General features: G+C 35.1%; 43 protein-coding genes and 2 pseudogenes (1 of these 45 only partly in view). 25 read left to right on the forward strand and 20 right to left on the reverse strand.

Translation table 11 applies throughout. The features are described 5' to 3' along the window. A protein-coding gene (locus HCD_RS08405) for a di-trans,poly-cis-decaprenylcistransferase (protein WP_014660126.1) crosses the window boundary here: on the forward strand, window positions 1-53 show its end. The gene continues 688 nt to the left of window position 1, outside the view; the window shows 53 of its 741 coding nt (coding positions 689-741); its start codon lies beyond the left edge, outside the window; it ends in the stop codon at window positions 51-53. Further along, on the forward strand, window positions 47-733 hold the full coding sequence (locus HCD_RS08410) for an ABC transporter ATP-binding protein (RefSeq protein WP_014660127.1): 687 nt from the start codon (window positions 47-49) through the stop codon (window positions 731-733). Before HCD_RS08405 ends, HCD_RS08410 begins: the two co-directional genes overlap by 7 nt. A 547-nt stretch (window positions 734-1280) precedes the next feature. On the opposite strand, the gene HCD_RS09400 is transcribed toward HCD_RS08410, so the two are convergent. The 5 genes from HCD_RS09400 to edd form a co-directional block, all read right to left on the reverse strand. After that, entirely contained in the window at window positions 1281-1427 is a 147-nt protein-coding gene (locus HCD_RS09400; protein WP_158308542.1) for a hypothetical protein, read from the reverse strand. A gap of 76 nt (window positions 1428-1503) precedes the next feature. Beyond that, the gene (locus tag HCD_RS08415; RefSeq protein WP_014660128.1) at window positions 1504-3942 is read right to left on the reverse strand and encodes a porin family protein; all 2439 of its coding nucleotides are present in this window, start codon (window positions 3940-3942) and stop codon (window positions 1504-1506) included. 336 nt (window positions 3943-4278) lie between these two features. Next, window positions 4279-5151, reverse strand: coding sequence for an SEL1-like repeat protein (locus HCD_RS08420; RefSeq protein WP_014660129.1), 873 nt, complete (start codon window positions 5149-5151; stop codon window positions 4279-4281). 71 nt (window positions 5152-5222) lie between these two features. Next, complete coding sequence (locus HCD_RS08425; RefSeq protein WP_014660130.1) at window positions 5223-5849, reverse strand: bifunctional 4-hydroxy-2-oxoglutarate aldolase/2-dehydro-3-deoxy-phosphogluconate aldolase; 627 nt, start codon at window positions 5847-5849, stop codon at window positions 5223-5225. 15 nt (window positions 5850-5864) lie between these two features. Beyond that, window positions 5865-7691 (reverse strand): phosphogluconate dehydratase, encoded by a 1827-nt coding sequence (gene edd / locus HCD_RS08430; protein WP_014660131.1) that lies wholly within the window; start codon window positions 7689-7691, stop codon window positions 5865-5867. Window positions 7692-7755: 64 nt separating this feature from the next. Between edd and HCD_RS08435 the strand changes: the two genes are divergently transcribed. From HCD_RS08435 to HCD_RS08455, 5 genes are read left to right on the forward strand one after another with little or no spacing between them, the layout of a single operon-like run. Beyond that, on the forward strand, window positions 7756-9033 hold the full coding sequence (locus HCD_RS08435) for a glucose-6-phosphate dehydrogenase (RefSeq protein ID WP_014660132.1): 1278 nt from the start codon (window positions 7756-7758) through the stop codon (window positions 9031-9033). A 10-nt stretch (window positions 9034-9043) separates the two neighbouring features. Beyond that, on the forward strand, window positions 9044-9724 hold the full coding sequence (gene pgl / locus HCD_RS08440) for a 6-phosphogluconolactonase (protein ID WP_014660133.1): 681 nt from the start codon (window positions 9044-9046) through the stop codon (window positions 9722-9724). Then, window positions 9711-10709 (forward strand): glucokinase, encoded by a 999-nt coding sequence (locus HCD_RS08445; RefSeq protein ID WP_014660134.1) that lies wholly within the window; start codon window positions 9711-9713, stop codon window positions 10707-10709. The genes pgl and HCD_RS08445 overlap by 14 nt, the downstream gene beginning before the upstream one ends. A gap of 2 nt (window positions 10710-10711) precedes the next feature. Then, window positions 10712-11761 carry a DNA cytosine methyltransferase gene (locus tag HCD_RS08450; protein WP_014660135.1) on the forward strand — a complete coding sequence of 350 codons (1050 nt, stop codon included), beginning with the start codon at window positions 10712-10714 and terminating at the stop codon, window positions 11759-11761. Between the two features lies 1 nt (window position 11762). Further along, window positions 11763-12515 carry a hypothetical protein gene (locus HCD_RS08455; protein ID WP_014660136.1) on the forward strand — a complete coding sequence of 251 codons (753 nt, stop codon included), beginning with the start codon at window positions 11763-11765 and terminating at the stop codon, window positions 12513-12515. Here the strand turns inward: HCD_RS08455 and HCD_RS08460 are convergent. Next, entirely contained in the window at window positions 12512-13678 is a 1167-nt protein-coding gene (locus HCD_RS08460; protein WP_014660137.1) for an HP1165 family MFS efflux transporter, read from the reverse strand. The genes HCD_RS08455 and HCD_RS08460 overlap by 4 nt on opposite strands. Window positions 13679-13741: 63 nt before the next feature. Here HCD_RS08460 and pgi point away from each other — a divergent pair, with 63 nt between their 5' ends. Together pgi and HCD_RS08470 are read left to right on the forward strand one after the other, a co-directional pair. Beyond that, the gene (gene pgi / locus HCD_RS08465) at window positions 13742-15388 is read left to right on the forward strand and encodes a glucose-6-phosphate isomerase (protein ID WP_014660138.1); all 1647 of its coding nucleotides are present in this window, start codon (window positions 13742-13744) and stop codon (window positions 15386-15388) included. A gap of 298 nt (window positions 15389-15686) precedes the next feature. Further along, window positions 15687-17117 carry an outer membrane family protein gene (locus tag HCD_RS08470; RefSeq protein ID WP_014660139.1) on the forward strand — a complete coding sequence of 477 codons (1431 nt, stop codon included), beginning with the start codon at window positions 15687-15689 and terminating at the stop codon, window positions 17115-17117. A 69-nt stretch (window positions 17118-17186) separates the two neighbouring features. On the opposite strand, the gene HCD_RS08475 is transcribed toward HCD_RS08470, so the two are convergent. Beyond that, on the reverse strand, window positions 17187-19250 hold the full coding sequence (locus HCD_RS08475; protein WP_014660140.1) for a carbon starvation CstA family protein: 2064 nt from the start codon (window positions 19248-19250) through the stop codon (window positions 17187-17189). Between the two features lie 207 nt (window positions 19251-19457). Here HCD_RS08475 and HCD_RS08480 point away from each other — a divergent pair, with 207 nt between their 5' ends. The 6 genes and pseudogenes from HCD_RS08480 to HCD_RS08505 all read left to right on the forward strand — a co-directional run bounded on the left by HCD_RS08480 (window position 19458) and on the right by HCD_RS08505 (window position 23846). Beyond that, window positions 19458-20111 carry an amino acid ABC transporter permease gene (locus tag HCD_RS08480; RefSeq protein WP_014660141.1) on the forward strand — a complete coding sequence of 218 codons (654 nt, stop codon included), beginning with the start codon at window positions 19458-19460 and terminating at the stop codon, window positions 20109-20111. Between the two features lies 1 nt (window position 20112). After that, window positions 20113-20784 (forward strand): amino acid ABC transporter permease, encoded by a 672-nt coding sequence (locus HCD_RS08485; RefSeq protein ID WP_014660142.1) that lies wholly within the window; start codon window positions 20113-20115, stop codon window positions 20782-20784. 1 nt (window position 20785) lies between these two features. Continuing rightward, window positions 20786-21531, forward strand: a pseudogene (locus HCD_RS08490) (amino acid ABC transporter ATP-binding protein). A gap of 47 nt (window positions 21532-21578) precedes the next feature. Further along, window positions 21579-22412, forward strand: coding sequence for a cysteine ABC transporter substrate-binding protein (locus HCD_RS08495; RefSeq protein ID WP_014660144.1), 834 nt, complete (start codon window positions 21579-21581; stop codon window positions 22410-22412). A 267-nt stretch (window positions 22413-22679) separates the two neighbouring features. Next, on the forward strand, window positions 22680-23231 hold the full coding sequence (locus HCD_RS08500) for a hypothetical protein (protein WP_014660145.1): 552 nt from the start codon (window positions 22680-22682) through the stop codon (window positions 23229-23231). Between the two features lie 75 nt (window positions 23232-23306). Further along, complete coding sequence (locus tag HCD_RS08505; protein ID WP_014660146.1) at window positions 23307-23846, forward strand: hypothetical protein; 540 nt, start codon at window positions 23307-23309, stop codon at window positions 23844-23846. A 94-nt stretch (window positions 23847-23940) separates the two neighbouring features. Here the strand turns inward: HCD_RS08505 and HCD_RS09650 are convergent, their stop codons facing one another. The 3 genes from HCD_RS09650 to HCD_RS08515 all read right to left on the reverse strand — a co-directional run bounded on the left by HCD_RS09650 (window position 23941) and on the right by HCD_RS08515 (window position 26961). Beyond that, window positions 23941-24111, reverse strand: a complete 171-nt coding sequence (locus tag HCD_RS09650) for an SEL1-like repeat protein (protein WP_227624866.1) — start codon at window positions 24109-24111, stop codon at window positions 23941-23943. A 184-nt stretch (window positions 24112-24295) separates the two neighbouring features. Further along, window positions 24296-25519, reverse strand: a complete 1224-nt coding sequence (locus HCD_RS08510) for a sugar MFS transporter (RefSeq protein WP_014660148.1) — start codon at window positions 25517-25519, stop codon at window positions 24296-24298. A 134-nt stretch (window positions 25520-25653) separates the two neighbouring features. Next, window positions 25654-26961 carry an NCS2 family permease gene (locus HCD_RS08515; protein ID WP_014660149.1) on the reverse strand — a complete coding sequence of 436 codons (1308 nt, stop codon included), beginning with the start codon at window positions 26959-26961 and terminating at the stop codon, window positions 25654-25656. A 165-nt stretch (window positions 26962-27126) separates the two neighbouring features. Here HCD_RS08515 and HCD_RS08520 point away from each other — a divergent pair, with 165 nt between their 5' ends. Further along, window positions 27127-28122, forward strand: a complete 996-nt coding sequence (locus tag HCD_RS08520; RefSeq protein WP_014660150.1) for a hypothetical protein — start codon at window positions 27127-27129, stop codon at window positions 28120-28122. Window positions 28123-28174: 52 nt separating this feature from the next. On the opposite strand, the gene HCD_RS08525 is transcribed toward HCD_RS08520, so the two are convergent. The 8 genes and pseudogenes from HCD_RS08525 to HCD_RS08560 all read right to left on the reverse strand — a co-directional run bounded on the left by HCD_RS08525 (window position 28175) and on the right by HCD_RS08560 (window position 37304). After that, window positions 28175-28666, reverse strand: coding sequence for a GIY-YIG nuclease family protein (locus HCD_RS08525; protein ID WP_014660151.1), 492 nt, complete (start codon window positions 28664-28666; stop codon window positions 28175-28177). Next, the gene (locus tag HCD_RS08530) at window positions 28663-29946 is read right to left on the reverse strand and encodes an Eco57I restriction-modification methylase domain-containing protein (protein ID WP_041594849.1); all 1284 of its coding nucleotides are present in this window, start codon (window positions 29944-29946) and stop codon (window positions 28663-28665) included. The genes HCD_RS08525 and HCD_RS08530 overlap by 4 nt, the downstream gene beginning before the upstream one ends. Before the next feature lie 65 nt (window positions 29947-30011). Next, window positions 30012-31010, reverse strand: coding sequence for a hydrogenase expression/formation protein HypE (gene hypE, locus HCD_RS08535; RefSeq protein ID WP_014660153.1), 999 nt, complete (start codon window positions 31008-31010; stop codon window positions 30012-30014). A gap of 2 nt (window positions 31011-31012) precedes the next feature. Then, window positions 31013-33280, reverse strand: a complete 2268-nt coding sequence (gene hypF, locus HCD_RS08540; protein WP_014660154.1) for a carbamoyltransferase HypF — start codon at window positions 33278-33280, stop codon at window positions 31013-31015. Next, window positions 33256-34248: an agmatine deiminase family protein gene (locus HCD_RS08545; RefSeq protein ID WP_014660155.1), complete on the reverse strand. Its 993-nt coding sequence runs from the start codon at window positions 34246-34248 to the stop codon at window positions 33256-33258. The genes hypF and HCD_RS08545 overlap by 25 nt, the downstream gene beginning before the upstream one ends. A 69-nt stretch (window positions 34249-34317) precedes the next feature. Then, on the reverse strand, window positions 34318-35010 hold the full coding sequence (locus HCD_RS08550) for a DNA-methyltransferase (protein ID WP_014660156.1): 693 nt from the start codon (window positions 35008-35010) through the stop codon (window positions 34318-34320). Beyond that, window positions 35007-36074: a DNA cytosine methyltransferase gene (locus HCD_RS08555; protein WP_014660157.1), complete on the reverse strand. Its 1068-nt coding sequence runs from the start codon at window positions 36072-36074 to the stop codon at window positions 35007-35009. Before HCD_RS08555 ends, HCD_RS08550 begins: the two co-directional genes overlap by 4 nt. Beyond that, window positions 36071-37304 (reverse strand): annotated as a pseudogene (locus HCD_RS08560) (HNH endonuclease). The gene HCD_RS08555 and the pseudogene HCD_RS08560 overlap by 4 nt, the downstream one beginning before the upstream one ends. A gap of 126 nt (window positions 37305-37430) precedes the next feature. On the opposite strand from HCD_RS08560, the gene tsaD reads away from it, so the two are divergent. The 4 genes from tsaD to flgG all read left to right on the forward strand — a co-directional run bounded on the left by tsaD (window position 37431) and on the right by flgG (window position 40832). After that, a complete protein-coding gene (gene tsaD, locus HCD_RS08565) occupies window positions 37431-38462 on the forward strand; it encodes a tRNA (adenosine(37)-N6)-threonylcarbamoyltransferase complex transferase subunit TsaD (RefSeq protein ID WP_014660158.1) in 1032 nt (343 codons plus the stop codon). 24 nt (window positions 38463-38486) lie between these two features. Further along, entirely contained in the window at window positions 38487-39362 is an 876-nt protein-coding gene (locus tag HCD_RS08570; protein WP_014660159.1) for a DNA adenine methylase, read from the forward strand. Further along, complete coding sequence (locus HCD_RS08575) at window positions 39355-39906, forward strand: hypothetical protein (RefSeq protein ID WP_014660160.1); 552 nt, start codon at window positions 39355-39357, stop codon at window positions 39904-39906. The genes HCD_RS08570 and HCD_RS08575 overlap by 8 nt, the downstream gene beginning before the upstream one ends. A 137-nt stretch (window positions 39907-40043) precedes the next feature. Next, complete coding sequence (flgG, locus tag HCD_RS08580) at window positions 40044-40832, forward strand: flagellar basal-body rod protein FlgG (protein ID WP_014660161.1); 789 nt, start codon at window positions 40044-40046, stop codon at window positions 40830-40832. Between the two features lie 439 nt (window positions 40833-41271). Here flgG and HCD_RS09720 read toward each other — a convergent pair whose 3' ends face one another. Then, on the reverse strand, window positions 41272-41406 hold the full coding sequence (locus HCD_RS09720) for a hypothetical protein (protein WP_014660162.1): 135 nt from the start codon (window positions 41404-41406) through the stop codon (window positions 41272-41274). 162 nt (window positions 41407-41568) lie between these two features. On the opposite strand from HCD_RS09720, the gene HCD_RS08585 reads away from it, so the two are divergent. Genes HCD_RS08585 through HCD_RS08600 form a run of 5 tightly spaced genes read left to right on the forward strand, consistent with a single transcriptional unit; the run spans window position 41569 to window position 45932 of the window. Continuing rightward, the gene (locus HCD_RS08585; protein WP_014660163.1) at window positions 41569-42582 is read left to right on the forward strand and encodes an IS1595-like element ISHce1 family transposase; all 1014 of its coding nucleotides are present in this window, start codon (window positions 41569-41571) and stop codon (window positions 42580-42582) included. Window positions 42583-42597: 15 nt separating this feature from the next. After that, entirely contained in the window at window positions 42598-42900 is a 303-nt protein-coding gene (locus HCD_RS09655; protein WP_014660164.1) for a DNA cytosine methyltransferase, read from the forward strand. Between the two features lie 14 nt (window positions 42901-42914). Then, window positions 42915-43706 (forward strand): DNA cytosine methyltransferase, encoded by a 792-nt coding sequence (locus HCD_RS08590; protein ID WP_014660165.1) that lies wholly within the window; start codon window positions 42915-42917, stop codon window positions 43704-43706. After that, a complete protein-coding gene (locus HCD_RS08595; protein ID WP_014660166.1) occupies window positions 43703-44656 on the forward strand; it encodes a DNA cytosine methyltransferase in 954 nt (317 codons plus the stop codon). Before HCD_RS08590 ends, HCD_RS08595 begins: the two co-directional genes overlap by 4 nt. A 1-nt stretch (window position 44657) precedes the next feature. Beyond that, window positions 44658-45932 (forward strand): HNH endonuclease signature motif containing protein, encoded by a 1275-nt coding sequence (locus HCD_RS08600; RefSeq protein WP_014660167.1) that lies wholly within the window; start codon window positions 44658-44660, stop codon window positions 45930-45932. A gap of 80 nt (window positions 45933-46012) precedes the next feature. On the opposite strand, the gene HCD_RS08605 is transcribed toward HCD_RS08600, so the two are convergent. Continuing rightward, window positions 46013-46756 (reverse strand): YaaW family protein, encoded by a 744-nt coding sequence (locus tag HCD_RS08605; protein WP_014660168.1) that lies wholly within the window; start codon window positions 46754-46756, stop codon window positions 46013-46015. Window positions 46757-47031: the final 275 nt, after the last annotated feature.

Here is a 47031-nt window from a genome sequence, read left to right on the forward strand (position 1 = left end):
TTATCAGCGATTTTTATAAAAGAGTGCGTAAGTTTGGGGAACTGAAATGCTAGTAGAAATTGAGAATTTAAGCAAATCCTATGGGAGTTTAAAAGCCTTAGACAATATCAGTCTCAAACTTCCTAAAAAGCAATTTATAGGGCTTTTAGGTCCTAATGGGGCGGGTAAAACTACTTTGTTAAAAATTTTAGCTGGATTAAATTTGAATTATCAAGGAAAAGTGAAAATTTTAGGCAAAAGCATCGGCATAGAGACCAAAAAAAGCGTGGCGTTTTTAAGCGATGGCGATTTTTTAGACCCTGAAAGTTCGCCTTTAAAAGCCATCGCTTTTTATAAGGATTTTTTTAACGACTTTGATGAATCAAAAGCCCTAGATTTACTCAAATGTTTTCAAGTGCCATTAACAAGAAAATTTAAAGCCCTTTCAAAAGGCATGAGAGAAAAATTACAACTTATTTTAACTTTATCACGAGATTCTTCTTTATATCTTTTTGATGAACCAGTGGCTGGCATTGACCCCATTGCAAGAGAAGAGATTTTTGAATTAATCGCTAATGAATTTAGCAAAAATGCGAGCTTATTAGTCTCTACGCATTTAGTGGTTGATGTGGAAAAGTATTTGGATAGTGCGATTTTTTTAAAAGAAGGGAAAATGATGGCGTTTGGAAATATTGAAACATTAAAAGGCGATTGTCATAGCTTAGAAATGGCGTATAAAATGGCGTTGAGATAAGTGCTAGTCCCTATGTGAATAAAATTAATGGCTATGCTATTAGATGTTTTGGGTTTCAAAAAATGCGATATTTTTTCAAATAACCCCTATATACAAGGCTTTTAACCGCTTAAATAAAACTAATTTTAGGGGCTTGTTTTTGGGGTTTTGTAAAGTTTATCATATAAATTTACTCACCCATACAAACCCACAAAAGATGCCTAAATAAGGCGTTTTTAGTTTTGTTTGCTTGCTTTAAGAGTTAGTTTTAGCAAATTAGCTAAAGAATGACAAAAACATGGTTTTAAGAAAATGAGTTTTACAATAAAAATATAATATAAAACAAACTTTCTTAAAAAAATCAAAGAATGCTAGATAAGATTAAAGCAAAAACAACACTTTTATGAAAAACATTTTTTGAGCTGTCAATATTAGAATAAGGTCTTTATTTTTACATTCAAAGTCTGGTTTGAGAGTGTTGTTTAATTAGAGATTTCAAAAACAATGATTTTCTTTAATATTATTTGACTATTATAATTCACCCTATAAACCTTATGGTTAAGGCAATTTAGGTAAATTCTAGGTATCTTTGGGGTTTTCTATGCTTTGGCGTAGGGATTGCATGCCTTTGATTTTCTTTATTCTCTAGCATGCCTGTTACTAACCCCCATTCTATTAATGAGCGTTTAAAACCACTAAGATGCATAAAAGACAATCATTTTCAAGCATAGAGCATGCAAATCTCTCAAACCATTAATGAGATATTTTTCCATGCTATCCTAGTATATTCTTTAAAACACCCACCCATAATTCATAAACACATGCATGTTGTTAAAGTTTTCATTCAAAGCCACTTCGTTGATAGTTTCTTCTGTAAGTAGTTGGGCTTTAATGTTTTGTTTAATAAGTGGCATACTAATTCCTAGAGAGATTTTAGAATGCTTGTAGCGGTAGTTAAAGCCTGTAGTGAAATAGACATTGCCTTTATGCTTGCTAGCGTTAATCATACCATTGAATTGATAGCGGTTATACAAGGCTCTAGCTCCAGCAAAGACTCCAAAAGAAGATTTGAAGTTTTTATCTTTATAGACATTGATAAAGTCTATTAAGAGATTCACTCCACCCCCTACTCCATATTGTTGTGTTTTGTTTAATAAGCCTTGTCTTTTAGAATAGTTGTAATTAAACATAGCATAGTAAGAAAGACCGATAATGTTGTTGAAATAGTTTTGATAACCTATTTGGGTGTTGAAGCCTAGGGTGGGGTTTTTTAGGGCTTTATTTTGCAAGGCTTGAACACTTTCTAAAAGAGTAGCACTCATGGTGTTTAGGGCATTCTCAAACGCACCTTTAGGAACATCTTGCAATGCCATATCGGCACAATTATATAGATTAGGGTTACAATCATCATAGTAAGGGTCTCTAGTGGGACTATTATAACCCCAACCATAATAAGGGTATCCATATCCATAAGGATACAGCTTGCTAGGGTCATTACCGGCTATTTTTTGGTTCTCTAATTGATGAGCCACTGACACCTTTGCACTCACGGAACCCCATGGACCTCCACTTGATGAACCCCCACCATAATTCGCAGGCAAATCTTGATAATTAATAGGTAATTCATTTGAATTAGCTAATTTCAACCACGCATCAGTAGTAACGCTAGAAAATCCTCCACCTAAATGATAATACTCGCTATAAGTCAAATTGCTATCATGCCCCCAACCTTTGGTGTGTCCAAATTCATGGAAAAAAGTATGGAACATGTAGCGGTAAATGTCAGCATTAGTAATATTTTCATTATAAGTCCTAAGCAAGTCGTTATAATTAGGATTAACAAAGCTTGCATTCACGGCCATACTGCGACGATTAGCCCAACCAAATGCCCCACCATTCCTAACAACTCTCACAGCTAAATTATTACTATCTTGTCTAAACTGGTCTATTAAAGATTGTTTGTCAATATCATCAAACTGCACACTATCACTAGAACCATGAAATTTAAAATTGGCACCCAACATAGCATCTTTCCATACTTGAGAGTCTAAAGTGCCAGCTAAATTAAGATACATATTGACATAGTTTTGAGCTTGTTGGGCAGTTGGAGTATCAAGACAACCTGGATTACTATTGTAGCTAGGACAACCATTGCCACTTTGAAAAGTGCCATTTATATTAGTCGTAATTTTATCTATGGCTTCTAAAACCCTTTTTGTATGGTCGTTAGGGTCGCTTGAGTTTTGTGTGTCATCGTATCTAAACTCAAAATTTTGAGTATTTACGGCTTGTATGTCCGCACTACTAAACGCTGAAATTTTACTTTTATCCAGTGTGATATGTGAATTTTTAGGAATATTGTCAAAAGTTGCCAACGCTACATCTCTATAGCCTTTAGAGTTACCACTATCTGCTACCTTAACCACTAATTTTACATTTTTCAAATCATAGGGTAAGGAATTTTTAATATGAATGGTTGAATTGCTTGCATCAAAGGTAGTAGCTATGGGGTTAGTGGTAGAAAAGGTTTGCCCCACAACATTACTATCGGTAAAAAGGGTTGTAGTTTCACTAGAAACAACATTAACATGTGAAAGGGTTACGCCGTTGGCACTAATATTAGCATAAGAAGGCGTAGAGTGGTCCAACCCTGTATATAAAGGAGCGCATGTTTGACCTGTGCTTTTAACTCTCTCTTGGCACTCTTGATTTTTACGCTCAATTTCTTCTTGGTATTTTTGCTTTTGAGTAGTAGCTACAGGGTCAGGCTGTGCTGGGGCATCAGCTTGGGCTTGGTCTTTTTGTTCTGAGGTCTTATGTTGCCCCTCTTCAGAAACACCTTCTACAACCACTGCAGAGGAGGCTGTGGTGCTTTCTTGTTCTGTATTCTTAGCTTGTTGCGTGCTTTCTGTTTGACCAGAACTTACTTGAGAAGGGGTTTCGCTTTCTTCATGAGAATGGGCTTCGTGCGAGTGGTTTGAACGGCTAGTTGATTCTTCTTTAGTTGTCTTTCTAGGTTGATAACCCTGCTGATACAAGCCATTCCCTATGATTGATTGTGGGTTTGGGCGTTTTTTAACGCTCTCTGTGATACTAGACATACCTGTTTCAAACCCTGCTTGTATGAAAAATCCGCTTTTTGGATGGGCTTCTAAATTACTCCATAATCCTACAAGTGCTAAACACACACTTTTGCTTAAGTGTGTAAGATTATTCCTAAAATTTTGCATTTTACTCTCTCTCTCTCTCTCGTTTTAGTCATTGCTTATCCTTAATCTGCTTTTAATCTTACCTTAATTGTAGCTAAAAACTTGTGGTTAAGCTTCTTTTTGAAATAGTAATACTATACACGACACACTTTGTATTACTATTCTTTACCATAACATAGCAATATACGATGCTAAAATACATCACTACTAGTTAAAACCAAAAATTAGCATTGATTATCTTAATGGCATTTTGTAGCAATTTTTGCAACAAGTATCAAGTATCAAGTATTGAAAGTATTATCTAAAGATGAAAGTTAGACCAAACATCTCAAGTGTTTAGCTTAACTTTATTAAAGACTAGATTTTAATTTTTAGCTGTTTGAGCGCATCGCACGCTCCCTTAGCCCCCAATTTACAGCCCTTTTTGAAATTTTCTATCGCTTCTTTTTCCTTGCTAGATACCCCTTCGCCATTGTATTGCATAGCCCCTAGATTGAAACACCCTCCACCATTTTTCAGTTCGCATGCCTTAGTATAACGAGCAAGGGCTTCTTTAAAATTTTTCGCTGTGCCTTCGCCATGGTGATACATATTGCCCGCATTAAAACACCCCGGACTATCTTTTAGTTCGCAAGCCTTATCATACATAGCAAGAGCTTTTTTCAAATCTTTAGGCGTACCTCTAGCATTATCATACAAACTTCCTAAAATCGTGCAACCATCAGCGTCGTTCAAATCACAAGCCTTGGTAAAGTATTCTAAGGCTTTTTTAAAATCTCTTGTTACCGCCTTACCATCATGATAAATCCCTCCTAAGCTCGCACACCCTTCAGCATATTTCAAATCACAAGCCTTAGAGTAATATTGTAAAGATTTTTTGATGTTTTTGGAAACACCTTGCCCATCATAATACAAATTAGCGGCATTAAAACACCCATTGCTATAATCTAAATCACAGCTTTTTGTGTAAAACTGAGCGGCCTTTTTAAAATCCTTTTCTACCCCATGCCCAGAGTAGTATAACACGCCTAGATTAAAGCACCCACTATTCTCTTTCAAATCACAGGCTTTTTCAAAATATTTCTTAGCCTTAGTAAAATCTTGCTCTTTGTAACTCTTTGCACCCAAACTCACAAGCTCTTTAGGGTCTTGTGCGGCCACTAAACCCATTACGCATAACGCACTCAAACACAAAACTTTGAAAGTTGCTTTTTTGACACTTTCTAACATGATATATCTCCTTATTAAAAATTTTATTATAGTATTATTAAGCAAATACAACTACCATGCCCTATATTATCTTAAACCTCAGCTAGTGCTTGCTTACAAATTTCTATGATTTTATCCCACTCTTTGCTTTTAACTAAATCTTTAGGTGTAAGCCAACTTCCCCCAACACATAAAACATTTTCTAAATTCAAATAAGTGTGCATGTTATTCAAACTAACACCGCCTGTGGGGCAAAATTTCACTTCCTTAAAAGGGCCATTAAAGGCATTTAAAAGCTTTGCTCCCCCAATGTTTTCAGCAGGAAAAAATTTTAAAGTATTGTAGTCAAATTCTAAAGCTTGCATGACTTCACTACTACTAGAAACTCCGGGTATTAAGGGTATATCTTTTTTCTTTGCATATTCTAAAAGAGTGGGTGTAAGACCCGGACTAATAAAAAACTCTGCCCCCCTACTTTTAGCTTGCTCTAATTGAGTGGTGTTTAAAATCGTGCCAGCACCCACACACATATCTGGCACACTCTTAGCAATAAGCTCTATACTTTCTAAAGCACAGCTTGAACGCAAAGTTACTTCTATGATTTTAATACCCCCCCCTATTAAGCTTTGTGCAAGTGGCACAGCGTCTTCTAAACTCTCAATCACAACCACAGGAACAATAGGGCTAATTTGTAAAAATTCTCTTATTTTATTTTGCATTTTAACTCCTCAATATTATATTTTTATACCAAAACTCATCGCACCTTCTTCGGCACTATTCACATTCAGTCTTAAGCTAGTAAATAGCTCTCTACCCACCCCAAAACTTGGCTTTTCTAAGTCTTTTAAAGTTTCTAAAAACAAGGGGTTAATTTCTCTATTCTCAAAATCCTTTTCAAGCACATTCAAGGCGTTATTAGGAGCGTCTAGTTCTATTAAATCGCCATCTTTAATCTTAAGTATCGCTCCATTTAACGCTCCTTCAGGGCTTAAATGAATCGCACTAGGCACTTTCCCACTCGCCCCGCTCATACGCCCATCAGTAATGAGTGCGACCTTGTAACCCATATCTTGCAATGCCCCTAAAGGCGTGGTGAGTTTGTGTAACTCTGGCATGCCATTAGATTTAGGTCCTTGGAAAGGTAGAATGGCAATAAAATCTCTCTCTAATTCTTTATTTTTAAAGCGTTCTAAAAACTCGCTTTGAGACTTAAAAACAATCGCTTGTGCTTTGATTTTTCTATGCTCTTCTTTAATGGCTGAGATTTTAATCACAGCTCGCCCCAAATTACCCTTTAAAATTTTAAGCCCCCCATTCGTTGCAAAAGGCTCACTAAATGGGCGTAAAATCTCTGTATTTAGGCTATTTTCTATGGCGTTTTTATACACCAAATGATTGTCTTCTAAAAAGGGGTTTTTAGTATAATTTTGCATACCTTTTTCTTTTTCTGTATCCATAATAGTGTGAGCGTCTTCAAATAAAAGCCCATTTTTTAACAATTCCTTAATGACAAAAGCTAGTCCGCCACTTGCTTCAAAAGCATTCACATCAGCTGAGCCATTAGGATAAACTTTAGCTAAAAGGGGTGTGAGATTTGAAATGGCGTCAAAATCATCCCAATTAAGAATAATCCCACAAGCCCTAGCGATAGCAATTAAATGTAAAGTATGGTTTGTGGAGCCCCCTGTTGCCATTAAACCTATAAGAGCGTTAAGGATATTTCTTTCATCTATGAGTTTGGCTAAGGGTAGAACCTTACCACTAGCTAATTTTCTAGCGCTTTCTTCTACTAAAACAGAGCGTAAGGGGTTGTTAGGGTTGATAAAACTAGAATTTGCCACATGCAAGCCCATAAATTCCATCATCATTTGATTAGAATTAGCGGTGCCATAAAAAGTGCAAGTGCCTACGCTATGATAACTTTGCATTTCCACTTTTAGTAATTCTTCTCTACTAATTTTTCCTATCGCAAAATCTTGGCGTGCTTTGGCTTTTTTATAATTTTCTATCCCACTACTCATAGGACCACTTGGCACAAAAATACCCGCTAAATTTCCAAAACTTAACGCCCCTATAAGTAAGCCTGGCACAATTTTATCACACACACCCAAGTAAAACGCCCCATCAAAAACATTATGGCTTAATCCAATAGCTGTGCTTAAAGCGATAGTATCTCTACTAAATAGGCTCAATTCCATGCCTTCATAACCTTGCGTGATACCATCACACATCGCTGGCACACCACTAGCTACGCTTGCATAGGCATTATGCTCTTGCAACTCTTTCTTAATCAAATCGGGGTAATTTTTCAAAGGCTGGTGGGCTGAAAGCATGTCATTATAAGCTGTGATGATAGCAAAATGCTTTTTTTTGTGCGAACTTAAGGGCATTTTCAAATGCTCTGGCACGCTCGCATAGGCGTGGGCTAAATTCGCACAGCCTAAGCTCTCCATTTTCGGTTGGTTCTTGGGGTTAAAGGTGTTCTCTAAATAAAAGTCTCGTGTGGCTTTGCTACGCTCTGTAATTTTTTCTTTGATTTGTTTTAAAGAATGCTTAGGCATGGGCGTTCCTTCAATTAAGATTAATTATAATGATAACTCAAAAACACTTACAAAAGGGTTGGTTATGCTGGGTTTTGATTTGGTTCTTTTTGGAGCAACAGGCGATTTAGCCATGCGAAAACTCTTTATTTCACTCTATGAAATTTATATCCATTATGGGTTTAAAGAAAGCACTAAAATTATCGCATCTGGGCGTAAAAACTTGTCTAGCAAAGAATTTTTAACCCTTCTTTGTGAAAAAACACAATTAGACAAAAGAGAAAAGGGTAAAGAATTTTTAGCTCATCTTAGTTATTTTTGCGTGCGTTTAGATAACCCCAAAGACTTTGAAAGCTTGAGTAAAATCGTTACAAAAAATAAACCCTTAATTTTCTATTTTTCTATCGCCCCAAGTTTTTTTGCAACTACCGCTCAAAATTTAGCCAAAAATGCTCTTAATCACGCTAACGCTCGCCTGATTTTAGAAAAACCCTTAGGGCATGATTTAAAGACTTGCAAAGAAATCGCTCAAACTATCAGTGCCTATTTTAAAGAAGAGCAAATTTTTAGAATTGACCATTATTTAGGAAAAAAAGGCGTTCAAAATATCCTTGAATTACGCTTGAATAACCCTATTTTTAACTCATTATGGGAGCAAATCAGTTCGGTTGAAATTTGCTTGTATGAAACTTTGGGGGTAGAAGAAAGGGGCGAATTTTACGATAAAGTCGGGGCTTTAAGAGATATGGTTCAAAACCATATTTTACAAATTTTATCTCTCATTGCTACAGATTTACCAAAAGATTTAAAAGATTTACGAAAAGAAAAAATCAAGGTTTTAAAGACCTTACAACCCCCTAAAGATTTTGAAAAACAGGTAGTGCGGGCTCAATATCAAGGCTATAGAGATGAAAATAATGTCAATAGCAAGAGCCAAACAGAGACTTTTGTCGCCATTAAAGCCTTTTTAGACACACCTAAATTTAAAAATGTGCCTTTCTATCTAAAAACCGCTAAAAAAATGCCCTATAATCAAACGAGTGTGAAAATCCATTTCAATTCAATTAACACACTGGAATTTTCTCTCTCTCAAAATAAAATCACTCTCACACTAAAAGACAATCAAAACCCCCTTGTTTTGGAAACCCATAACACGCATGAGTTTTTACAACCCTATGCCAAATTACTCTATGATGCAATACAAAATAACCAAAACAATTTCGCCCACCAGCTAGAATTAGAAGCGTCATGGGTTTTTATTGACACGCTTATGGAGAGTTTTATAAACAATGCCACGCCCTTACGCTTCTATGAGAGCCATAATCTAAACGAATCAGAATTTTTAAAACCACTCTATCAATAAAAGGAATTTCATGGGCTATCAATTATTTGAATTTGAGAGTTTAGAAAGTTGCCACAAGGCTTTAATAGAAAATTTTAAGGAATTTTTTAATGCCACTTTAAGAGAACACAACGAAGTTGCTATCGCTTTTTCTGGAGGTAAATCGCCCATTAGCTTATTGCAAAAATTGAGCGTTTTAGATTTAGAATACCAACATTGCTTGGTAAGTTTGGTAGATGAACGCATAGTAACACCAAGTTCTAATGATAGTAACACCAAGCTACTACACGACTACTTATTACAAAATAACGCCAAAAACGCACGCTTAATCTCTCTTTTAGGCGATGACTTGGGCGATAAAAATGCACTTTTAGACTTTGCTAACAAGCATTTCAAACAGCCCCATTTAGCCATTTTAGGCATGGGGACTGATGGGCATACGGCTAGCCTCTTTCCTGAAACGAACGCCTTTTTAAATGAAGAAAAAGAAAATATTGTCTTTACAAAACCTACAAACGCCCCTTATGAGCGACTCAGCATGTCCATTAATGCCTTGGAAAATTGCGAAAAACTTTTTTTAAGCATTAGTGGAACTGAAAAAAGAGAAGTTTTAGAAAAAGCGTTACAGGAAAATGCCCCCTACTCTCTGCCGATTGCTAGAATTTTACACTCTAAAAAAGTTACTACGGAGATATATTATGCCAAAGACTAAAACTTACCCAAGACTATTAGCCGATATCGGTGGCACAAACGCACGCTTTGGCTTAGAAATCGCCCCACGACAAATTGAATACATTGAAGTCTTACAATGTAAAGATTTTGAGAGCTTAAGCGATGCGGTGCGTTTCTATCTCTCTAAATATAAAGAAAATCTTAAATTGCACCCCCTTTATGGCTCTTTTGCTGTGGCTACGCCCATTATGGGCGATTTTGTCCAAATGACTAACAACCACTGGACTTTTTCTATAGAAACCACAAGGCAATGTTTGGGTTTAGAAAAATTGCTTGTGATTAATGATTTTGAGGCACAAGCCTATGCCATTAGTGCGATGCAAGAAAGCGATTTAGCTCAAGTGGGTGGAATCAAATGTGAAATCAACGCCCCTAAGGCAATTTTGGGGCCAGGAACTGGGCTAGGGGTAAGCACTCTTATTCATAATAGTGATGGCTCTTTAAAAGTATTGCCCGGCGAAGGGGGGCATGTGAGCTTTGCCCCTTTTGATGATTTGGAAATTTTAGTGTGGCAATACGCCCGCTCTAAATTCAACCATGTGAGTGCGGAAAGGTTTTTGAGTGGGAGTGGCTTGGTGCTGATTTATGAAGCCCTATCCAAACGCAAAGGTTTTCAAAAAGCAGCCAAGTTAAGCAAGGCTGAGCTGACCCCACAAATTATTAGCGAACGGGCTTTGAATGGGGATTATCCTTTATGCAGATTGACACTAGATACTTTTTGTGCGATGCTAGGCACACTAGCCTCTGATGTGGCTCTTACCTTAGGTGCTAGGGGGGGCGTGTATTTGTGCGGCGGGATAATTCCACGATTTATTGATTATTTTAAAACTTCGCCTTTTAGAGTGCGTTTTGAGACTAAAGGGCGTATGGGAGCGTTTCTAGCTTCTATTCCTGTGCATGTCGTGTTGAAAAAAACTCCTGGACTTGATGGAGCAGGCATTGCGTTAGAGAATTATTTGGTGTAGTAATGCGTTTTAGGGTAGCGGATATTTTTTGTGGTGCTGGAGGGTTAAGCTATGGCTTTTCTACGCACCCAAACTTTGAGTTAATATGGGCTAATGATATAGATAAAGATGCCATTTTAAGCTATCAGGCTAACCATAAAAACACACAAACCATTTTATGCGATATTACACAGCTTAATTGTCAAAATTTGCCACGCACTCAAATTGATATTTTGCTTGGAGGTCCGCCGTGCCAAAGCTACTCCACACTAGGCAAAAGACAAATGGATGAAAAAGCAAATTTATTTAAAGAATATTTGCGTGTTTTAGATTTAGTAAAACCAAAAATATTTATTTTTGAAAATGTCGTAGGTTTAATGTCTATGCAAAAAGGGCAATTATTCAAAAAAATTTGTAGTGCCTTTAAAGATAGGGGTTATATTTTAGAATATACCATTTTAAATGCCTTAGATTATGGTGTGCCTCAAATAAGAGAGCGAGTGATTTTGGTAGGTGTGCTTAAAAACTTTAACAGGCAATTTTATTTTCCTAAACCCACAAAAAAGCATTTTTCCCTAAAAGATGCTTTGGGAGATTTGCCCCAAATTCAGAGTGGTGAAAATGGTAATGCTTTGGGCTATCTTAAAAATGCGGATAATGATTTTTTAAAATTTGTGCGAAATTCTAAAGAATTAAGCGAGCATTCTAGCCCTAAAAATAACGAAAAACTTATAGAAATTATGCAAACACTAAAAGATGGGCAAAGTAAAGATGACTTGCCTAAAGATTTACGCCCTAAAAGTGGCTATATCAATACCTACGCTAAAATGTGGTGGGAAAAACCAGCTCCCACCATTACAAGAAATTTTTCCACTCCAAGTAGTTCTAGGTGTATCCATCCAAGAGATTCTAGAGCGTTAAGTATTAGAGAGGGGGCAAGATTACAGAGTTTTAGAGATGATTACAAGTTTTATGGAAGTGCTAGTGCTAAAAGATTGCAAATCGGTAATGCTGTGCCGCCATTATTAAGTGTAGCACTCGCTCATGCAGTCTTTGATTTTTTAAAGGGGTAAAATGTTTAATAATAACGATTTTAAAGATTATAGAAAATTACTAGGTTTTAATTCGCAAAGTGCTTTTAAGGAATTTTTAGGTGCTAAAGACATAGAGCCTTGTATTGATTTTAATTATTTGAATGCGTTAAAAGAAAGGCTTATTGACATTTTTAGCACTATCAATCATATTTATTGTTTTAAATACAATAAATATGAACTAGAGAATTTTTTTGATTTTATGGAATATGTCTTTTCAAAGATTATTGATAATAACATAATTGCCAAACTCACTAATCAAGGCAGAAGACCTGAAGAGGTGTGTTTTTCTTGGATGCGTGGGTTTCTAGTAGCAGAGTTTTTTAAAGATTTTATCGCTTATCTTTTTGGCACACAAAAAGACACAATCAAATTTTTTGGCGGTGATAATTTTGATAACATAGAAAACTTTAAGAGAAGCCCTAAGGCAGATTTTCTGTTAAATAATCGTTTATTGCTAGAAGTCCAAAGCGGATTTCAAGGAATAAATGACATTAAACAACATAAGGTCTTAGAAGCCAAAAGGCGTTTAGAAGAAAATAAAATCCCTACCATTGTAGTGCATTTTGACTTATTTAATGGGCAAGCGGCATGTGTAGACATTTCTAAAATCAAAGAAAATGATTTAAACTGGATAACTCGTCAGCAAATGGAAGGGCAAAGCGTGTTTAATATAGCACAAAACTTTTTTAATTATAAGATTACAGAAATTCCTAATACTCAAATTATCTATTAAGCTGAAAACACCTTAGCCTTGTATAAAAAGAAAAAGAGTATTAGAAGCGTAATAGTAAAATGGGCGGTGATAATGCTTAGGGGTGAAAAGTAGTGCAATTCTAAACTGCTTAGCGATAAGATTAGCACAGAGATTACACGCACACAGCTTGACATAAGTGATGAGAGTGATGAAATATTGTTTTTGGAAACAAAGCTTGAAAATTGATAGCCCAAACAATAGCTCATGTAAGTGAAAAACGCCACCATTAACGCATACACCCCTATGAATAAATAAGGTATGTTAGTGAGCAATAAGGGGCTAATGCTAAGTAAGACTACAAGACAACTCAAAGTGATTTTTTGACTATAACTAGATGCTTTGAGAAAATGAACCAGTATAGAAATCACTTGAAAAGCGATGTAGAATATAAAAAGGTGTTGCTCTTTGATGCCTTGAGCCAAAAAATACGCTTGCCACATATTAAAATGGCTCATAAAAAAGAGTGGCACAATCAAATGCCCTACTAACAAAATTTTAAGCTTGGGATTGTCTCTAAGCTCCTTAAGACTTCCTTTGACTTGTTCCTTGAGTAATTTTAATCCTTTTTGAGTTTTCTTGGGGATTTGATTTTCTTTAAAAAAAGAAATAATAATTAGCATGCATAACAGCACTAAAAAAAGTGCCACCATATACATGCTTGCATGCATTTTTGAATACAAAAACGAGCCAAAAGAACTCCCCATAATCATGCTTAAATAAGTGATTTGATTATTTCTAGCTAAAAATTTGGATAAATCTTGCTTGTTCTCTTTAATATCTGTAATGAGTGTGGCATCAATAGTGCCACTCTTGCAAGCACTAGCAATACCATAAAACCCCCATGCTAAAAGCATGAGTATAAAGCTATCAAAAAATAGCACGCAACAAAAACTAGCGATTAAAAAGAGATTAGAAAAGAGAAATAAATTTTTCCTACTCATCAAATCCGCTAAAACGCCGCTTGGATATTCAGCCACTAACACACAGAAACTAAAAAAGGTTTGCACGAGTAAAATTTCACTTAAACTTAGCCCCTTAGAAAGCAATAAGGGGGTCAAAATCGCATGGGGCAAAGATTGAGCGATAAGTAAGAGAAAATTCGCCCCATAGTAAGCTAAAATGTTTTTTCTTAGAGTTTCCATTTGAGAATTATAATTAAAACTAGTTTATAATGGCTTGTATCTTTTAGACTTAAGGGGTATTTGATGCTCACACAATTAAAAACTTATCCAAAATTACTCAAGCATTATGAAGAGTTCAAAGAAGTTTGCATGCGTGATTTGTTTCTCAAAGATAAAGAGAGAGCGAGTCGCTATTTTGTGCAATTTGGTGGCTTAAGTTTAGATTATTCCAAAAACCGCTTGAACGACACGACCTTAAAGCTTCTCTTTGAACTAGCCAATGATTGCTCTTTGAAAGAAAAAATTGAAAGCATGTTTAAGGGCGAAAAAATCAATACCACCGAAAAGAGAGCTGTTTTACACACCGCATTAAGAAGTTTGAATGATACAGAAATATTGCTAGATAGTATGGAAGTGTTAAAAAGTGTTAGAAATGTTTTAAAACGCATGCGAGCCTTTAGCGATAGCGTGCGAAGTGGTAAAAGACTAGGCTATACCAATCAAATCATTACCGATATTGTCAATATTGGTATAGGGGGGTCGGATTTAGGGGCATTAATGATTTGCACCGCCCTAAAACGCTACGCCCACCCACGATTGAACATGCATTTTGTTTCTAATGTAGATGGCACACAAATTTTAGATGTTTTAGACAAACTCAATCCCGCAAGCACGCTTTTTATTGTGGCTTCTAAGACTTTTTCTACCCAAGAAACTCTAACCAACGCCCTGACGGCTAGAAAATGGTTTGTAGAAAGGAGCGGTGATGAAAAGTATATCGCTAAGCACTTTGTAGCGGTCTCTACCAATAAAGAAGCGGTGCAACAATTTGGCATTGACGAGCATAACATGTTTGAATTTTGGGATTTTGTAGGGGGGCGTTATAGCTTGTGGTCTGCTATAGGATTGTCTATTATGATTTATTTGGGGAAGAAAAATTTTAACGCCCTTTTAAAAGGGGCGTATTTAATGGACGAGCATTTTAGAAACGCCCCTTTTGAAAGCAACTTGCCTGTTTTGATGGGATTAATTGGCGTGTGGTATATCAATTTCTTTAAATCAAAGAGCCATTTAATCGCCCCTTATGACCAATATCTAAGGCATTTTCCTAAATTTATCCAGCAACTTGATATGGAGAGTAATGGCAAACGCATTACCAAAAAAGGCGAAGTAGTCAATTACGACACTTGCCCTATTATTTGGGGCGATATGGGAATCAATGCTCAACACGCCTTTTTCCAGCTCTTACACCAAGGCACACATTTAACGCCCATTGATTTTATCGCTTCGTTGAATAAAAAGGGCAACGCTAAGGGGCATCATGAAATTTTATTCAGCAATGTTTTAGCTCAAGCTCAAGCTTTTATGAAGGGCAAAAGTTACGAAGAGGCGTTCGGCGAATTGCTTTCAAAAGGTTTAGAAAAAGATGAGGCGCTAGACTTAGCCAAACACAGAGAATTTTCTGGCAATCGCCCTTCTAATATCCTTTTATTAGAAGAGATTTCACCAAGCAATATGGGTGCATTAGTGGCTCTTTATGAACATAAAGTCTTTGTGCAAGGGGTTGTTTGGGATATTAATAGCTTTGACCAATGGGGTGTGGAACTAGGCAAAGAGTTAGCTGTGCCGATTTTACAAGAATTAGAGGGGCATAAAAGCAACGCTTATTTTGACAACTCTACCAAGCATTTAATAGAATTGTATAAGGACTATAATCAAAAACTACAATAACGCATTGCTACAAGGGGTTCTAAACCCTATCATAGCCAGCAACCTTAACATGTGCCACGCTTAATATAGAGTCAACGATTTTTATAACACTGATAGCACCATGTATTAACTATTAAAATTTTAGTAGAGTAGATTCTTCACATACTAGCATTTTTTGCCTTTAAAAATTTCAAAAAAAATGAAATTTCTCATCATGCCTACTATTTTACATATTAAAATTGAGTCAATAAAACTAATATCATAAAATCAAACAGCTATAGAGTATTTGCTTTGTTAATCTCATTATAAGGGGCATTGTATGAAAAAGGGCATTGCAAATGTTTTTCTTACTACCTTTGGAGCATTGCTTAGTTTTAGCACTTCTTTGCAAGGCTTTGATGTTAAGCTCAATGGTTTTATTGACCAATCTAGCACCATCGGTTTCAATCAGGATAAAATCAATAGTGAAAGAGGTGTCTATCCTACGCCACAATATGCAACGATTGCTGGTTATTTAGGGGTTGATTTTAGTCTGTTACCCAAAAAAGTTTCTGACCATGTTTTAAAAGGCAAAATTGGAGGCTTGATAGGGTCAATTATCTATGATGGCACTTCTAAATTTAAAGATGGCTCTATCGCTTATAATCTCTTTGGTTACTACGATGGGTTTATGGGGGGCTATACCAATATTTTACAAACAGATAGTCCTGCAATTGAAAACCAAAAACGCAATCGTGATGTCCGTAATTATGTGTTCAATAATGCATATTTAGAATACCGCTATAAAAATTATTTTGAGATTAAAGCCGGACGCTACCAATCCACTATGCCTTATAGAAGCGCACAAACCCAAGGCTTTCAGGTTTCTGGAGAGTATAAACACACACGCTTGACTTGGTTTAGCTCTTTTGGCAGAGCGTTTGCCTACGGCTCGTTTTTGATGGACTGGTATGCAGCTAGAACGACTTATAGTGGGGGCTATACCAAAAACAATCAAGGAGGTTATGACAAACATGGGAAAAAGGTTCTCTATGGCACCCATGCTTTACAGGCCACCTATAAACACCAGCATTTAGCCTTAGAAGGCTTTTATTATTTTTCACCACAAATTTTCAATGCCCCAGGTGTTAAAATCGGTTGGGACACTAATCCTAATTTTGATGGCGTAGGCTTTCGCTCTAATACGACCATTACAGGATTTTTTCCATTTTACTACCCTTGGATGATTGTTAATTCTAGTGGAAAACCGGTATATAAGTATGACACGCCAGCAACCAAAAATGGGCAAAATCTCATTATCCGTCAACGCTTTGATTTTAACAATTACAATGTATCCATCGCATTTTATAAGGTGTTTAGAAATGCAAATGGCTGGGTAGGTAATATGGGTAATCCCAGTGGTGTAATGATGGGAAATAACAGCATGTATGCCGGCTATACCGGCACAGCCCTTAAAAGGAATGCCACGACCATTCTTATCTCTTGTGGTGGCACTCATTTTGCAAAAAAATTCACATGGAAATTTGCCACGCAATATTCCACTGCGGTTGTATCATGGGAAGCAAGAGCCATGATTTCCTTAGGCTATAAGTTTTCTAACGCTCTGAGTGCTAACATAGACCTTGTGTATTATGGCATACATACCAATAAGGGCTTCAAAGCGGGTGAGAACGGACCTGTTGCTAAAGATTTTCCTGCTCTCTACTCTGATAGAAGTGCGTTATACACTAGCCTAGTAGCGTCTTTTTGATGCTACATTTTTACCCTATTTCACAGCTACTCTAAGGGGTTTAAAAATTGACCCCCCTACTTTGACTATTCAAGTGGCTTTGACATACGGGGTTTCAGCAAGCGGTGGATAAACTTTATTTTTGAAATACGCGTTCAAGCAAATTCTTATGCTCGCAATCAATACTAAGAGCGCTACAATCATAAAAAACACGCATAAAATCGCATTAATCGTATGGTTAAACAAGGATTTTTTAAGCGAGTTTAATTCTTTTTCATCAGTCGTTATAGCGATTTTTTCTTTTAAAATTTGCATGTGTGCCACATGGGAGACATTATTAAGCACCATATCATCACTTTTTGGCATAACTTTTAAAATACCGCTATAAAAAGTGATAAACAAAATGAGAGCCGCTGGAATAGCGCTTACCATTGCCCCTTTAAAACGCCCCATTTTAAACAGCACTGTAGTAACCAATAATAACGCCATGCCCGCTAACATCTGGTTACTCACGCCAAATAAAGGCCATAGCGTATAAATTCCCCCCTTAGGGTCAATCGTGCCTTGATACAAGAAATACCCCCACCCTGCTACACATAAAATTGTGGCAAAAATCCCTGCACTATAAGAACTAAGATTACCCAAAGGCTTATAAACATTACCAAGCAAATCTTGAATCATAAAGCGAGCGGTTCGCGTGCCAGCATCAACAGCGGTTAGAATAAAGAGAGCTTCAAACAAAATCGCAAAGTGATACCAAAACGCCATAACACTAGGATCGCCTAAAATTTGATACACAATCATTGCTAAACCGATTGCAAAAGTGGGGGCTCCACCCGTGCGGCTTAAAATGGAGTTTTCACCGATATTTTTTGTCATCTCACTAATTTCTTCAGCACTGATACTAAAGCCCCATGAGCTAATCACAGAAGCAGCATCAGCAATATCTTTAGTAATACTAATTTCTGGCGAATTGATAGCAAAATAAAGCCCTGGGTGTAAAATCCCTGCACACACTAATGCCATAAGAGCTACGATACTCTCCATAACCATAGAACCATAGCCTACAAGTCTTGCATCACTTTCCTTAGCAAGCATTTTAGGCGTAGTGCCTGAAGAAATTAAGGCATGAAAGCCACTAATGGTTCCGCAAGCCACCGTGATAAACAAAAAAGGAAACACACTCCCTGCAAACACAGGCCCGCTACCATCTAAAAATTGCGTAACTTTAGGAATTTGCAAAGGCGGAGCGACTAGAATAATCGCCACAATTAACACCCCTATAACGCCAATTTTTAAAAAAGTGCTTAAATAATCTCGTGGAGCGAGCAAAAACCATACCGGTAGAATGGAAGCCACAAAACCATAGCCCATAATCATCCACGCTAAAGTGCTAGCTTCAAAGGTAAACATTTCAGCTAATTTAGGGTCTAAAGAAACATATTTTCCCGCATAAATGGCAATAATCAATAACACAAAGCCAATGATAGAAATCTCTAAGGTTTTATGCGGTCTTAAAAAACGCATATAAAGCCCCATAAAAATCGCAATAGGAATCGTCATAGCAATGGTGAAAAAGCCCCAAGGTGAGTGCGCTAGAGCCTTTACCACTACCATAGCCAAAATCGCAATAATAATTATCATAATACCTAAAATGCCTAAACTTGCGATAGCCCCCACAAATTTACCCATTTCAAGCTTAATCATTTCACCTAGTGATTTGCCATCACGCCTAATAGAAGCAAAAAGCACCACAAAATCATGCACACAACCCCCTAAAACCGAGCCTATCAAAATCCATAAGATAGAAGGTAAGTAACCCATTTGAGCAGCTAGTATAGGGCCAACTAATGGGCCAGCCCCAGCAATGGCGGCAAAATGATGCCCAAAGGTTACAACTTTGTCTGTAGGCACGAAGTCCTTGCCATCATTTCTCACGCATGCGGGCGTAGCTCTATTATCATCAAGTCTTAACACCCTATAAGCGATGAAATGGCTATAGAAGCGATAGCCTATGCTATAGATACAAGCACTCGCTACTACAAGCCATAGCGTGTTAATGCTCTCGCCCTTATGCAAAGCTAATACACCCAAACAAATTGCCCCTAAAATGGCGACCAATACCCAAGCCAAAGAGATTAAACCTTTTTGCATCTATTCTCCCTAAATTTCCATGAATTGTTCAAATTTTTGACGAGTTTTTATTATAATTCAAAATTTCTTTGAATTATAGACTAAGAATAGCTTATAAACTCTCTGTTAAATGCTAAGTTTATTCAAACTTCTTTTGGTAACAATTAGGAGAAATAGAGCCATTTTTAGTATGATACTTTATAGTATCGTATATTAAGGTAATATATTATGAATTTAGATTGGACTTTTATGTTGCATTCTATTCCTGCGTTCATCAAGGGGTTAGAACTCACGCTTTACATTTCCTTATTAGGGGTTTTGTTATCGCTTGTTGTAGGGCTTTTATGTGCGGTAATTTTGTATTTTAAAACACGCTTTGTATTTCCTATCGTTTATGTATATGGCGAAATTGCAAGAAACACGCCCCTATTAATCCAGCTTTTCTTGTTGTATTATGGACTGAATGAAATCGGTTTGAGTGCTTTAGAATGTGCTGTTCTGGCGTTAGGGTTCTTAGGTGGGGGATATATGAGTCAAAGTTTTTTGCTTGGGTTTAAAAGCTTAGCCCCTATCCAAAAAGAGAGTGCTTTGAGTTTAGGGCTTAGCCCTTTGAAACTTATGTATTACATTATTTTGCCCCAAAGTTTAAGTGTTTCTATGCCTTCACTAGGTGCAAATGTGATTTTCTTGCTCAAAGAGACTTCTGTGGTGGGTGCGATAGCTCTCACAGATATTATGTTTGTTGCAAAGGATTTTATTGGCATCTATTATAAAACCACTGAAAGCCTTTTAATGCTTAGTTTGACTTATTTAATTGCCCTACTTCCTTTGAGTGTTTTGTTTGTCGTTTTGGAGCGTTCTTTTAAAAAGAAAGTGGCTTAAAATGGAGGTTTTATTTGAGTTAGACAATCTTAAGCGCTTGTTAGAGGGGCTTAAGATGACCCTTTTTATTGCATTAAGCTCTATTATTTTTTCGGTGTTTTTAGGGGTGCTTTTAGGAAGTGTGATGGCGTTTGGCTCTAAAGTTTTAGTTTTTATGTGTCGTGTGTATTTAGAAAGCGTGCGTATTATTCCGCTTTTAGCATGGCTATTTATTGTGTATTTTGGATTAGCAAGCTTACTCAATGTGCATATAAGTGCTGTTTTGGCAAGCATTATCGTTTTTAGTTTGTGGGGTTGTGCAGAAATGATGGATTTGACTAGGGGAGCTTTGACTTCTGTTGGCAAACATCAAGTAGAAAGCGCGTTAGCGTTAGGAATGGAGTCAAAAATGATTGTTTTTAACATTATTTTCCCACAAAGCTTTTTGTCCTTATTGCCTTCTGGTCTCAATCTATTCACACGCATGATTAAAACCACCGCTTTGGTCTCTCTCATTGGAGTGATTGATTTGTTAAAGGTGGGACAGCAAATTATAGAGCTTAATCTCTTACGCATGCCTAATGCAAGCTTTGTGGTTTATGGAGTGATTTTAATGCTTTATTTTGGTTTATGCTATAGTTTGAGCCTGTATAGTTCTTACTTAGAAAAAAAATATCAATACATCAGGGGTTAGAATGAGCGTGATTTTAGAAACCAAAGGGTTAAAAAAACTTATCAAGGCCATTTGGTTTTAGATGGCATTAATTTCACTTTAAAAAAGGGCGAAGTAGCGGTTATTTTAGGGCCTAGTGGGTGTGGAAAAAGCACTTTTTTAAGGTGCTTGAATGGGCTTGAAAAAATTGATGAAGGCGAAATTATTTTTGAGCAAAAAAATATCAACACCCATGCGACTAATTGGAGTGAGTTACGCCAAAAAATAGGCATGGTATTTCAAAATTATGAGTTATTTCCGCATTTAAATGTCCTAGATAATATCTTACTCGCCCCCTTAAAAGTGCAAAAACGCCAAAAAGATGAAGTCAAATCTCAAGCTATAGAGCTTTTAAGGCGTGTGGGTTTAGAACATAAACAAAAAGCTTACCCTAAAGAGTTGAGCGGTGGACAAAAGCAACGAGTAGCCATTGTGCGTTCTTTATGCATGCAACCTACTATCATGCTTTTTGATGAAGTAACCGCTTCCTTAGACCCCGAAATGGTAAAAGAAGTTTTAGAAGTGATTTTAGAATTAGCTAACACAGGCATGAGCATGGTTATTGTTACGCATGAAATGAAATTTGCTCAAAAAATCGCTAAAAAAATCGTGTTTTTTGATAGTGGTAAAATCGCTGAAGAAAGTAATGCAAAAGAATTTTTTGATAACCCTAAATCTCAAAGAGCACAAAAATTTTTAGAAACCTTTCATTTTTTAGGGAGCTGTTAAAAAAAATTTGCTAAAAAGAGTATTTTAGTTTCAAAAAAGGATTGTTTATGAAAACAAATAGGCTTTTTAAAGTGTGGGGGGCGTTCTTAGTTCTAATGGCATTATTTTTTAGTGCATGCTCTGATAGTCAAAAAGAAAAGCAAGATGCTTTAGAAGTGATTCAGCAAAGGGGGGTTTTAAAGGTAGGAGTTTTTAGTGATAAACCCCCTTTTGGCTTTGTAGATGCTAAGGGAGAGTATCAGGGTTTTGACATTGCTATTGCTAAACGCATAGCCCTTGATTTGCTTGGCGATGAGAATAAGATAGAATTTGTTCCTGTAGAAGCTTCAGCTAGAGTGGAGTTCTTAAAGGCTAATAAAGTAGATATTATTATGGCGAATTTCACACACACCAAAGAGAGAGAAGAAGTGATAGATTTTGCTAAGCCATATATGAAAGTCGCCCTAGGCGTTGTGTCTAAAGATGGGGTGATTAAAGATGTAGAAGATTTGAAAGATAAAACACTTATTGTAAATAAAGGCACGACAGCGGATTTCTACTTCACCAAGAATTACCCGAATATCAAACTTTTGAAATTTGAACAAAATACTGAGACTTTCTTGGCCCTTTTAAAAGATAAGGCTATCGCACTAGCTCATGATAACACCCTGTTATTCGCTTGGGCAAAACAACACCCTGAATTTAAGGTAGGCATTACAAGTCTTGGCGACAATGATGTGATTGCCCCAGCGATTAAAAAAGGTAATCCTAAGCTTTTGGAATGGCTTAACAATGAAATTGATGCTCTCATTTCTAGTGACTTTTTAGAAGAAGCCTATAAAGAGACTTTAGAGCCTGTTTATGGAGATGAGGTTAAACCTAAAGAAATTATTTTTGATTGATTTCTTCATTGAAAATCTTTTTATGCATTTCATTCATGGATTTCAAGCCATCAAATGCTAGAAGATTTTTTCAAAAATGACTTATAGGGCTTAGTGTAATCAGTGCTTGTATTATTTAATCCATAGCTGTTTTATTGACAACATCTTTTTTTGTTGCTAGTATTCTTCAAATCTAATCTCTACACTTTTAGTTTTGAGATATATTTGTTGTTAAGTTAGCACGCTTAAAGATGCTGGCTGAGATTTTAGAAATTGAAAGGATTAATTGTGAGTTACTTTTCTTGCTACAAGCACTGGTTGAAGGTTTCATTAGTCGGTTTGTTAGGGGCTTCGCTTTTTAGCACACAAGCCTTTGCTAGAAGTTTTGTTGATGGGGATTTAGATATCCAAAAATTTGATTCTTCAGAGTCACTTTTGAAAAAAGGCGACCCCAATGGCGTTCATAAGGTCCAAGTCAGAGATTATAAAGGCAAAATGCATGAAGCTGAAATCCATTCAGAAATACGCATTATGCTTAAACCTGGAGTTAAGAACGAAGTTAAAAAAGGTAAAATTTATAGCGTGCAAATCAACAATGGCATGTGCTATGCCTTTAGAATGCTACAAACCGGTGATACTACAGGTCTTGACCCCAAAGAGTTTCCTAAACAAAGCCGTAAAGAAAAAGGTAGAGTTGTAACCTTGATTGGAAAAGATGAAGTGCCATCTCTTGTTTTAGAAACAGATTGTCAAGTGAATGATATTGAAAAGCTATCCATTGTGGGTAATTTTGATGGAACCGGCTTTCTCACTGAGTATAAATTTAAAAAAGCTCAGTAGTCTTTCTTCAAGTCTTCGTTTTTTGGAAAAATCTCTTTAGCTAGGGAGATTTTTCTTATTCTACAAGGATTAGTGATGTTTCTCGCCAGATTTTACACCAAAAAGTTTTTAAAAATGTTGTTTGCGTGCACTTTGATTTCAAATCTTGTAACAGCCAAGAAACTAGAAAATAAGGATTTTGAAATCCAAAAAAATGAAGTTTCAAAATCTATAGACCAAACTCTTAAAGCACATTTCCAAACTTATCAAACAGAATTGAAAATCACCTCTAAATACCCAAGCATTCGCCCTGTAGAGATTTATAGCACACAAATTAATCTTGGCAAGTGCGAAGGGTATCAGCCTAGTTTTGAAAACAATAACGAAAAATTTGAGAAGGTTTATAATCAAAATCCGGGTATTACTTTAGAAAGACTTGTTGCAGGACAAAAGGCACGCACAGAAGATAAAAATAAGAGCATTGCTATTTTAAGAAGTAGAATGTTATCCAAAGACGAATGGATTTATGGGCATTTTAAAATAGTTACACCCTGTGCTATTAAAGAGATAAAAAAGGTTGTTTTATGGGGACTTTTTGAAAATGAGCCTTTTAAAATAGAGCATGATTTTAAATAATGGGTTGAAATGAAAAAGCGGGCGATTATTTCTGCTTAAAACTCAGTTAGGAATAATGGCATTTCTTTTAATCATTTGCACTTGGGGTATTCTGTCAAACGCTTTTTTCAACATAAGATTCAGCAAGCTGTGAGTCTTTTTCTACGCATTCACCCTTTTTATACAACTGACCCAAACTATATAAAGCTACAGGACTACTACCAAGCATTCTTAGATGTTTTATTGTATTAGGACAATCTTGTTTAGGATAAACTCTCTTAACCATTACCATATGAGAGAACACCCACTCACCATAAACGCCACATCTAAAGCTATAAACACTAACTCAAGATGGCGTTTTACCTCTCTCTCTCTCTCTCTCTTAAAATCAATCTGAAAACTCCTTTTAATATTAAAAAATAGTTTTCAAAGTATAGCAAAACTTTGACAACTAGTTTTAAAAAAGATACTCAAGAGTTTTCTTGTTGCCTATGCCCTTTAAGAGCAAAGAACAAAATGTAAAAATAGCATAATAACGGCACTGCATAAGCATAGAGCAAGTTCAAATCGGTTGCAGTCAGCATGTCTGTAACAATTCCTTGAATGGGTGGGATTAACGCCCCCCCTACAATAGCCATACTAATCACTCCAGAAGCCTTAGAAGTGAGAGCCCCTAGATTAAGCGTAGCCAAAGAAAAGATAGTAGGAAACATGATAGAGTTAAAAAAGCCCACAAAAGTCAAAGCAAATAAAGCGATTTTACCCCCAACAATAATGGCTAGAGCAATGAGAATGATAGAGCTTAAGGCATTGAAAGCTAGGTATTTATTAGGAGCGATTTTATTCATCAAGACACTACCTAAGAAACGCCCCACCATTGCTCCCCCCCAATAATACACTAAGTAATGTGCACTTGTTTGAGCGTCTAAATTTAAAAGCTTTTCAAAACTTAAGACCAAGAATGAGCCAATACTAACTTCTGCCCCCACATAAAAAAAGATTCCTAAAGCCCCAAAAGTAAAATGTTTGCATGAAAACAAACTTTTTTGTATGGCGGATTTAGGCATTTCTTTTTCTATGTTGGGTAATTTTAAAAGATACATAATAAGTGCTAGGACAAGAGAAAACATTGCTAAGCCTAGATAGGGCATTTGAACGCTTTTAGCATCAGCTAGTTTATCTATTAAGCTTGCATTATCGCCTATTTTTGTCGTGCTAAAGATTAACAAGCTTCCAAAGATAGGCCCTAAGGTCGTGCCAAGCGAGTTGAACGCTTGAACTAAAACTAAATTCCTAGCCTCTTTACCCTTTGAAAGCAAGGTTACAAAAGGGTTACCTGCGGTTTGTAAGCACACAATACCACTAGCCAGAATAAATAACGCTCCCAAAAACACCCCATAAGAGCCTAAATGAGCCGCCGGATAAAATAACGCACACCCACTTGCAGTAATCACAAAACCAAGCACCACACCAAAAGGATAGCCGATTTTACTAATCACATTTCCAAACACCCCACCCATAATAAAATACGCTCCAAAAAAGCAAAATTGAATGAGTGAGGCCTCAAAATAGGTCAAGTCAAAAATGGGTTTTAAATGCGGGATTAAAATATCATTTAAAACCGTGATAAAACCCATTAAGAAAAACAACGCCGTTAAACTCATCAACGCTAAATTATTAGAAGTTTTTTGCATGCCATTTCCTTTTATTGAGAACTATTACAAAAACAATGCTATTGTAATTCTGTTTGTTTTAAGACAAGAAACCCTTTGAATGAAAAAAAACTGCTTGAAAATGGGTAAAAAATTCTAAGTCCTATAAAAAGGACTTAACGAAAAATGAATACAAAAAAAGAAATGACACAGAGCATTATAATACCAAGATTAATCGCTTTGAAGTCTTTTTGCACTAATTTGATAATCGTATAAGAGAGAAAACCAAAAGCTAAACCATCTGTAATGGAATAAGTTAAGGGCATCATCACCACGGTTAGAAAAGTAGAAACACTAACAGCGATGTCTTTGAAATTCACGCCTTCTAACGCACTAAACATCAAAACCCCCACCATAACAAGCACCGGATAAATCGCATTAGAAGGAATGGCCTTTAAGAGTGGCAAGCAAAAAAGCGTTAAAACAAAAAGTAATCCGGTAAAAACCGCTGTAAGCCCTGTGCGCCCACCCTCTTCAACCCCACTCGCACTCTCTATAAAAGCGGTAGTAGTAGAAACCCCTACAAACGCACTCGCCAAAGAAACCCCTGCATCAGCTTCTAAAGTCTTTTCTAAAGCTTTGCTTTTTTCTTTTTCATTAAAAAAGCCTGTTCTATAGCCAATGCCTCCAAGCGTGCCTAAAGAATCAAATAAATCGGTAACAAAAAAAGTAACTACCACCGGCACTAAGGCTAAGGTGAAAGTGCCACTCGCATCATAAAAAATGCCTTTAATGTCTAGCTCTAAAGCAATAGGGCTAATACTAGCGGGCATGGAGAAAAACTCTTTAGGGTAGGGGGATAGCTGAAAGACCCAAGCAATGATTGAAGTGATTAATACGGCTAAAATAAAAGAACCCTTAATTTTAAGCGTAGTTAGGGCAAAGATTAAGACTACCCCCACAACCCCTAATAATACTTGTGGGTCGCTAAAATCGCCTAAGGTTACAAGCGTAGCCTTATGAGTAACTACAATATGCATCTCTTTGAGTCCAATAAATGCGATAAACGCCCCTATTCCCGCACTTACAGCTCGTCTTAAATCACTAGGAATGCTTCGCATAACCCAGCTACGAAAATTCGTAAAAGACAAAATGACAAAAATCGCCCCAGAGAGCGCTACAATGCCTAAAGCACTCTGCCAAGGTAATTTTAAACCCTGAACAAGTCCATAGCTAAAATAGGCTGATAGCCCTAAGCCCACACTCATTGCAATGGGGGTGTTTGCCCATAGTCCGTTAAAAATGCTTGCTAGGATAGTGATGATAGAGGTTGCAGATAAAAGGGCTTCATAAGGCATATTAGCTTGAGAAAGAATGAGAGCGTTCAGTGGCACAATGTAAATCATTGTGATAAAGGTCGTTAAGCCAGCTCTAAACTCAGTGGCTATGTTTGTGTTGTGTTCTTTAAGCTTGAAAAACCCCATGTTAGATAACTCCTTATTGTTTGGTATAGATTAATTTAATAAGGGGTTTTTAGAGTTATATTATTACGATTATTTTTTTAAAATTACCTTAAGAAACCTAGTTGTGCCGCTTGAAGTCAATAGAAACAAGAAAAAATATCATTTTGTAAACTTGTGTTTTTTTAAGTGGGTGGAAGCTTTTTAATCGGTCAAGGTGAACAAAAACGCACCATTACCACCTTAGAACCATCTCATTTACCCCCTGTAATGCTACCGCCAAATTTACCCAAGCAAACACCACAGAATAGCCCTGTTTCATCAAAGGGTGAGCCTAGTGGGAAATCCAAACAAGAAAATCCAAGTCCACAGCCTGTGTCAAGTCCGCCCCATTCGCCACCACCACAACAGCAACACCAAGAACATAGTCCCCAAGAAAAACCAGCTGAACTACCGCCAAATCCCCAACCACAAGTCCAAGACCCACCGCCAGAAAAATCCAGCCCAATAGAAAGCCCAAATCCACAAGAAAATCCAACTTCAAAATCTAAACCCACAAATCCCCCACAACCTAGAGCTGAAAACCAACCAGATATTAACCAACAAGTCCAAAATATAGCTAGGCAAGATTACACGGAAAAAGTTATAAAATACCGAACAGATAAAGATACAGCTATGGATAATGCTTCACAGACAGGCGAAGCATACACAAGATACACGAAATGGTGTGTAAAAAACGCACAAAGATATAACGACCAAGCACATAATTGTATTAGTATTTGGGGTAAAAACGCACATATATATGAAGTAGAATATAATAAGATTTTTAACGAGCATACTTATCCAAACGCTGTTTTGCCAAATTGCCCTATGCCAAGCGGTTTTCCTATGCCAAGCGGTTACAATGAAAACACCTTAGCTGAAAAAAATTGCTTTGAGTATGGTAATGCTGATAATATCATTACGACAAGCATGCCCACAGATATTCCTAACTTAGCAAACTATTTTTACCGCCTACTAACCTTACAAACAAACCGCTATACTCAAACCAACCTTTCAAATTTAGTGTCTGTTTCCAAACAAACCACTCTCCATTATGGGGTTAGTCTAGCTATAGGATACAAACATTTCTTTGTGCCTAGATTTGGATTAAGAACTTATGCTAATATTGAATACCTTGTATAGCATGTTTATTAGTTATTATTATTTGTTTTAAATTGGGTTATAAGGGGGGGGATTAAGTCTGCGTGCATCCGATAGGTTTTTTATGGTGATTTTTAATAAAATCCTTTAAAATCACATTTTCAGCTCTTTTGGAAGTAGGGAAACTATCTTGATAAGTTTTACCAAATAAGTTGTAGGTGGGTTGTTCGGGGAAAAAGGCATATACTTGCACAACTTCATTAATCTTTAAAAGCGATTGCAACACAAAATAGTTTGTTGTAGAATTTGTGCCATTGATACGATACTCTACTTTGCCACAATTATAAGATTGCACTCGCTTGGTAATAGGCGTAATACTATGACCGATTTTAAAGATTTTGCCTTGAATAACAAACACATATACAAGCCCTTCAGTTTTCATGTTCTCTTCATCAATGGCTTTGATTTCTAACTTTTCTAAGTCATTATTAGGAATTAACTCGCACAACAAGTTAAAATGTTCTTTATATTCAAAGTCTCTATAATCAATTTCATCTTTTAAGTCATCAATACTTTTTAAAATCACAATATTTTTATTTTTTGCTTTTGCCCATAATACGCTCCATTAAATTTGTGGATAAACTTCAGCTCTTGCTTAGTTAAAGAAATGCTTTCTAATAAAGGGAAATGCTGTAACACTCTAATGTTATTAAAATTGCCATAACGAGTGAGATTATTAAGAAAAATATAAATCTCATTGTCTAATTCAGATTTAATTTTTAAAGCTTCTTCATAGCTTTTGCAACGCACAAATGCAATGCTTTGTGTCATGCCACAATCATCAATAAATGTGTTGTATTGATTAGTCAAAGACAAAAAGACTTTGTAGCCTTCTTGGTATTTATGGGGGATTTTACTATATACGACTTGACTAGGGGTATGGATAAGCTTGTAAGGGTAGTCTTTGTTCGGAATGGGCGATAAAAATTCTTTTTTAGTCGTTCTGTGTAAAAAGCTTGTGGTTTCTATTTTATAGGTAGGTAAATTAGCATTATTAATGGTTTTGTCTAAAATACTACAAACTAATTCATTCAAATACAAGGGGATAAAATTTAAATGAGTTTTAAGCAAAACTCTTTGCGTGTCTTTTAAAACATAATGATTATAAACGCTAAAACTCCTTTGATTAGGGACTTTTTGCAATAAAAACCAAGTGAAAGATGAACCCACTTTTTTAAAATATTTTTTAGCCCCACCTATATTAAGATGGATAAATTGATATTGTGAGAGCAAGCTAGGCAAAACATTTCTATCCGAAAAACTCATCCAGTGGTTAGGCACAATAAATAAAATGTAGCCCCCATTTTTTGTAAGCTCTAAGGCTTTTTTAATAAAATCTCTGGCTAGATTATGGTTTTTAGAAGTGCGACCTAGTGCGTTAAATTTAGCAAAAGGCGGGTTAGCCACGATTAAATCATAAAGCGTAGCATTATCAAATTCCAAAAAATCCTTACAACTCAAATGGATATTATTTCCAAAATATTTTTTAACATGCTCAATGCGTTTGGGGTTAATCTCATTAAAATACAGGTTATTTAAAGAAGTCTTGGTTCTCAAGTAAGCAAAAAAATTTCCATTTCCACAGCAACAATCTAAAATTTTTAAATTTTCTTGTCTAAAAAAATCGCTAGGAATAGTGTCTATCATTTCTTTTACACAATCTAATGGAGTGCAAATATCGTTAGAATTGACAAAGTGGCTTGTGTCAAGATTGAGTGCGTCAAAATAAGATTTGATTTGTGAAAAGTCATGTAGTTTTATGTGTCTGTATTTTAAAATGGGCTTTTTTTCCGAGAGAGCCAACACTTAAACCTTTCTTATTTCAATGATTGTTAGGGCGATTATGCCAAAAATTAGCTTGAAATTCTATTCTAGCAAATCCTAGGCAAAATTTCGCCTTCTGACATTTCTAAAATTCTTTCAAAACCCCATGCATTTTTTAAAACCACACTTGGATAGGGGTTTTTAAACACTTCACCTATAATGCAAGCGTTTTTGCCTTTTTCGTTAGCATGCAAGAGTTCTAGAGCTTTTTTAGCATCTTCTTTATCCATAGCTAGGACAAATACCCCTTCATTAGCTAATGCGTAAGGTTCTAGCCCTAAAATCTCACAAATGCCTTTAGTTTCTTCTTTCAAAGGAATTTTGTCTTCTTCTATAATGATTTTTACAATTGAACTACTCGCCCATTCATTCAACACGCTTGCTAGTCCGCCCCTAGTTGCATCTCTTAGGGCATAAATTTTTAAATCGCTTAAAAATAGGGGTTTTAATAAAGGATAGAGCAATTGACAATCACTTTCTAAACTCGTTTTTAGCTTGATTTCATTACGCATAGCAAACAAGCTTGCCCCATGGTTTGCGATACTATCGCTTACAATGATGACTTGATTAGCTTTTAGATTTTGTGAAGAAATCTCTGACTTTATAATTTTACCAATGCATGTGGTGTTAATAAAGAGCTTATCCACGCTCCCCTTTGGCACGACCTTAGTGTCTAATGAGAGTAGTTTCAGATTAGCTAATTTTAATTGCTCTTGAATGGAATTTAAAATCTGTTTTAGCAAGCTAATTTCTAAGCCTTCTTCCAAAATAAAGCCCATGTTTAAATAAAGCGGTTCACCCCCTTGCATGCTCACATCATTCGCACTCCCACAAACACAGAGCTTGCCTATATCGCCCCCATTAAAAACTAAGGGCGTAATGACAAAACTATCCGTGCTGACACAATACTCCCCATTAGCTCTAAACTTAGGGGCGTCTTCATTAAAAACGATGATAAATTCTTTTAAATAAGGCATAAACACTTGCTCAATTAACGCATTAGTTTCTTGCCCCCCATTCCCGCACGCTAGAGTTACATGATTCATTTTTATCCTTTCTTTATGATTGTAGGGTTAAAATATGCCATTAAAGCTTGACCGATAGCAATATTGCTATCATTAGGCGCAAAATTTTTGTGGAAAAAATAAGTTCTTTTAAGCTCTTTTAATCGTTTGGCTAATTGCTCGCATAATAGTTTGTTGCAAAACACACCCCCACTAAACACCACTGCATGCTTTTTAAAAGGCGTGATTAAAGCGATAATGATTTCTACTAAACTATTAAAAAATTTCTTAGCGATATGCTTAAATTCTAGCTTTTCTAAATCATTTTCAAACGCTTGATAAAATTTTCTTAAACACACAATGTTGTCCTTAATTTCAAAAGGATAAATTGAAGTTTCATTACTCTCTTTGGCTAAATTTTCTAAAACTTGACCGCTCTGGCTTTCAAAACTAATTGTTTCTACTAAGTTTAAACTAAACGCCATAATATCAAACAAACGCCCTACGGAATTTGTGGCTATGCTTTGGATTTGTTTTTTGTGCATTTGTTTAAAAATCTCTAACTCACTTTTTTCAAAATGCTTTTGAATGCGTTTTAAAAGCTTGTCAAGCTGGTATTTTAAAGCGATTTCTAAAACTAGGCGTTTAGGCTCTTTTATGGCTTTCTCGCCCCCTAAAAGCAAAAATTCTTCAAATCTAGCGACTTCTCTAATTTCTTTAAAATCCCCTATAAAACACTCCGCCCCATAAATCTTATTTTCATAAGCCCCACTCCCATCCCAGATAATGCCTATAAATTGATTGATATTTCTATCTTGCAAAAATGCGTCTAGGATACTTGCTAAAAAATGCGCATGGTGGTGCTGGACTTGTAATAAGGGCGTGTTAAAATTCAAAGCCATTTTAGTGGTGGCGTAGTTTGGGTGTTTGTCGCAAGCTAAAAGCGTGGGTTTGAAATGATAAGCGTTTAAAATAAAATTTAGAGTTTCTTTAAAGTGGTTTTTGTTTTCTAAAACGCTCAAATCCCCACAAAAAGGCGAGAGTAAAAGCGTAGAGGTCTCACTATCTAGCAAGCTAAAATGCCCTTTTTGCTCCGCTCCTAGGGCTAAAATTTTTTCTTTCTTTTTAAGGGGCTTTGGTAAGGTAATATAAAGTGGGGCAAACCCCCTAGCCAAACGCACTAAACGGATTTTATTATCCACGCATTGTGTGATACTATCATCAATCCTATGAATAATAGAGCGGTTGTGTGTGAGCTTAAAATCATAGAGAAAATGTAGTTTTTTGATTTCTTCTTCATTGCTCGCTAAAGGTTGGGAGCTAAAATTCGCACTCGTAAAAATAATAGGAAAATCTAATAAATCTAATAATAAGGCATGCAAGGGGGTATAGGGCAATATGACGCCATAAAAGGGGGAGTTTGGGGCAATATTTGGGGCTAATGAAGTGTTAGGTTTTTTATGGGCTAAGAGTATAGGGGCATTAAAAGAGCTTAAGCTCTCGCATTCTAACTCGTTTAAAGACACATATTGTTGTGCTGTGTTTAAATCTTTAAGCATGAGTGCGAATGGCTTTAAAGGGCGATTTTTTAAAAGGCGTAATCTTTCTATAGTTACTTGATTTCTCGCATCGCATATAAAGGCAAAACCCCCTAAGCCTTTAAAAGCGATAATTTTACCCTTTTGAATATCTTTAGCACATTCTAAAAGGGCATCATAATTTTTTAATTCTTTATAGTTAAGTGTGATACCGCATTTTTGACAGCTTATACCTTGAATATGAAATCGCTTATTCATAGGGTCTTTATAGATAGAAGAACAAAACTCACAGAGTTTGAAAGGTTTTAAGGCGGAGTTCTCTCTGTCATAGGGTAAGGCGTTTAAAAGGCTGTATCTCGCCCCACATTTCGCACAAGAATTGAAAGCGTAATGAAAATACGCCGAATTTTTATCATTAATTTCATTCAAACAATCTCTACATACGCCTAAGTCTTTGGGGATTTGACTAAGCAAATTTAAGGCGTTAGTCTTGCTTTTTAAAATCCTAAAACCATTAAAATTTAGTGCTTTGTTATAGGGGCTAATCTCAATTTTTTCAATCAAAGCTAAGGGGGGTAATTCATTTTTTAGGGCGTTTAAAAATAACTTGGTCTTATTTTTAGGTAAGACAATCTCCAAAGCCACTTGAACATTACGCACAAAGCCTACAAGCTCTAATTTTTGAGCTAGGGCAACTACAAAAGGGCGCATGCCCACACCTTGAACCACGCCAAAAAGCGTGATTTTATTTAATATAGTTGCATCGTTACACAATGCAAGCTTCCATGTTGCTTGATTAGGGTATTACAATTCACGCCTACTACTTCTAGGGGGGTGTGTTGTTTTAAGGTCTCTAAAATGAGCGTATCCTTAGGGTCGTTATAAGTTGGCGCGATTAAGGCGTTATTGCAAAATAAGAAGTTTACATAAGTAGCCGGTAATCGTTCGTTATTCTCATCAAAAATCGCTTTGGGGATTTCTAAAGGGATTAGTTTATAAGGCGTGCCATCAAGTTTTTTAAAGGTTTTTAATTCTTCTTGCATTTTGGCTAATTCTTCATAATGCTCATCATTTTTATCATTGCACGCACTATAAACAATGGTATCTTTATCTAAAAACCGAGCGAGCGTGTCGGTATGACTATCCGTATCATCGCCCCTTAAATAGCCACAAGAATACCATAGCACTTGCTTAGCTCCTAATTCCTTTTTAAGCATGTTTTCTAATGCATCTTTATTCAAATGGGGGTTGCGATTTGGTTCTAATAGACACTGAGTGTTGGTTAAAATCACTCCAGTCCCATCACTTTCTATGCTCCCACCTTCTAAAATATAGGGCATAGTCTTTAAGGGGTGTTTTAAAAACCCTAAATTTTTGAGTTTGAAATTCACTAGATTATCCAAATTTGATGGGTATTTTAACCCCCAGCCATTAAAACCAAAATTCAAGCACTCTAAAACGCCCCTATTTTCAATGCTGATAGCTCCAAAATCTCTCGCCCATGTGTCGTTTGTATCAATTCTTGCAATATCCACATTAGATAAACTTTTTAGCATTTCATAACCGATATTGTCATTAGTATGAACGCACACTAAAACCTTTGTGTAATTTGCTATGGTTTGAATAATGTTTAAAAAGCTTTCTCTAGCTTCTTTGATACAATACGCCCAGTCGCCAAACTTGTGGGGAAATGCCATTAAAATCGCTTGGTTTCTTTCAAATTCCGCCAACATTCTTTTCATTAAAAAATCCTAATAAGGTATAATTTTAAGAAACTATAACACAATCTTTACAAGATAGAGTTTTAAAGACTAGCTCAAGCGCTTTTGTGCGATAGTAAAATATTCTTTTTCTAGTTCTATACCAATAAACTTTCGCCCTAAATTTTTACATGCTAGACCTGTTGTGCCACTTCCCATAAAGGGGTCTAAAACAATATCATTAGGGTTGGTGTGTATAGAAATAATTTTTTCTATTAAAGCTAGGCTTTTTTGTGTAGGGTGTTTAGTTCTTTCAATCCCACTTACTATAGGGCTTTTTAAAATCAAGGAGCGTAAGTATTTTTCATTTTTAGGTTTATTAAAAATCCACTTAGCCCCCTTTCTAACCGCCCATAGGGCAAATTCGCTATCTTGGACATAACGCCGATTGATATTCCTAGGCATAGGATTAGTCTTAACCCATTGGATAAAATCTTTCACCAAAAAGCCATTTTCTTCTAAAAAAGTAGCAATATAGCTTATAAATCTATACGAGCAAAAAATAATCATAGAGCCGTTTTTAGAAACTAGAGGGGCGTAGTGCTTAATCCACTCTAAAAGCTTAAAATTCTTATCCCATTCCCCAAAATCTATGCCTTTTCTTTTAGCGCTTTTTAGGGTAGAAAAATTATTTTTAACCGAAATATTATAAGGAGGGTCAGTGATAATGGCATCCACTTTTAAATGTTGTTTTTGGAAATCTTTGATAATCTCAAAGGCGTTGGCATTATAAATTTGTATCATTTACGCATGCTTTTTAAAATAGCCTTGCCTAAGGCTAGGGCTAAAAGAGGGGGCACAGCGTTACCGATTTGCTTGCAAATACTTGTTTTATTGCCATAAAAAATATAGCTATCACTAAAACTTTGTATCCTAGCAGCCTCTCGTGGTGTGATAGAGCGGTGTAATTCTGGGTGAGAGTTTGTGCCATTGCTTGGGGTGTCAAATCTTGTATCAATCGTGGGGCTTACTTTATTCCAATTTAAACGCCCCCATGTACTTTTAAATTGTTGTTTGCCATGCAAGTTTTTAGGCAAGCATTCTTTGCCTTGTTCTTTATTAATTAGTTTTAATTTTTCTAAAGCGACTTGTGAGTGGTTAGTGGCTTTATGATTATATAATCTAGTGCTATCTTTTCGCATTAAAGCTTGATAATTTGATTGTATAGGGTTTAAATAACTGCTTTCAAACGCACCCTCATTAGAATTAAGATAAGCCAAATCACTAATGGCCTCTTTTACGCTTACGCTCTTTAATGGCTCTAAACAATTAAAATCAAAACTAAAATGCCTAGCCCCTACAATAAAAGCTCTTTCTCTACTTTGAGGCACACCATAATCTTTAGCATTTAGAATCTGATAGCTTAATTGATACCCTAAGGCGTGAAACTTTGCCTTGATTTCTTCTAAAAAATAGCCTTTAGCGCATGAGATTAAGTTTTTTACATTTTCAATGATAAAAATTTCTGGTTTTATGGCTTTTACAATTTCTATGTATTCTAAAAACAAGAAATTTCTAGGGTCTTTGAGACCTAAATTTTTCCCTTTATTAGAAAAGCCTTGACAAGGAGGCCCGCCAATTATCATGTTGATTTTTAAATTTTTAGCGTGTTGTACTACTTGTGATTTAATTTCTTGTTCTGTAATGTCCCCACAAATACAAACAGCGTTTTTATGGTTATTTTGAAAGGTGTTTAAGGCTTGTTTGTCAAAATCTAGCCCTATTAAAGTTTTAAAATCTTTTAAGTGTTCTAACCCAGCACTAAACCCCCCAGCCCCACAAAATAAGTCTAAAATTCTATAATTCATTTTAGACTTTCATAAATGTTATCAATAAGCGTTGAAAAATTATTAGTATTAAAACGCAATTGTGCAAACTCTAAATTATCTTTATTGTGGTTTAAAATATTTTCAATTAAGTGCTTTTGATACTCCTTGTTACTAGCCCCTCTTTTTAAAGCTCTATGACAAGTAGGACAAAGCTTAGTGAGATTGTCTAACACATCTAATTCTTTATCTTTACCTAAAGAAATAACATGGTGTATTTCGGTATAGTAAGCGTTAGGGTCTTGCGTGATTTTATATAAAGGTAAAGAAATAAAACTTCTTACTTTGATGTCGTAATAATCACAACAAGCACTACAGAGATTAGGTGTTGAAAGACGATAAAAATTGATGATTTTACTATCTCGTTTAAATTCTTCACTGCTTTGAATAAAGTCTAATTGCTTTCTTAGGTTTTTAATGTCTTTATTGTCTAAATCTTTTTGATAGACATTCTTAAGATAGAAATGGGTGCGGTTTAAAAAGATACTATCACGATAAGTAGTTGTTGGTTTGGAATCCAATTTGCAATAAATGCCATCAATAACAAGAGTGTTGTTAAAAATATGATTAGCGATTTGTGTCTTATAAGAACCAAATAGTCCAATATGGTATAAATACCAATCTAAATGGATTCTAAATTGAGGGTTACGGCGATTAGTGCCTTGGATATACTCAGGTTGCAGTTCTCTAAAATTAAAATTTAACGCTCCGCTAGGGATATTAAAATTATCCACTAAGTAATTAAATTTTTTAAATTCTAAAGTATTATGAAAAAAATAATCTTGGGTTAAATAATTGTGGTGTGTATCAATACTGCCCCTACTTTCAAAGAAACCGCTTAAAAAGAGTTTTTGATTAGGGGTTATTAAATTAGAATGCAAAGGGTTAAAAAAATCATAATCTATCAATAGATTTAAGAGTTTTTTATAGAAGGAGTTTTCATCTAAATTCAAGTCGTTTTCTAAGACAAAAACAAAAGTGCCTTTAACTTTTGTAAGACTCTCATTATTAAATTGCCAAATTTTATGTGTGCTTAAAATATTAAGGGCTTTTAAGGTCTTTGCTTTCTTCATAGATTTTACTATTATTGATTTTGGGTGATTTATTATAGGAGCATACCCCATAAATACGACCATTTTTAATTTGAAAACGGCTAAACAGCACCCCTAAATTAAAGGGGTCAATTTGATTTAAAAAGCTAGAAACAAGCAAGAAAAATAACCTTTGACTTTTTAAAGAATTATAAAGTAATACTAATTAGTCTTAGTTTAAAGGCTTTAAATTTCGCACTAACAAGGTATAATCTTAAGAAAATAATATTAATTTAAAGATAAAGTAATGATTTTAAGTATTGAAAGTTCTTGTGATGACAGCTCTTTAGCTCTTACTAGTATAAAGAGTGCCAAACTCATCGCTCATTTTAAAATCTCTCAAGAAAAGCACCATAGTGTGTATGGGGGCGTTGTGCCTGAACTTGCATCTAGGCTACATGCTGAGAGTTTGCCCTTATTATTAGAACGCATTAAAATGAGCTTGAATAATGATTTTTCTAAGCTTAAAGCCATAGCTATTACGAGCCAGCCGGGTTTGAGTGTAACTTTAATAGAAGGTTTGATGATGGCAAAAGCCTTGAGCTTGTCTTTAAATTTACCCTTAATTTTAGAAGACCATTTAAGAGGGCATGTGTATTCACTCTTTATCAATGAAGAGCAAACTTGCATGCCTTTAAGCGTGCTGTTAGTCTCTGGGGGGCATTCTTTGATTTTAGAAGCTAGGAGCTATGAAGACATTAAAATCATTGCCACAAGTTTAGATGATAGCTTTGGAGAGAGTTTTGACAAGGTTTCTAAAATGCTAAATTTGGGCTATCCTGGAGGTCCTATAGTAGAAAAGTTAGCCCTTAATTACTCGTATAAAAATGAGCCTTTAATGTTTCCTATTCCTTTAAGAAATAACCCGAATTTAGCGTTTAGCTTTTCAGGTTTAAAAAATGCGGTGCGTTTGGAGATTGAAAAAAACGCTCACAATTTGAATGATGAAGTAAAGAGTAAGATTTGCTATCATTTTCAAAGTGTAGCCATAGAGCATTTAATCGCTCAAACCAAACGCTATTTTAAAACTAAACGCCCCAAAATTTTTGGCATTGTGGGGGGAGCGAGTCAAAATCTAGCCTTAAGAAAGGCGTTTGAAAATTTGTGTAGTGCGTTTGATTGCAAGCTTATCTTAGCCCCCTTAGAATTTTGTAGTGATAATGCGGGTATGATAGGAAGAGCGAGTTTAGAAGCCTATAAAAAAGGGCAATTCACCCCTTTAGAAAAGGCGGATATTTCGCCAAGAACGCTGTTGAAAGGAGTTTTGGCACAACCTTAAAATAAAGCTTTAAGATGAGTAAATATGGAAAAAGAGCGTGCGACAAAGAGTTCTAAGATTTATCACCCCTTTATCAAATGGGCTGGGGGCAAAAGAAATTTATTGCCTCAAATCTTACCCTTTTTGCCTAATGAATTTGAAAGTTATTTTGAGCCGTTTTTAGGGGGTGGGGCGTTATTTTTTGAATTGTTTTCTTTGGGTAGGTTAGAAAATAAAAAAGCGTATTTGTTTGATATTAATGCGGAGCTGATTAACGCTTATGAAGTGCTTAAGAATAATCCTAACGCACTTATTATAGAATTACAAAAATTTAAAAAAGAGCATTCTAAGGAATTTTATTATGAAGTGCGTGAGTGGGATAGAAAGGATAATTTTAAAGAAATTGATTCTCTTTTAAGGGCAACTCGCTTTATTTATCTTAATAAAACTTGTTTTAATGGTTTGTATAGAGTGAACAAAGAGGGGTATTTTAATGTGCCTATGGGAGCGTATAAAGACCCTAAAATTTGTGATAGCGAAGTGATTTTAAATAGTTCTTATGCCTTGCAAAATGCAACCATTAAACACACTTCTTATAAAGAAGTGTTAAAATTAGCCCGCAAATTTGATTTAATTTATTTTGATCCGCCTTACTACCCACTCAATGAGACTTCTAGTTTTACAGCTTATAGTGAAAATGAGTTTTTGGAAAAAGAGCAAAAAGAGCTTTTTAGGGTGTTTGATACTTTGGCTAAAAAACAAGTTCAAGTTTTTTTAAGTAATTCTAATACCCCTTTTATTCTAGATTTGTATCAAGGTTATAAAATAGAGATTCTAAAGGCTAATCGTTGTATCAATAGCAAGGGAAATAAGCGCTCTAAGATTGATGAAGTGTTGATACAAGGAATAAGTAATGATTAAAGGTGGATTTGGTGGTGCTAATACCCAAACTGGCATTAGATTTGAAATGCATATAGATTTAGTGAGTTTTTTGCAAAATATGAATGGTTACAACTGCGTAGCAAAGCCTTTAAATAAACAAAAGCAAACAATGGGTTATGATATTTATTTTTTAAACAAACTTGTAGCACAATCCTTTAAAAAACACGAATTGTATAGGAATTTAGAAGAGTTAAAAATAGATTGGCGTAAAATCCTATCCAAAAAACTTTTGCCTGATGATGCCATTTTTGTGATTAGTAACAATACGATTTTTATTTTAGAAATCAAATACCAAGAAGTGGCAGGTTCAGTAGATGAAAAATTGCAAACCTGTGGCTTTAAATTATGGCAATACAAAAAGCTTTTTGCCCCTTTAAATCATAAGGTAGAATTTATCTATATTCTAAATGATTGGTTCAAAAAGCCTGAATATAAAGACACTTTAGACTATATTTTAAGCGTGAACTGTTGGTATTGTTTTGAGTATTTACCCTTGAATGAAATAGGCTTGCCTATGCTATGATAAATCATAAAATGAGAATTTAAAAATATTGTTTTAAAAATAAGAATAGCATTGGTGGGTTTAGTCAAATTTAATTTTATTTTTGTTAGAATTGTCGGTTCTTAAATCGTTTAATTCAAGTTTCAAAGGGAAAATTCATGCTTCGTTCTCTCTATAGTGCTACTTCAGGGATGCTCGCACAACAAACGCATATTGACACCACTTCAAACAACATCGCCAATGTCAATACGACTGGGTTTAAAAAATCTCGTGCGGATTTTAACGACTTGTTTTACCAAGCTGTGCAATACGCTGGCACTAACACAAGCAACACAACCTTGTCGCCAAATGGTATGGAAGTGGGCTTAGGCGTGCGTCCTAGTGCGATTACGAAAATGTTTTCACAAGGTAGCCCTAAAGAAACTGAGAATAATTTAGATGTCGCCATTACAGGTAAGGGCTTTTTTCAAGTCCAGCTTCCTGATGGCACCACCGCTTATACAAGAAGTGGGAATTTCAAGCTAGATGACCAAGGCAATCTTGTAACGAGCGAAGGCTATCTTCTCATACCCCAAATCACTCTTCCTGAAGACACCACGCAAGTGAATATCGGTGTGGATGGCACGGTGAGCGTTACTCAAGGCTTACAAACGACTTCTAATGTTATTGGGCAAATCACTTTGGCTAATTTTGTCAATCCAGCTGGACTCCATTCTATGGGGGACAATTTATTTGCAATTACCAATGCAAGTGGCGATGCGATTGTAGGTGTGCCTGATTCTCAAGGCTTAGGCAAGCTCAGGCAAGGCTTTTTGGAGCTAAGCAATGTGAAATTAGTAGAAGAAATGACAGATTTAATCACAGCACAAAGAGCTTATGAAGCTAATTCTAAGAGCATTCAAACTGCTGATGCTATGCTTCAAACAGTCAACTCTCTTAAACGCTAAAATTTAGCTTTTGATTGAATTATTTTGGTAGTGTCAATCAAGAAAATATTATACAATCTAGGATTTAGGGCGTTAAAAATAAAAGGATTTTTTGGATAAAATCAATTAAGAGATTATTTTAAAATCTTGATTAAGTTTAGCTCTGTTTTGTATAAAACATGGATAGCAAAATCATTGTAGGGATATGGGCTAAAAAATTAAAGACTATTCTTTAAATAATATTTAAAGAATAGTTTCATGTATTTTTATAAGAAATTATGCAATCATTTTTGCTTTTTAACGCCTTAAGAATTTAAGATCTACAAATACTTTTTTAAATTAATATTATTCGCAAACAGCCTTAAGTTTTATATTTCATAATATTTCGTTGTAAAATCTATCGTCAAGGTTCTATACAAACAGAACTTTAAAGATAGACACCCCCCCCTTTTTTTAACCCTTACTTGTTTTTATTGCCCTTATACTCAGGGTGGTTAGGGTTAAGCTGGTTAGAGCGGTTATCGTGGTTGCTCTTATGCTCCTTGCTATTAGGATTATGTGCATCGCTTCTTTGATCATTTGGAGTCCTACTCATTTTACTCTCCTTTCATTAAAGTTTAAAAACTAGACGCTTTTAGCGTCTAGTTTAGTGTATTGTATTTTTTTTTTTTTGGCTCTGTTAAAACAAAGTATTGATTTATTCTTGTTATTTTGCTATACTATTTCTATAAAACCCCTTTCAAATAAGGACTTTAAAATGCCTAATCATACAAATGAATTAAAGATTATCAAACAGCTCTTTAATAACTTAACAAAAACTGATAAAAAGGCTTTTTTAAAGACTATTAAAGATAAAGAAAAATCTATAACTAAAACACCTATTCAAAAAGAAATCAAAGAGTGTCCACATTGTAAGTCTAATCAATTTGTAAAAAATGGCAAAAAAGATAATAAACAAAGATTTATGTGTAAAGATTGCAAAAAGACTTTTACACTAACTAATAACACTATTCTTTTTAGCACCAAGACAGATATTAAGGTTTGGAAAAAATTCGTTCGTTGTATGATAGAAAAATATTCGCTTAAAAAGACAGCTGAAATTTGTAAGATTAGCTTACCTACCGCTTTTGCTTGGCGGCATAAAATACTAGATGCTTTACAGAATATACAAAACGAAGTAGAGCTAAATGGCGTAGTAGAGGCTGATGAGACCTACTTCCCCCTTTCTTTTAAAGGTCATCATAAAAATTTTAAGCTGCCACGCTTATCTAAACATAGAGACACACAAGCATTAAAGCGTGGATTATCTAAAGAGCAAGCTTGTGTAACAAGTGGAGTGAATTTAAATGGCAAATCTATTGCTAAAGTTTCTGATTTAGGTAAGCCTAAAATCAAAGACTTAATAAAAGTCTTAAGTAATAAAGTTTCTAGAGATAGTATTTTTGTAACCGATAGTTTTAGAGCTTATTTAAAACTAGCAAATAACATGGAGTTAAGCCATATTAGAATACCAAAGAAAAAACATAAACTAGGTTCTTTTAATATCCAAACTATCAATAGCTATCATAGTCATTTAAAGGATATGATTAAGCATAAAATTAAAGGTGTAGCGACTAAATACTTGGATAATTATCTTGTTTATCATAACTTTGTGAATTTTGCTAAAGAGAGCTATAAGGAAGTGATTTTGTTTGAGTATATACAAAATAATGAGTGTGTTAGTTTGAGTTTAGAGATTTCTCATAGAGAATGTTTGGGGTTAGTGGGATAATTTGCAAAAACTTTAATGTTAAAAGTAGCGAGTGTATTTAGTGGGATTGGGGCGTTTGAATACGCTCTAAAGCGTTTAGAAATAGAACATGAAATTTTATTTGCTTGTGATAATGGCAATATTGATTTAAATATAGATTATGATTTAGAATTACAAAAGATTAAAAGCTTATCAAACATAAAAGAAAAAAGAAATTACACAGATAATCTCATCAAACAACATAGCAAAAAACAAAATTTTGTAAAGCAATCCTATTTAGCTAACTATATAATCAAAGAGGATTTTTTTTTCAAGATATTAAATTATTTGATGGGATAGATTTTAGAGATAAAGTGGATATTTTAGTAGGTGGAAGTCCGTGTCAAAGTTTTTCTGCTATTGGTAGAAAACTAGGCTTAGAAGACACTAGAGGCACTTTATTTTATGATTATATTAGAGTGTTAAATGAAATTCAGCCTAATGTTTTTATTTTTGAAAACGTTTATGGAATGCTTAGACACGATAAGGGAAAAACCTTTGAAGTGGTGCAAAATGCCTTTAAAAGTTTAGGCTACTTCTACAAATATGAGATTTTAGATGCGAGAAATTATGGTATTCCTCAAGGGCGTAGGCGTTTGTTCTTGGTAGGCTTCAAAGAACAAAAAAACGCACTTAAATTTGCATTCCCTAGTCCTAAACAACTCACTATCACTATGCAAGACTTATTGCAAGACAATATTAAAGAGGGCAATTTGTTAAGCAAAAACGCTATTTTAGATATTAAAAATTCTAAGGGAGGGGAATTAGTAGATGAAAAATACTTTCTAAGCGAAAAACTTCTTAAATACTGCCTAAGCCCTGGCTCAAAAAATTTCTACCACGCCGATGCTAAAATTGACTTGCCTATTGCACGAGCCTTGCTTTCTACTATGGGAAACCATCATCGCTCAAGCGTGAATAATTATGTTACCACTAATAATAGGGTGCGTTCTTTAAGTGTGAGAGAAGCCCATAGACTTATGGGCTTTGATGATAATTATCGCATTGTAGTCTCTAAAGCCCAAGGCTATAAACAAGCGGGCAATTCTATTGTGGTAGATGTCTTAATGGCATTGATTAAAGAAATTATTAAGGCAATTAAATGAAAGTAGCGAGTTTATTTAGTGGGATTGGGGGTTTTGATTTGGGCTTTATCCAAAATGGCTTTGAAATTGTATGGGCGAATGATTTTGATAAATACGCTGTAAAAACTTATAAGGCTAATATCAGTCAAAATATTGTCTTAGGCGATATATTGAATGAAAAAGATAATATTGGTAAGCACGATATTTTAATTGGCGGTTTTCCTTGTCAGCCTTTTTCAACCTTAGGGGCTTTAAAAGGATTTGATGATAAAAGAGGGACTTTATTTTTCACTATTTGTGAAATCATAGAAAAACATAAGCCAAAAATGGTGGTTTTAGAAAACGTTAAAAATTTAATCAACCACAATAAAGGCGAAACATTTAAACGCATTCTTTTTGAATTAGATAGGCTTAATTACCAAGTTAATTACGAGATTTTAAACACCTTAGACTTTGGCTTACCACAACAGCGTAACCGAGTATTTATAGTGGCTTTAAAAAAAGAGTGTTTCACTTCTTTAAACTTTGTTTTCCCTAAAAAAAGCCCTTGTAAAATCAGTGCGTTAAATTTATTAGATGAAGAAGTAGAATTAAAATACTTTATTTCTACAAAAATGATTAAAACGATTTTAGGAAAAGGAACAAAAGGCTATATTGTAGAGCCTAGCATAGATACACCTATTGCTAAAACTTTAACCGCTACCATGCATAAATGCCATAGAGCGAGCCAAGATAATTACTACACTGACTTAAAGAATTACGAACGCTATAAAGATAGCAACTATTCCTTTATAAGGCGCTTAACCCCTAATGAGGCTAGAAAATTACAAGGCTTTCCTAATGGTTTTAAGCAAGTGGTTTCTAATACGCAATTTTATAAGCAATTGGGAAATGCAGTCAGCGTGAATGTGAGCTTTGCTTTAGCTAAATCTATTAAAAAGCATTGTGAATTATTTTTAAAAAAGGATTAAAATGCCTCATTCTAAGAAAAAAGCAAAAATTTATAGAGTGGATAATTTTAAAGACATTCAAGAAATAATGATGGATAAATCCCCATCTTTACTTGATTATATGCATAAGTATAAAAATAGTGAATATGTTCTTTATTACAAAATGTTAAGCCATTCAGATTTGCCTACTTTTGCTAAGGCAGTGAGTAAAAACCATTTGGATAAAAATTTACTTTATTATTTAAGCACAGAACAAATGCAAAGTATAGAAAAAAAAGAAGAAAGGAATTTTGAAGTCGCTAAGCAATCCAATATTAGCTTATCCAAACGATTTTGGAAAGATCTAAATATGGCAGACCCTAGAGTTAGCATAAAAGATAGCTCTATTTCAAAAAATATTAACGATTACGCTAAGGTGTATTTGGTTAATAATACTTTAAAAGATTTTAATTATAAGCTTACTTTAGAAATTTTTAAAAAACTAAATAAAATTTTTGATTCTAAGAAATTCAACGCTAATACTATGGAAATTAAAATCCTTAATCATCAAGCTTTTACCCCACTAGAACTCCATCAAGCTGTGCATGGAATAGGGACTTCAAAGGATAGAGAGTTTGTTAAATTAAGACATAATATGTTTAGAAACGATTTGTTGTATTTTTTAATAGAAAAAACTAATAGTGATAAGAATTTATTTATCATGCCTTTTAGAAACCCATTATTTTTTAGTCTTTTGGGCATCACCAATTCTAGTTATCAAGCCTATATGGATAAAAGACTTAAAATAGAAAATAATCAAGCCGTTAAAAATGCTACTTTTTTTGAAAAAGAGAGTATGCAACGCCAACACCAAAACAAATGGCGAAAAAATTTGGCTTTAGAAATGATGAATTATGCCACAACAGATAGGGCTGTAGTTTGTCCTTTAACTTGGATTGAAGCAGATTTTGATGACATAGGGACTTTATTTAAAGCCTCGCACATTAAAGGCTATAGCGAGTGTAAAGAAAATGAAAAATACGATATCAATAATGGCTTATTGCTCGTGGCTAATGCAGACGCTTTATTTGATAAGCATTTAATCACCATTGATGAGAATAAGCAATTAAAATTTTCTTATCTCTTAAATAACAACCACCAACTTAAATCAAAACTGCATTTGAATAATGATATTTTGAAAGAGATATTAAATGAAAATAGAATGGCGTATTTAAAACACCATAGAGCTGTTTTTGAGAAAGAAGAGCAAAAAAGAAAGACTAAGAAAAGTGATTTTAATTTAACAATGTTTTTTTGATAATAAAACTAAAACATTAAATCAATGGTTTGTTTAAGCAGAGCCTTTTTTTTTGAAAAAGAGCTTAAAAAGGCTTTATTTTAGAGCAAATTCTTAACCGCATTAGTTTGTGCTTTTAATCGTAAAGTAGCAACTAAAATACAAGCAGGTATGGTTACCCTATAAGCATGCCCTACAATATCAATAGCTGTCCATACGCCTGTAATTATCCAGCCAACAGGTCCGGTTAAAATGCTTAGTCCTCTTGTAAGAGCGGCATTTGCTCCTAAGGACAACCCTCTTTGAAAAATCGCCTTTATTACGGCATTTGCGACAATTAAAGCTAATTGATAAGATTTAAAGCCACCCATTTTAAACAAAGTTAGCGTGGCTGTGCTTAGGGCTTGCTTGCCTAATTTATTCGTGTTTTTCACTCCTAGCTCATCACAAAGCTCTCTAATCTCTTCATCGTTCATTTTTTCTAAGCTCTTTTGCAAAATGTTAGAGAGCATGTTTTCTTCATTCAAGCTTGTGTCAGACTTCTTATTATAATTGACCTTTAACTTATTGCACACTTCACACAAAATTTCTCTATATAAAACTCCTGTCCCCCTCAATGCACTCACAAAACTATTCGCCCCATAATGTTGCAATTCTTCAGCGATTTTTTCTACATATTTTATATAGTCGTTGCCATGCTTTTTGTATTCTTCTGAAAAGCTCAACCCCTCAGTAAGCCTTTTTTCTCCGTCCTTATCATAGACAAGCACTTCAAATAAATCTTTCAAATCATTAGAAGTCAATTCTTTTAAAAATTCCAAATCACTATCATATTTGTATGCCATACTACTCCTTTTTTGTTCTATCACTTACTAAAAACAAATGACTTTCGCACTAACCACTATTTCACAAAGTGATTAGTGATTAGTGATTAGTGATTAGTGATTAGTGATTAGTGATTAGTGATTAGTGATTAGTGATTAGTGATTAGTGATTAGTGATTAGTGATTAGTGATTAGTGATTAGTGATTTTAGAACTATTTGCCTAAATCTTTGCTTAAATATTTATAGAAATTATAGATTTTATTTAATTAATATTTGGCGTGTTTTAAAGGGTTTA

Source organism: Helicobacter cetorum MIT 99-5656, assembly GCF_000259275.1.
Taxonomy (GTDB): domain Bacteria; phylum Campylobacterota; class Campylobacteria; order Campylobacterales; family Helicobacteraceae; genus Helicobacter; species Helicobacter cetorum.

Coding starts and splice junctions, on each gene's coding strand:
- HCD_RS08460 (WP_014660137.1), bottom strand. CDS start 13,678: ATGGAAACTCTAAGAAAAAACATTTTAGCTTACTATGGGGCGAATTTT.
- tsaD (WP_014660158.1), top strand. CDS start 37,431: ATGATTTTAAGTATTGAAAGTTCTTGTGATGACAGCTCTTTAGCTCTT.
- HCD_RS08455 (WP_014660136.1), top strand. CDS start 11,763: ATGTTTAATAATAACGATTTTAAAGATTATAGAAAATTACTAGGTTTT.
- HCD_RS08495 (WP_014660144.1), top strand. CDS start 21,579: ATGAAAACAAATAGGCTTTTTAAAGTGTGGGGGGCGTTCTTAGTTCTA.
- HCD_RS08550 (WP_014660156.1), bottom strand. CDS start 35,010: ATGATACAAATTTATAATGCCAACGCCTTTGAGATTATCAAAGATTTC.
- hypE (WP_014660153.1), bottom strand. CDS start 31,010: ATGAATCATGTAACTCTAGCGTGCGGGAATGGGGGGCAAGAAACTAAT.
- HCD_RS08545 (WP_014660155.1), bottom strand. CDS start 34,248: ATGAAAAGAATGTTGGCGGAATTTGAAAGAAACCAAGCGATTTTAATG.
- edd (WP_014660131.1), bottom strand. CDS start 7,691: ATGCCTAAGCATTCTTTAAAACAAATCAAAGAAAAAATTACAGAGCGT.
- HCD_RS08595 (WP_014660166.1), top strand. CDS start 43,703: ATGAAAGTAGCGAGTTTATTTAGTGGGATTGGGGGTTTTGATTTGGGC.
- flgG (WP_014660161.1), top strand. CDS start 40,044: ATGCTTCGTTCTCTCTATAGTGCTACTTCAGGGATGCTCGCACAACAA.
- HCD_RS08450 (WP_014660135.1), top strand. CDS start 10,712: ATGCGTTTTAGGGTAGCGGATATTTTTTGTGGTGCTGGAGGGTTAAGC.
- HCD_RS08605 (WP_014660168.1), bottom strand. CDS start 46,756: ATGGCATACAAATATGATAGTGATTTGGAATTTTTAAAAGAATTGACT.
- HCD_RS09650 (WP_227624866.1), bottom strand. CDS start 24,111: ATGGTTAAGAGAGTTTATCCTAAACAAGATTGTCCTAATACAATAAAA.
- HCD_RS08445 (WP_014660134.1), top strand. CDS start 9,711: ATGCCAAAGACTAAAACTTACCCAAGACTATTAGCCGATATCGGTGGC.
- HCD_RS08470 (WP_014660139.1), top strand. CDS start 15,687: ATGAAAAAGGGCATTGCAAATGTTTTTCTTACTACCTTTGGAGCATTG.
- HCD_RS08555 (WP_014660157.1), bottom strand. CDS start 36,074: ATGAATTATAGAATTTTAGACTTATTTTGTGGGGCTGGGGGGTTTAGT.
- HCD_RS08410 (WP_014660127.1), top strand. CDS start 47: ATGCTAGTAGAAATTGAGAATTTAAGCAAATCCTATGGGAGTTTAAAA.
- HCD_RS08435 (WP_014660132.1), top strand. CDS start 7,756: ATGCTGGGTTTTGATTTGGTTCTTTTTGGAGCAACAGGCGATTTAGCC.
- HCD_RS08570 (WP_014660159.1), top strand. CDS start 38,487: ATGGAAAAAGAGCGTGCGACAAAGAGTTCTAAGATTTATCACCCCTTT.
- HCD_RS08600 (WP_014660167.1), top strand. CDS start 44,658: ATGCCTCATTCTAAGAAAAAAGCAAAAATTTATAGAGTGGATAATTTT.
- HCD_RS09720 (WP_014660162.1), bottom strand. CDS start 41,406: ATGAGTAGGACTCCAAATGATCAAAGAAGCGATGCACATAATCCTAAT.
- HCD_RS08510 (WP_014660148.1), bottom strand. CDS start 25,519: ATGCAAAAAACTTCTAATAATTTAGCGTTGATGAGTTTAACGGCGTTG.
- HCD_RS08415 (WP_014660128.1), bottom strand. CDS start 3,942: ATGCAAAATTTTAGGAATAATCTTACACACTTAAGCAAAAGTGTGTGT.
- HCD_RS08575 (WP_014660160.1), top strand. CDS start 39,355: ATGATTAAAGGTGGATTTGGTGGTGCTAATACCCAAACTGGCATTAGA.
- HCD_RS08515 (WP_014660149.1), bottom strand. CDS start 26,961: ATGGGGTTTTTCAAGCTTAAAGAACACAACACAAACATAGCCACTGAG.
- pgl (WP_014660133.1), top strand. CDS start 9,044: ATGGGCTATCAATTATTTGAATTTGAGAGTTTAGAAAGTTGCCACAAG.
- HCD_RS08585 (WP_014660163.1), top strand. CDS start 41,569: ATGCCTAATCATACAAATGAATTAAAGATTATCAAACAGCTCTTTAAT.
- HCD_RS08505 (WP_014660146.1), top strand. CDS start 23,307: ATGTTTCTCGCCAGATTTTACACCAAAAAGTTTTTAAAAATGTTGTTT.
- pgi (WP_014660138.1), top strand. CDS start 13,742: ATGCTCACACAATTAAAAACTTATCCAAAATTACTCAAGCATTATGAA.
- HCD_RS08425 (WP_014660130.1), bottom strand. CDS start 5,849: ATGCAAAATAAAATAAGAGAATTTTTACAAATTAGCCCTATTGTTCCT.
- HCD_RS08480 (WP_014660141.1), top strand. CDS start 19,458: ATGAATTTAGATTGGACTTTTATGTTGCATTCTATTCCTGCGTTCATC.
- HCD_RS08475 (WP_014660140.1), bottom strand. CDS start 19,250: ATGCAAAAAGGTTTAATCTCTTTGGCTTGGGTATTGGTCGCCATTTTA.
- HCD_RS08420 (WP_014660129.1), bottom strand. CDS start 5,151: ATGTTAGAAAGTGTCAAAAAAGCAACTTTCAAAGTTTTGTGTTTGAGT.
- HCD_RS09655 (WP_014660164.1), top strand. CDS start 42,598: ATGTTAAAAGTAGCGAGTGTATTTAGTGGGATTGGGGCGTTTGAATAC.
- HCD_RS08485 (WP_014660142.1), top strand. CDS start 20,113: ATGGAGGTTTTATTTGAGTTAGACAATCTTAAGCGCTTGTTAGAGGGG.